Source organism: Geodermatophilus sp. SYSU D00814, assembly GCF_054050055.1.
The window spans coordinates 1-56,436 of record NZ_JBJGYP010000020.1; the positions used below are offsets into that span (position 1 = coordinate 1).

56 protein-coding genes and 1 tRNA gene (1 of these 57 only partly in view) are annotated in these 56,436 nt (G+C 75.6%); 20 read left to right on the forward strand and 37 right to left on the reverse strand.

From position 1 onward, the window contains the following. Window positions 1-208: 208 nt before the first annotated feature. Window positions 209-2,206, reverse strand: a complete 1,998-nt coding sequence (locus ACI780_RS16295; RefSeq protein WP_456873186.1) for a putative bifunctional diguanylate cyclase/phosphodiesterase — start codon at window positions 2,204-2,206, stop codon at window positions 209-211. A 264-nt stretch (window positions 2,207-2,470) separates the two neighbouring features. On the opposite strand from ACI780_RS16295, the gene ACI780_RS16300 reads away from it, so the two are divergent. Further along, window positions 2,471-2,839 (forward strand): VOC family protein, encoded by a 369-nt coding sequence (locus tag ACI780_RS16300; RefSeq protein WP_457004208.1) that lies wholly within the window; start codon window positions 2,471-2,473, stop codon window positions 2,837-2,839. 41 nt (window positions 2,840-2,880) lie between these two features. Next, window positions 2,881-3,912 (forward strand): LLM class flavin-dependent oxidoreductase, encoded by a 1,032-nt coding sequence (locus ACI780_RS16305; RefSeq protein WP_457004210.1) that lies wholly within the window; start codon window positions 2,881-2,883, stop codon window positions 3,910-3,912. Window positions 3,913-3,963: 51 nt separating this feature from the next. On the opposite strand, the gene ACI780_RS16310 is transcribed toward ACI780_RS16305, so the two are convergent. Continuing rightward, window positions 3,964-4,656 (reverse strand): DUF4333 domain-containing protein, encoded by a 693-nt coding sequence (locus ACI780_RS16310; protein WP_457004212.1) that lies wholly within the window; start codon window positions 4,654-4,656, stop codon window positions 3,964-3,966. Between the two features lie 421 nt (window positions 4,657-5,077). On the opposite strand from ACI780_RS16310, the gene ACI780_RS16315 reads away from it, so the two are divergent. After that, window positions 5,078-5,464, forward strand: coding sequence for a YybH family protein (locus ACI780_RS16315; RefSeq protein WP_456873190.1), 387 nt, complete (start codon window positions 5,078-5,080; stop codon window positions 5,462-5,464). Between the two features lie 17 nt (window positions 5,465-5,481). Here ACI780_RS16315 and ACI780_RS16320 read toward each other — a convergent pair. Then, window positions 5,482-5,554 (reverse strand) — tRNA-Arg (locus tag ACI780_RS16320). Window positions 5,555-5,745: 191 nt separating this feature from the next. Here ACI780_RS16320 and ACI780_RS16325 point away from each other — a divergent pair. Together ACI780_RS16325 and ettA are read left to right on the forward strand one after the other, a co-directional pair. Beyond that, window positions 5,746-6,321 carry a single-stranded DNA-binding protein gene (locus tag ACI780_RS16325; protein ID WP_457004214.1) on the forward strand — a complete coding sequence of 192 codons (576 nt, stop codon included), beginning with the start codon at window positions 5,746-5,748 and terminating at the stop codon, window positions 6,319-6,321. Window positions 6,322-6,450: 129 nt separating this feature from the next. Continuing rightward, a complete protein-coding gene (ettA, locus tag ACI780_RS16330) occupies window positions 6,451-8,121 on the forward strand; it encodes an energy-dependent translational throttle protein EttA (protein WP_456872970.1) in 1,671 nt (556 codons plus the stop codon). On the opposite strand, the gene ACI780_RS16335 is transcribed toward ettA, so the two are convergent. Both ACI780_RS16335 and ACI780_RS16340 read right to left on the reverse strand, forming a co-directional pair. Further along, the gene (locus tag ACI780_RS16335) at window positions 8,118-9,107 is read right to left on the reverse strand and encodes an IS481 family transposase (RefSeq protein WP_457004216.1); all 990 of its coding nucleotides are present in this window, start codon (window positions 9,105-9,107) and stop codon (window positions 8,118-8,120) included. The two genes, ettA and ACI780_RS16335, sit on opposite strands and share 4 nt — an antisense overlap. A 220-nt stretch (window positions 9,108-9,327) precedes the next feature. After that, a complete protein-coding gene (locus tag ACI780_RS16340) occupies window positions 9,328-9,756 on the reverse strand; it encodes a protein-tyrosine phosphatase family protein (protein WP_457004218.1) in 429 nt (142 codons plus the stop codon). Between the two features lie 159 nt (window positions 9,757-9,915). Between ACI780_RS16340 and ACI780_RS16345 the strand changes: the two genes are divergently transcribed. Further along, the gene (locus tag ACI780_RS16345; RefSeq protein WP_456872972.1) at window positions 9,916-10,329 is read left to right on the forward strand and encodes an acyl-CoA thioesterase; all 414 of its coding nucleotides are present in this window, start codon (window positions 9,916-9,918) and stop codon (window positions 10,327-10,329) included. A gap of 9 nt (window positions 10,330-10,338) precedes the next feature. On the opposite strand, the gene ACI780_RS16350 is transcribed toward ACI780_RS16345, so the two are convergent. From ACI780_RS16350 to ACI780_RS16370, 5 genes are read right to left on the reverse strand one after another with little or no spacing between them, the layout of a single operon-like run. Continuing rightward, window positions 10,339-10,779: a YccF domain-containing protein gene (locus tag ACI780_RS16350; protein ID WP_456872973.1), complete on the reverse strand. Its 441-nt coding sequence runs from the start codon at window positions 10,777-10,779 to the stop codon at window positions 10,339-10,341. Between the two features lie 55 nt (window positions 10,780-10,834). After that, window positions 10,835-11,362 (reverse strand): MOSC domain-containing protein, encoded by a 528-nt coding sequence (locus ACI780_RS16355; protein WP_457004221.1) that lies wholly within the window; start codon window positions 11,360-11,362, stop codon window positions 10,835-10,837. Further along, the gene (locus tag ACI780_RS16360) at window positions 11,359-12,009 is read right to left on the reverse strand and encodes an energy-coupling factor transporter transmembrane component T family protein (RefSeq protein WP_457004223.1); all 651 of its coding nucleotides are present in this window, start codon (window positions 12,007-12,009) and stop codon (window positions 11,359-11,361) included. Before ACI780_RS16360 ends, ACI780_RS16355 begins: the two co-directional genes overlap by 4 nt. After that, complete coding sequence (locus ACI780_RS16365; RefSeq protein ID WP_457004225.1) at window positions 12,006-12,746, reverse strand: energy-coupling factor ABC transporter ATP-binding protein; 741 nt, start codon at window positions 12,744-12,746, stop codon at window positions 12,006-12,008. Before ACI780_RS16365 ends, ACI780_RS16360 begins: the two co-directional genes overlap by 4 nt. Further along, the gene (locus tag ACI780_RS16370) at window positions 12,743-13,306 is read right to left on the reverse strand and encodes a biotin transporter BioY (RefSeq protein WP_456872977.1); all 564 of its coding nucleotides are present in this window, start codon (window positions 13,304-13,306) and stop codon (window positions 12,743-12,745) included. Before ACI780_RS16370 ends, ACI780_RS16365 begins: the two co-directional genes overlap by 4 nt. 467 nt (window positions 13,307-13,773) lie before the next feature. On the opposite strand from ACI780_RS16370, the gene ACI780_RS16375 reads away from it, so the two are divergent. Further along, on the forward strand, window positions 13,774-14,142 hold the full coding sequence (locus ACI780_RS16375) for a hypothetical protein (protein ID WP_456872978.1): 369 nt from the start codon (window positions 13,774-13,776) through the stop codon (window positions 14,140-14,142). Window positions 14,143-14,188: 46 nt separating this feature from the next. On the opposite strand, the gene ACI780_RS16380 is transcribed toward ACI780_RS16375, so the two are convergent. From ACI780_RS16380 to ACI780_RS16405, 6 genes are all read right to left on the reverse strand, one after another. Beyond that, entirely contained in the window at window positions 14,189-15,703 is a 1,515-nt protein-coding gene (locus ACI780_RS16380; protein ID WP_457004227.1) for an ATP-binding cassette domain-containing protein, read from the reverse strand. Between the two features lie 159 nt (window positions 15,704-15,862). After that, window positions 15,863-17,449 (reverse strand): glycoside hydrolase family 13 protein, encoded by a 1,587-nt coding sequence (locus tag ACI780_RS16385; RefSeq protein WP_457004229.1) that lies wholly within the window; start codon window positions 17,447-17,449, stop codon window positions 15,863-15,865. 95 nt (window positions 17,450-17,544) lie between these two features. Next, window positions 17,545-17,976: a globin gene (locus tag ACI780_RS16390; protein ID WP_456872981.1), complete on the reverse strand. Its 432-nt coding sequence runs from the start codon at window positions 17,974-17,976 to the stop codon at window positions 17,545-17,547. After that, complete coding sequence (locus tag ACI780_RS16395) at window positions 17,973-19,268, reverse strand: MFS transporter (protein WP_457004231.1); 1,296 nt, start codon at window positions 19,266-19,268, stop codon at window positions 17,973-17,975. Before ACI780_RS16395 ends, ACI780_RS16390 begins: the two co-directional genes overlap by 4 nt. Beyond that, complete coding sequence (locus tag ACI780_RS16400; RefSeq protein ID WP_456872984.1) at window positions 19,265-20,290, reverse strand: mechanosensitive ion channel family protein; 1,026 nt, start codon at window positions 20,288-20,290, stop codon at window positions 19,265-19,267. Before ACI780_RS16400 ends, ACI780_RS16395 begins: the two co-directional genes overlap by 4 nt. 71 nt (window positions 20,291-20,361) lie before the next feature. Then, entirely contained in the window at window positions 20,362-22,452 is a 2,091-nt protein-coding gene (locus ACI780_RS16405; protein ID WP_457004233.1) for a prolyl oligopeptidase family serine peptidase, read from the reverse strand. Window positions 22,453-22,664: 212 nt separating this feature from the next. On the opposite strand from ACI780_RS16405, the gene ACI780_RS16410 reads away from it, so the two are divergent. Further along, on the forward strand, window positions 22,665-23,192 hold the full coding sequence (locus tag ACI780_RS16410; protein ID WP_089406121.1) for an HNH endonuclease: 528 nt from the start codon (window positions 22,665-22,667) through the stop codon (window positions 23,190-23,192). 76 nt (window positions 23,193-23,268) lie between these two features. Beyond that, window positions 23,269-24,132 (forward strand): SCO6745 family protein, encoded by an 864-nt coding sequence (locus ACI780_RS16415; RefSeq protein WP_457004235.1) that lies wholly within the window; start codon window positions 23,269-23,271, stop codon window positions 24,130-24,132. A gap of 59 nt (window positions 24,133-24,191) precedes the next feature. Here the strand turns inward: ACI780_RS16415 and kynU are convergent, their stop codons facing one another. Then, the gene (gene kynU / locus ACI780_RS16420; protein WP_457004237.1) at window positions 24,192-25,457 is read right to left on the reverse strand and encodes a kynureninase; all 1,266 of its coding nucleotides are present in this window, start codon (window positions 25,455-25,457) and stop codon (window positions 24,192-24,194) included. A 37-nt stretch (window positions 25,458-25,494) separates the two neighbouring features. Between kynU and ACI780_RS16425 the strand changes: the two genes are divergently transcribed. Genes ACI780_RS16425 through ACI780_RS16435 form a run of 3 tightly spaced genes read left to right on the forward strand, consistent with a single transcriptional unit; the run spans window position 25,495 to window position 27,892 of the window. Beyond that, window positions 25,495-26,928, forward strand: a complete 1,434-nt coding sequence (locus tag ACI780_RS16425) for an amidase (protein ID WP_457004239.1) — start codon at window positions 25,495-25,497, stop codon at window positions 26,926-26,928. A gap of 30 nt (window positions 26,929-26,958) precedes the next feature. Next, window positions 26,959-27,381 carry an aa3-type cytochrome oxidase subunit CtaJ gene (gene ctaJ / locus ACI780_RS16430; RefSeq protein WP_456872957.1) on the forward strand — a complete coding sequence of 141 codons (423 nt, stop codon included), beginning with the start codon at window positions 26,959-26,961 and terminating at the stop codon, window positions 27,379-27,381. A gap of 58 nt (window positions 27,382-27,439) precedes the next feature. Beyond that, window positions 27,440-27,892 (forward strand): DUF5130 family protein, encoded by a 453-nt coding sequence (locus tag ACI780_RS16435; RefSeq protein ID WP_457004242.1) that lies wholly within the window; start codon window positions 27,440-27,442, stop codon window positions 27,890-27,892. A gap of 342 nt (window positions 27,893-28,234) precedes the next feature. On the opposite strand, the gene ACI780_RS16440 is transcribed toward ACI780_RS16435, so the two are convergent. The 3 genes from ACI780_RS16440 to ACI780_RS16450 all read right to left on the reverse strand — a co-directional run bounded on the left by ACI780_RS16440 (window position 28,235) and on the right by ACI780_RS16450 (window position 31,437). Next, window positions 28,235-29,179 (reverse strand): hypothetical protein, encoded by a 945-nt coding sequence (locus tag ACI780_RS16440; protein ID WP_456868873.1) that lies wholly within the window; start codon window positions 29,177-29,179, stop codon window positions 28,235-28,237. After that, complete coding sequence (locus ACI780_RS16445; protein WP_456868874.1) at window positions 29,176-29,796, reverse strand: RNA polymerase sigma factor; 621 nt, start codon at window positions 29,794-29,796, stop codon at window positions 29,176-29,178. The genes ACI780_RS16440 and ACI780_RS16445 overlap by 4 nt, the downstream gene beginning before the upstream one ends. An 81-nt stretch (window positions 29,797-29,877) precedes the next feature. Then, on the reverse strand, window positions 29,878-31,437 hold the full coding sequence (locus tag ACI780_RS16450; protein WP_457004245.1) for a cryptochrome/photolyase family protein: 1,560 nt from the start codon (window positions 31,435-31,437) through the stop codon (window positions 29,878-29,880). 105 nt (window positions 31,438-31,542) lie between these two features. On the opposite strand from ACI780_RS16450, the gene ACI780_RS16455 reads away from it, so the two are divergent. The 3 genes from ACI780_RS16455 (at window position 31,543) to disA (ending at window position 34,899) form a co-directional block, all read left to right on the forward strand. Then, window positions 31,543-32,244 carry a hypothetical protein gene (locus tag ACI780_RS16455; RefSeq protein ID WP_457004247.1) on the forward strand — a complete coding sequence of 234 codons (702 nt, stop codon included), beginning with the start codon at window positions 31,543-31,545 and terminating at the stop codon, window positions 32,242-32,244. 107 nt (window positions 32,245-32,351) lie between these two features. Then, the gene (gene radA / locus ACI780_RS16460; protein WP_456868877.1) at window positions 32,352-33,725 is read left to right on the forward strand and encodes a DNA repair protein RadA; all 1,374 of its coding nucleotides are present in this window, start codon (window positions 32,352-32,354) and stop codon (window positions 33,723-33,725) included. Window positions 33,726-33,810: 85 nt separating this feature from the next. Beyond that, on the forward strand, window positions 33,811-34,899 hold the full coding sequence (gene disA, locus ACI780_RS16465; protein WP_089405208.1) for a DNA integrity scanning diadenylate cyclase DisA: 1,089 nt from the start codon (window positions 33,811-33,813) through the stop codon (window positions 34,897-34,899). Here the strand turns inward: disA and ACI780_RS16470 are convergent. Further along, on the reverse strand, window positions 34,896-35,576 hold the full coding sequence (locus ACI780_RS16470; RefSeq protein WP_456868878.1) for a MucR family transcriptional regulator: 681 nt from the start codon (window positions 35,574-35,576) through the stop codon (window positions 34,896-34,898). The two genes, disA and ACI780_RS16470, sit on opposite strands and share 4 nt — an antisense overlap. Window positions 35,577-35,654: 78 nt before the next feature. On the opposite strand from ACI780_RS16470, the gene ACI780_RS16475 reads away from it, so the two are divergent. Beyond that, entirely contained in the window at window positions 35,655-36,530 is an 876-nt protein-coding gene (locus tag ACI780_RS16475) for an A/G-specific adenine glycosylase (RefSeq protein ID WP_456868879.1), read from the forward strand. Window positions 36,531-36,595: 65 nt separating this feature from the next. Beyond that, complete coding sequence (locus ACI780_RS16480; RefSeq protein ID WP_456868880.1) at window positions 36,596-37,513, forward strand: GNAT family N-acetyltransferase; 918 nt, start codon at window positions 36,596-36,598, stop codon at window positions 37,511-37,513. A gap of 192 nt (window positions 37,514-37,705) precedes the next feature. On the opposite strand, the gene ACI780_RS16485 is transcribed toward ACI780_RS16480, so the two are convergent. The 9 genes from ACI780_RS16485 to ACI780_RS16525 form a co-directional block, all read right to left on the reverse strand. After that, complete coding sequence (locus ACI780_RS16485; RefSeq protein WP_456868881.1) at window positions 37,706-40,249, reverse strand: ATP-dependent Clp protease ATP-binding subunit; 2,544 nt, start codon at window positions 40,247-40,249, stop codon at window positions 37,706-37,708. A gap of 440 nt (window positions 40,250-40,689) precedes the next feature. Then, complete coding sequence (locus tag ACI780_RS16490) at window positions 40,690-41,046, reverse strand: histone-like nucleoid-structuring protein Lsr2 (RefSeq protein ID WP_456868882.1); 357 nt, start codon at window positions 41,044-41,046, stop codon at window positions 40,690-40,692. A 154-nt stretch (window positions 41,047-41,200) separates the two neighbouring features. Continuing rightward, on the reverse strand, window positions 41,201-42,703 hold the full coding sequence (lysS, locus tag ACI780_RS16495) for a lysine--tRNA ligase (protein WP_456868883.1): 1,503 nt from the start codon (window positions 42,701-42,703) through the stop codon (window positions 41,201-41,203). Window positions 42,704-42,744: 41 nt separating this feature from the next. Then, complete coding sequence (locus tag ACI780_RS16500) at window positions 42,745-43,539, reverse strand: type III pantothenate kinase (RefSeq protein WP_456868884.1); 795 nt, start codon at window positions 43,537-43,539, stop codon at window positions 42,745-42,747. A 5-nt stretch (window positions 43,540-43,544) separates the two neighbouring features. Beyond that, window positions 43,545-44,450 carry a carboxylating nicotinate-nucleotide diphosphorylase gene (gene nadC / locus ACI780_RS16505; RefSeq protein WP_457004252.1) on the reverse strand — a complete coding sequence of 302 codons (906 nt, stop codon included), beginning with the start codon at window positions 44,448-44,450 and terminating at the stop codon, window positions 43,545-43,547. Continuing rightward, window positions 44,447-46,129, reverse strand: a complete 1,683-nt coding sequence (locus ACI780_RS16510) for an L-aspartate oxidase (protein ID WP_457004254.1) — start codon at window positions 46,127-46,129, stop codon at window positions 44,447-44,449. The genes nadC and ACI780_RS16510 overlap by 4 nt, the downstream gene beginning before the upstream one ends. Then, window positions 46,126-46,551: an aspartate 1-decarboxylase gene (gene panD / locus ACI780_RS16515; protein ID WP_456868887.1), complete on the reverse strand. Its 426-nt coding sequence runs from the start codon at window positions 46,549-46,551 to the stop codon at window positions 46,126-46,128. The genes ACI780_RS16510 and panD overlap by 4 nt, the downstream gene beginning before the upstream one ends. After that, window positions 46,548-47,402, reverse strand: coding sequence for a pantoate--beta-alanine ligase (gene panC / locus ACI780_RS16520; protein ID WP_457004257.1), 855 nt, complete (start codon window positions 47,400-47,402; stop codon window positions 46,548-46,550). The genes panD and panC overlap by 4 nt, the downstream gene beginning before the upstream one ends. After that, complete coding sequence (locus ACI780_RS16525) at window positions 47,399-48,343, reverse strand: Rossmann-like and DUF2520 domain-containing protein (protein WP_456868889.1); 945 nt, start codon at window positions 48,341-48,343, stop codon at window positions 47,399-47,401. Before ACI780_RS16525 ends, panC begins: the two co-directional genes overlap by 4 nt. Before the next feature lie 301 nt (window positions 48,344-48,644). Here ACI780_RS16525 and ACI780_RS16530 point away from each other — a divergent pair, with 301 nt between their 5' ends. Beyond that, window positions 48,645-49,391, forward strand: coding sequence for an SDR family oxidoreductase (locus ACI780_RS16530; protein ID WP_456868890.1), 747 nt, complete (start codon window positions 48,645-48,647; stop codon window positions 49,389-49,391). Here the strand turns inward: ACI780_RS16530 and ACI780_RS16535 are convergent. The 4 genes from ACI780_RS16535 to ACI780_RS16550 all read right to left on the reverse strand — a co-directional run bounded on the left by ACI780_RS16535 (window position 49,388) and on the right by ACI780_RS16550 (window position 53,261). Beyond that, window positions 49,388-50,440 (reverse strand): DUF6779 domain-containing protein, encoded by a 1,053-nt coding sequence (locus ACI780_RS16535; protein WP_457004260.1) that lies wholly within the window; start codon window positions 50,438-50,440, stop codon window positions 49,388-49,390. The genes ACI780_RS16530 and ACI780_RS16535 overlap by 4 nt on opposite strands. A 187-nt stretch (window positions 50,441-50,627) precedes the next feature. Then, the gene (locus tag ACI780_RS16540; RefSeq protein ID WP_456868892.1) at window positions 50,628-51,638 is read right to left on the reverse strand and encodes a glycine betaine ABC transporter substrate-binding protein; all 1,011 of its coding nucleotides are present in this window, start codon (window positions 51,636-51,638) and stop codon (window positions 50,628-50,630) included. Window positions 51,639-51,795: 157 nt separating this feature from the next. After that, on the reverse strand, window positions 51,796-52,533 hold the full coding sequence (locus ACI780_RS16545; RefSeq protein WP_456868893.1) for an ABC transporter permease: 738 nt from the start codon (window positions 52,531-52,533) through the stop codon (window positions 51,796-51,798). Beyond that, window positions 52,530-53,261: an ABC transporter permease gene (locus ACI780_RS16550; RefSeq protein WP_457004262.1), complete on the reverse strand. Its 732-nt coding sequence runs from the start codon at window positions 53,259-53,261 to the stop codon at window positions 52,530-52,532. Before ACI780_RS16550 ends, ACI780_RS16545 begins: the two co-directional genes overlap by 4 nt. A 78-nt stretch (window positions 53,262-53,339) precedes the next feature. On the opposite strand from ACI780_RS16550, the gene ACI780_RS16555 reads away from it, so the two are divergent. After that, a complete protein-coding gene (locus ACI780_RS16555) occupies window positions 53,340-54,467 on the forward strand; it encodes an ABC transporter ATP-binding protein (RefSeq protein WP_457004263.1) in 1,128 nt (375 codons plus the stop codon). Window positions 54,468-54,478: 11 nt separating this feature from the next. On the opposite strand, the gene ACI780_RS16560 is transcribed toward ACI780_RS16555, so the two are convergent. After that, window positions 54,479-55,144: a GAP family protein gene (locus ACI780_RS16560; protein WP_457004265.1), complete on the reverse strand. Its 666-nt coding sequence runs from the start codon at window positions 55,142-55,144 to the stop codon at window positions 54,479-54,481. 71 nt (window positions 55,145-55,215) lie between these two features. Between ACI780_RS16560 and ACI780_RS16565 the strand changes: the two genes are divergently transcribed. Further along, complete coding sequence (locus ACI780_RS16565; RefSeq protein WP_457004267.1) at window positions 55,216-55,779, forward strand: TetR/AcrR family transcriptional regulator; 564 nt, start codon at window positions 55,216-55,218, stop codon at window positions 55,777-55,779. Between the two features lie 25 nt (window positions 55,780-55,804). On the opposite strand, the gene ACI780_RS16570 is transcribed toward ACI780_RS16565, so the two are convergent. Continuing rightward, window positions 55,805-56,323 (reverse strand): DUF3180 domain-containing protein, encoded by a 519-nt coding sequence (locus ACI780_RS16570; protein WP_456868898.1) that lies wholly within the window; start codon window positions 56,321-56,323, stop codon window positions 55,805-55,807. Next, window positions 56,320-56,436, reverse strand: the 3' end of a protein-coding gene (folK, locus tag ACI780_RS16575) for a 2-amino-4-hydroxy-6-hydroxymethyldihydropteridine diphosphokinase (protein WP_457004269.1). Its footprint extends 387 nt past the window's final position; only the last 117 of its 504 coding nucleotides appear in the window; its start codon lies beyond the right edge, outside the window; its stop codon occupies window positions 56,320-56,322. Before folK ends, ACI780_RS16570 begins: the two co-directional genes overlap by 4 nt.

Here is a 56,436-nt window from a genome sequence, read left to right on the forward strand (position 1 = left end):
TCGGCTCGGGCACCCGCGGCGCCAAGCTGGCGCTGCCCGGTGCCGCGCTCGCGGCGCTGCCGGCGGGCGACCTCCTACAGCCACAACGCCCTCCCCTGCCCCCCCACCCCCCGCCCCCCGCCCCCCCCCCGCCCCACCCCCCCCCCCCCCGCCCCCGCCCCCCCACGCGCCCGGCCCGGCCCGGCCCACTGCCGCGGAAGTGCACCGGTCAGGGGCGGGGGGTCTCCCCGTCGTCGTCGGGCGTCTCGTCGGGCAGGTCCTCGACCACGACGAGGAACGGGCGCGGCGGCAGCGGGCGCTCGTCGTCGTCGATGGGCAGCAGGTCCGTCCCGTCGCCGCCGGCCACCGGCAGCTCGTCGACGACGGCCTCCAGCTCGCCGGTGACCGCCTCGAGCACCGCGGCGGCCTCCTCCGCGGCCCGCTCGACGAGCGCCTCGGTGGCGGTGGTGTCGGCGCGGCTGGGCAGCGGCGCGGGCCGGCCGAAGGCGTAGCCCTGGGCCATGGCGCAGCCGTGCCGGCGCAGCCACTCGGCCTGCTCGAGGTCCTCGATGCCCTCGGCGATGACCTGCAGCCCCATGCCCTGGCCCAGCTGCAGCAGCCCCTGCACCAGCGCCGCCGACGACGGCTCGCGGACGACGCCCGCGACGAACGAGCGGTCGATCTTGACGGTGTGGATGGGCAGCCGGTGCAGCGCGGTGATGGCCGAGTAGCCGGTGCCGAAGTCGTCGAGCGCCAGGGTCACCCCGCGGGCGGTGACCTCCTGCACGGCCTGCAGGGTGGCCTCGGCGGCGAACAGCGCCGTCGACTCGGTGATCTCCAGCTCCAGCCGCTCGGCCGGCAGGCCGGACTCGTCGAGCGCGGCGGCGACCAGGTCGCTGAACCCCTCCTCGGCCAGGTGCCGGGCCGAGACGTTGACGTGCACCCGCAGCCCGGCGGGCCAGCCGGCGGCGTCGTCGCAGGCGCGGCGGAGCACCCACGCGCCCAGCCGGGAGGTGAGCCGGTTGTTCTCGGCGGCGTCGAGGAAGGCGCCCGGCGGGAGCAGCCCGCGGGTGGGGTGCTGCCAGCGGATGAGCGCCTCGTAGCCCAGCAGCGTCTCGTCGGTGAGGGACACGATGGGCTGGTAGAAGAGCCGCAGCTCGTCGGCGTCCAGCGCCCGGCGCAGGTCGGTCTCCAGCTGCAGCAGGTCGACCTCGTCGTCGGTCAGGCCGCCGTCGTGCACCTCGATGCGCGCCCGGCTGCCGTCGCGCTTGGCGCGGGCCAGCGCGCTGTGCGCCCGCTTGAGCAGCTCGTCGGGACCGACGTCGGAGCCGAGGGTCAGCCCCACGCTGGCCGACAGCACGATCTCGCGGCCGCCGAGCTGGAAGGGGTCGTCGAGGACGGCGAGCAGCCGGTCGGCCAGGGCGCGCAGCCCGTCGAGGTCCTCGACGTCCTCGGCCAGGATCAGGAACTCGTCGGCGCCCAGCCGCACCGCGGTGTCCTCGACCCGGGTGCTCCACCGCAGCCGGTCGGCGACCTGGCTGAGCAGCTGGTCGCCGGCCTCGGTGCCGAGGGTGTCGTTGACCGCCTGGAAGCGGTCGAGGTCGAGGTGCACCAGGCCCACCTGCAGCCCGCGGCGGCGCGAGAGCGCGAGGGCGTGGGCGAGCCGGTCGGTCAGCGCGCGCCGGTTGGGCAGCCCGGTGAGCGGGTCGGTGAACGCCCGGCGGACCAGGTCCTCCTCGGCGCGGCGGCGGTCGGTGACGTCGACCAGCGACAGGACGGCGAACTGCGGCTCGCCGGTGCTGCGGTGGACGACGTCGTGGGACTGCTGCACCCACAGCTCGCTGCCGTCGGCGCGGCGCAGCCGGCGCTCGCCGTCCCGCTGCAGCCACGGGTCGAGGTCCGCGTCGACGCCGGCCTGCCCGCCGGGCGCACCGTCGGACAGCGGGGCGTCGTCGGGGTGGGCGAGCAGGTCGACGTGCCGGCCGACCATGTCGTCCATGCCGCGCCCGGCCAGTGCGCACAGAGCGTCGTTGACCACGAGCAGGTGGCCGTCGAGGTCGACGAGGGCCTGCGGGACGGGGGAGGAGAGGAACAGGGCGCGGAACATCTGGCCGCGGTCGGCCAGCAGCGTGTCGATGGCCCGCAGCCTCGTCCCCGCCGGTGCCTGCGCGCGCCCGGCGGGCTGGCCGGCCCGGGGCCGCGGCGCGTGGGAGGCGCTGAGAGTCACCTCGACAGGGTGGCCGACACCGCCGCCGGAACCGCGGAACCGGCCCCCGGAATGTCGTGGTCGAACGCTCACTCACCGTCACATCGGGGACTGCCGTGTCCTCCCGGGACGGGTGGGGCGCGCCCGTGAGCTGCGCCTCCGTCCGACCACGCAGGGTCCCGGCGCACGCACCTGCGGACACCGGGTGTCCGCTGCCTCCTCCCGGGGGGATGCCCGCGCGCCCGACCCGGGAGCAGGGTGGCCACCCCGAGGGAGGAGCGCGTCATGGAGTGGAAGCTCGAGCTGGTCGCCGTACCGGTCAGCGACGTGGACCGGGCCCTGACCTTCTACACGGAGGGCGCCGGGTTCCACCTCGACCACGACCACCGGGTCAGCGACGAGGTGAGGTTCGTGCAGCTCACCCCGCCGGGCTCGGCGTGCTCGATCGCGATCGGCACCGGCCTGCTCGACACGCCGCCCGGGTCGGTGCAGGGACTGCAGGTCGTCGTCCCCGACGTCGAGGTCGCCCACGAGGAGCTGACCGCCCGCGGCGTGGCGGTCAGCGAGGTCCAGCACCTCCCCTGGGGGTCGTTCGTGTTCTTCAGCGACCCGGACGGCAACGGCTGGGCGGTCCAGCAGCTGCCTCCGCGCTGAGCGCCGGGAACAGCGCGCCCGTCCGGCGCGCTGGTCCTGCCGTGGACAAGCGCATCGGCTTCCTCTCCTTCGGTCACTGGCAGCCCATCGCCGGGTCGCGGGTGCGCACCGCGCGCGACGCGCTGGTGCAGTCGGTGGAGCTCGCCGTCGCCGCCGAGGAGCTCGGCCTCGACGGCGCCTTCGTCCGCGTGCACCACTTCGCCCGGCAGCTGGCCTCGCCGTTCCCGCTGCTGTCGGCCATGGCCGCGCGGACCTCGCGCATCGAGGTGGGCACCGGCGTCGTCGACATGCGCTACGAGAACCCGCTGTACATGGCCGAGGAGGCCGCGGCGACCGACCTGCTCAGCGGCGGCCGGCTGCAGCTGGGCATCAGCCGCGGGTCACCGGAGACGGCGCTGCGCGGCTCGGAGGCATTCGGCTACGTGCCGCCTCCCGGGACGACCGACGCCGACCTGGCCCGGGAGAAGACGGCGCTGTTCCTCGCCGCCGTGCGCGGGGCGGCCGTCGTCGACGCCGACCCCGCGATGACCGGCGGGACGCCCGCCCGGCTCGCGGTGCAGCCGCAGTCGCCGGGCCTGGCCGACCGGATCTGGTGGGGGTCGGGCACCCGCGCCACCGCCGTCCGGACCGCGGAGCAGGGGCTGAACCTGATGAGCTCGACGCTGCTGGTCGAGGACACCGGCGTGCCCTTCGACGAGCTGCAGGCCGAGCAGATCGAGCGCTACCGGGCCGCCTGGGCCGCCGCCGGGTGGGAGCGCGAGCCGCGGGTGTCGGTCAGCCGCAGCGTGGTCCCGGTCGTGTCCGACCTCGACCGCGCCTACTTCGGGGACCGCTCCGGCGAGGACCAGGTGGGTCTGCTCGAGGGCGTGCGCGCCCGGTTCGGCAAGAGCTACGTCGGCGAGCCCGACCGGCTGGCCGAGGAGCTGGCCAAGGACGCCGCCGTGCGCGAGGCCGACACCCTGCTGCTCACCGTGCCGAACATGCTCGGCGTCGAGTACAACGCCACGCTGCTGGAGAACGTCGTCCGGTACGTGGCGCCGGCGATCGGCTGGGTGCCGGCCGGACAGCGCTGAGCGCCGGGCTCCCGGAGGAGCCCGGCGCACAGGCCGGTCGGTGCGTGGGGATCAGACGGCCTCGAAGGAGACGTCGCCCGCCGCGTCGATGGTGGCGACGATCGCGGCGCTGTCGGTCGGGTCGTCGGCGGCGCTGACCACGCAGTCGAGCTGCAGGCCGTCGGCCGCGACGAGGACGCTGCGGTCGGACTCGCAGGAGGAGACGACCTCCAGGCCGGTGCTGGCGGTGAACTCGTCGGTCAGCGAGGCCTCGACGTCGGCCACCTGCACGAAGACGGCATCGCTGGAGATGGTCACGTTGCCCTCGTCGTCGGTCTGCTCGACGGTGTAGGTGACCTCCTGACCCTCCACCTGGGCGGTGCAGGTGCTCACGGTGCCGGCGGCGAGCTCGACGTCCTCGGGGCAGCTGACGTCGCTGACGGTGACGCCGGCCTGCTCCTCGGTGAGGGCGACGATCTGGCGCTCGGCCTCGGCGGTGTCGAGGACCGAGCCGCTGAAGAGGAAGAAGGCGCCGACGCCGAGGCCGGCGACCACGAGGGCGGCCAGGATGCTGCCGATGATCGCGCCGGTGCGCTTCCTCGGCGGGGCGGGCGGCTGACCGAAGCCGGCGGGGGCGCCGAAGCCGTTCGGGGCGCCGTACCCGTTGGGGGCGCCGTAGCCGTTCGGAGCGCCGGGGGCGGGGAAGGCCGGCGGCGCGTAGGGGCCGGTGCCGTGGGGCTGGCCGGCGTTGTGGACCTGGGTCATGGCGGGCTCCTCGTTCGGTCCCGGGTCCGTCCCGGGTGCTCGGGAGCACCGTGCCGCCTGCCGCTTGCGGATCGCTTCGACGTCACTTGCAAGCGGCCGCCAGTGATCCTGAGACCCGGGTTCAGGTGGCCGGCCGGTCACCGGGCCAGGGTCTCGTCGAGCCAGTCCAGCAGGCGCTGCTCGACCAGCGCACGGGCCATCGGCTCGCAGTGGCGGTCGGCGCCCTCGGCTGCTGGAGAGCGGGTCCACCGCTCCGGGCCTGACGGTGCACCACGGGAGCCGCTGGCCTCGCACCGGGTGTGATGGCGGGGATGCGCGCCGTCCGGAGGAGCATCCCCCAGCGTGTCCGGCGCGAGAGGGACCTTGCCCTCCGTCGGGGTCGGTGCCACCTTGGCCGCCTCCGCTGCACAGGAGGTGCGCCGTGTCCCGCAGTGACGTCGATGCGCTGAACAGGACCTTGGAGCAAGCGCTCGAGAAGGGCGACTCAGCGCTGGCAGCCACCATCTACGCACCAGACGCCCGGTTGCTCCCCCCGGGATCGGAGCCGGCGACGGGTCGGCAGATCCAGGCGACCTGGCAGAGCTTCATGGACATGGGCGTGAGCGGAGCCCGGCTCGAGACCGTGAGCCTCGAGGAGCGTGACGATCTGGCGGTGGAAGAGGGCCGTTACGAGATGCACGCCGGTCCGGACACCGTCGACGCGGGCAAGTACGTCGTCGTCCACCGCCGCCAGCCTGACGGCAGTTGGAAGCTCGCCATCGACATCTGGAACTCGAGTCAGAGTCCACCGTCGTCCTCGGACGGCTAGGCCGCCGGGTCAGGATGCGCGCCCGGCAGGGATCGAACCTGCGACCAAGTGCTTAGAAGGCACCTGCTCTATCCGCTGAGCTACGGGCGCTCTCGGCCGATGATGACACCTCCCGCGCCCTCGGTGCCGCCGTGGCACGGAGGGGTGACGTGCGGGCACCGGTGCGTCCACAGGGGCCGGGCCCCTCCACAGGCCGCGCGGACGGGCCTCCCCGGCGTCGCGGCGGGGCGAGGGTCGTCGCGGACCGGCACCGTGCCGGCCGCACCGACCCGAGGAGCACCGTGAGCGCCACAGAGATCACCGTGACCGGCAACGTCGTCACCGCACCCAGCCGCGTCCGCACGCAGAACGGCAGCGTCACCAACTTCCGCGTCGCCTCCACCGAGCGCCGCTACGACAGCACCGTCCAGGGCTTCGTCGACGGGGCCACGTTCTTCGTCGACGTCGAGTGCTGGAACGAGCTGGGCGGCAACGTCTCGCACAGCGTCAGCAAGGGCGACCCGGTCGTCGTCGTGGGCACCATCCGCACCCGCGAGTGGGACTCCGACACCGGCCGCCGCAGCCGGCCGGTCGTCCGCGCCGCCGCCGTCGGGCCCAACCTGGCCCGGGGGACGGCGGAGTTCCGCCGCACCCAGCGCGCCGCGACGGCCGCCCCGGACCCGGCGCCTCAGCACGAACCGGTCCCCGGCGAGACGACCCTCGGGGACCGGGACTATCCCGGGGCGGTCGGGCCGTTGTACGTCGTGGACCCCGACACCTCCGCGGCCGGCCCCGCGCTCGACGGAGACCTCGACGGAGACCTCGACGGAGACCTCGACGAGGAGCTGGGCGCACTGCCGGAACCGGCGCTGCACTAGCCGCCCGCGGACTGGGAGGATCGGGACCGAGAACGCACGGGGGCGGGGCCGGTGGTCGCCACCGGCCCGCCCCCTCCTGCGGATCGACGCAGGCATCGACACCGCACCGACGGAAGGCCCGAACGCCCAGTGGCTCAGTACATCTACTCCATGGTCCGTGCCCGCAAGGCGCACGGCGACAAGGTGATCCTGGACGACGTCACCCTGTCCTTCCTGCCCGGCGCCAAGATCGGCGTGGTCGGGCCCAACGGCGCCGGCAAGTCGACCGTCCTGAGGATCATGGCCGGCCTCGAGACGGCGTCGAACGGCGACACCGTCCTCGCCCCGGACGCCACGGTCGGCATGCTCCAGCAGGAGCCGCCGCTCAACGAGGAGCTCGACGTGCGCGGCAACGTCGAGGAGGCGGTCAAGCCGCTGCGCGACGCTCTGACCCGCTTCGAGGAGGTCAGCGCGGCGATGGGCGAGCCCGACGCCGACTTCGACGCGCTGCTGGCCGAGCAGGGCGAGCTCATGGAGGTCATCGAGCAGCACGACGGCTGGGAGCTCGACGCCCGCATCGAGCAGGCGATGGACGCCCTGCGCTGCCCGCCGGGCGACGCGGACGTCACCGTCCTCTCCGGCGGTGAGCGCCGCCGCGTGGCGCTGTGCAAGCTGCTGCTCGAGGCGCCGGACCTGCTGCTGCTCGACGAGCCCACCAACCACCTCGACGCCGAGAGCGTGGCCTGGCTCGAGCAGCACCTGGAGAAGTACGCCGGCACCGTCGTCGCCGTCACCCACGACCGGTACTTCCTCGACAACGTCGCCCAGTGGATCCTCGAGCTCGACCGCGGCCGGGCCTACCCCTACGAGGGCAACTACTCCACCTACCTGGAGACCAAGGCCACCCGCCTCAAGGTCGAGGGCGCCAAGGACGCCAAGCGGCAGAAGCGGCTGGCCGAGGAGCTGGAGTGGGTGCGCTCCGGCGCGAAGGCGCGGCAGGCGAAGAGCAAGGCCCGCCTCGCCCGCTACGAGGAGATGGCCGCGGAGGCCGACAAGTACCGCAAGCTGGACTTCGAGGAGATCCAGATCCCGCCGGGCCCGCGGCTGGGCAACGTCGTCGTCGAGAGCCAGGACCTCACCAAGGGCTTCGGCGACCGGATCCTCATCGACGACCTGTCCTTCACGCTGCCGCGCAACGGCATCGTCGGCGTCGTCGGCCCCAACGGCGCGGGCAAGACCACGCTGTTCAAGATGCTCGTCGGCGAGGAGAAGCCCGACGACGGCGAGATTAAGGTCGGCGAGACGGTCAAGATCTCCTACGTCGAGCAGACCCGCAGCGGCATCGACCCCAAGAAGACGCTGTGGGAGGTCGTCTCCGACGGCCTGGACCACATCAAGGTCGGCAACGTCGAGATGCCCTCGCGGGCCTACGTCGCGGCGTTCGGGTTCAAGGGCCCCGACCAGCAGAAGCCGGCCGGCGTGCTGTCCGGCGGTGAGCGCAACCGGCTGAACCTGGCGCTCACCCTCAAGCAGGGCGGCAACCTGCTGCTGCTCGACGAGCCCACCAACGACCTCGACGTCGAGACGCTCACCAGCCTCGAGTCGGCGCTGCTGGAGTTCCCCGGCTGCGCCGTGGTCGTCAGCCACGACCGGTGGTTCCTCGACCGCGTGGCCACCCACATCCTCGCCTACGAGGGCGACTCGAAGTGGTTCTGGTTCGAGGGCAACTTCGCCGACTACGAGAAGAACAAGGTGCAGCGGCTCGGCCCCGAGGCGGCGCGTCCGCACCGGGCCACCTACCGCAAGCTCACCCGCGACTAGCTGTACTGACCGGGCACGTTGGTCAGGCGGCTGATGGGTGGGTGACCGCCGATGCCGGTGTGGGGCCGGTGGTGGTTGTAGGCGTGTAGCCAACCAGGAAAGGCCGCCCGGCGGTCGGCTTCGCTGGTGAACAGCTGGGCGAAGGCCCATTCGCTGGTCATGGTGCGGTTGAAGCGCTCGACCTTGCCATTGGTCTGCGGCCGGTAGGGGCGGGTCCGCTTGGCGGCGATGCCCAGCTGGGCGCAGGCGGCGGTCCAGTCGCGGCTGCGGTAGCAGCCGCCGTTGTCGGTCAGCACCCGCCGGGCGGTCACCCCGCGATCGGCGAACCAGTCGGCCGCCCGGCGCAGCACCGCGGCAGCGGTGGGGCCGGTCTCGTCTGCACAGATCTCGGCGTAGGCCAGCCGCGAGTGGTCATCGAGGACGACGTGGATGAACCCGTGACCCATCAGCGGGTTGCCGTAGCGGCTGCGGGCCCGGCCGCCGTCCAAGTGTCGGTTGGCCTTGCCCTGGACTCGGCCGAGGAACCGCCAGCCGCCGCCGGCCGGGATGTTGCCCAGCTTCTTGACGTCGGCGTGCAGCAGATCCCCGGGCGCGGGGTGCTCGTAGCGCACGACCACCTGTTCGCGGCGCTCGAGCTGAGCCAGCCGGCTGATCCCGCAGCGGCGCAGTACCGCCCCGGCGGTGGCGGGGGCCACCCCGGTCTCGGCGGCCAGCCGGACCGGCCCCCAGCGCTTGCGCAGCCGCAGCGACACGATCCGCTTCGTCGTCACCGGGTCGGTCTTGCCCGGGCTGGTGGCCGGCCGGCTGGATCGGTCGGCCATCCCCGCGGCACCCTCGCTGCGATAGCGCTCGGCCCAGCGGTCCGCGGTCGGCCAGCTGACGCCGAAGAACTCTGCGGCCCGGCTCTTGGGCCAGTCCTCCTCAACGACCAGGCGGGCCAGGCGCAGCCGCTGGCGCGGGGTCAGCGCGGCATTAGCGTGGAGCATGAGGACCTCCGGAGCTCGTGGAATGGGTGCCTTCAGCAGCTCCACTCCACGCCCGGAGGTCCTCCCTCCACAAGATCGATCAGTCAGATCCCGTGATCACACGCCCTCGACCAACGCCTCCGGTCAGTACAACTAGCCCAGGACCCGGCCCCGCAGGGGGCCGGTCCAGCACCTCGCCACCGGCCGGCCGGAGCACTGGTTCCGGCCGGCCGGTGGCGTCTCAGCCGCCGAAGGCGGCGACGAAGCGGGCCTGGCGGCGCGTCTCGACCGCGCGCGGCCGGTACACGCGGCGGACGAACGCCGCGGCCTCGCCCGCCGGCACGCCGTCGAGGACGGCCAGGCACGCCAGCGCCGTCCCGGTCCGCCCCGTCCCGCCGCCGCAGGCGACCTCCACCCGCTCACCTGCCGACCGCTCCCACGCCTCGACCAGCGCCGCGCGCAACGCGTCGGGGTCGGCGGGCAGCCGGAAGTCCGGCCAGCGCACCCAGCGGACCTCCCAGCCGGGGTCCGCCGGCGGCCGCCCCAGCAGGTGGACGCCGAAGGACGGCAGCGGCCCGGCGGGGAGTGGTGCGCGCAGGCCGCGACCACGCACCCGGCGCCCCGAGGGCAGCACGACGACGCCCGCAGCGCCGTCGTCCCACCCGTCCACGCCCAGGAGGGTAGGGCGGTGCGCGCTCCTCCGGCGCCCCGAGCACCGGATGTGCACGCACCGCGGCGGAAAGGTGCTCCGCGGCGCGGTGTGTGCACACACCGCGGGCGGACGGGCGCGGTCGACGTCGTCAGCGGCGGTGCGGCAGGGTGTCGCACCGTGCGGTACACGGTGCAGGTCCCGATGCGCTGGTCGGACATGGACGCCTACGGCCACGTGAACAACGTCGTCCACCTGCAGTACTTCGAGATGGCCCGCGTGGCGCTGTTCTTCGAGCGCGCCTCCCTGGAGGAGCGCACCGGGCTGCGCCGCGGCACCGTCGTCGCCGCGCACGAGATCCGCTACAAGCTCCCGGTCGTCTACTCGGCCCGCCCGCTCGACGTCCAGCTGTGGGTGTCGGACGTGCGGGCGGCCTCGTTCACGTGCCACTACGAGGTCTTCGACCACGAGCGGCTCGCCGTCACCGGCAGCACGCTGCTGGTGCCCTTCGACTTCACCATCAACCGCCCGCGCCGGCTCAGCGCGGACGAGAAGGAGTTCCTCGAGCGCTGGGCCGACGAGCCGGGGGAGTGACGCCCGGGGTCAGCGGACCGGGGCGGCGTAGGCGACGGAGCTGCCCGCGTGCATCCAGTCGCGCGGCGGCGCGGTCTCGACCACCCGCTTGCCCAGCGGGAACAGCCCGACGGCGGCGAGCTTGAAGGACGCGACGCCGAAGGGGATGCCGATGACCGTCAGGCAGAACGCGATCCCGGCGACGACGTGCAGCAGCGCCAGCCACCACCCGGCGACGAGGAACCACAGCAGGTTGCCCACCGCCGAGGCCACCCCGGCGCCCGGCGCGCGCACCGTCGTCCGCCCGAAGGGCCACACCACGAACCCGGCGAGCCGGAACGCGGCGATGCCGAAGGGGATGGTGACGACCAGCAGGCAGGCGATGGCGCCGGCGAGGGCGTAGGCCAGTGCCAGCACCCAGCCGTGCAGGACGAGCCAGACCAGGTTCAGCAGTGTCCGGAGGGTGTCCACACCGGTACCACGGGCCGCGCGGCGCGGAGGTTCCGCGGAGGCTGCCGACCGGCCGTCACACGACCCGCGGCACCGGCCGGTCGGCGCCGGTGGGCATCCCGCGCTCGGCCGCCTCCTCCTCCGGCACCAGCCGGACGACGGCGCCCTCGGCGACCTCCGCGCCGGCGAACACCCCCGCGTTGACCCCGCCTCGGTGCACCATCGCCTTGACCAGCCGCACGCCGGTCAGCCGCTCGAGGTGGGTGCACGGCGGGCAGCGCTTGGCGCCGAAGAGCAGCGCGTCCCCCACGGCGAACCAGCGGCCCACCAGCGACGGGAGCTCGATGCCGGTGGTGACCAGGTTGCGGCGGGTGTCCCCGGGCGTCAGGGGGGCGCCCATCTCGGCAGCGACCGCGGCGACGTCGGCGGCGTCGATGAGCGTCAGCTGCTTCTCCAGGTCCGGGTACTGCGCCCACGTGCCGCCGCCGAGGGCGTAGCGGTCGCCCTCGAGCCCCCGGCCGGCCACCAGCCGCGCGGAGGTCACCCGCCGCATCGGCGCGGCCGCCGTCGGCGTCAGCCAGATCTCGGTCAGCGTGCCGGTCACGGGACCTCCGGGGAGCGGCGGCGAGGAGACGGGTCGTCGTCGGCACCGCGGGCGTCGAGCGCCTCGCTGACGTCGTGGGCCATCTGCAGCACCTGCACCAGCAGCGGTGCCACCGTCGTCCGTAGGGCGCGGACCCCGCGCGCCGTGCCGCCGCGCGCGGCCTGGGCGGCCCGGATCCGGTCGGCGCGCTCGACGAGCACGGGGATGAACCGCAGCGCCATGGCGATGGCCAGCCCGACCCGCGCCGGCCGGACGCCGACCAGCCGCAGCGGGGCGCACAGCCGCTCGACCACCCGGACCATCTCGCTCACCCGCGTCGTCGCGGTCACCACGGCCGCGGCGAGCACCAGCGTGAGCAGGCGCAGCGCGACGTGGGTGCCGGTGCGCAGGTCCGTGGTCACCGCGTGGACCACCAGCAGCGCCAGCAGCCACCACACGACCGCGTGCGCCTGCCGGGCCAGCACGGCCGCCGGCAGCCGGGCCACCAGCAGCCCGACGGCGACCACGCCCGCCAGCGCGGCGGCGGCCGCCGTCACCGAGGGCAGGGCGAACAGCGCCACGGCGAGCACGACCAGGGCCAGCAGCTTGGCCCCGGCCGGGAGCCGGTGCACCAGACCGGCTCCGGGGACGTAGAGGGTGAGGGTCACCGGACCGCCATCAGCGCGCGGTAGGCGGCCACGGCCGGGCCCGGGGCGGCGTCCTCGACGACCCGGCCGCCGTCGACGACCAGCACGCGGTCGAAGTCGTCGAGCAGGTCCAGCTGGTGGGTGACCACGACCACCTGCTGCTCGAGCCCGGCGATCAGCTCGGCCACACGGCGGGCGTTGACCAGGTCCAGCAGGGTGGTCGGCTCGTCGAACACGACGCGGGCCGGGCGCATGACCAGCACGCCGGCGATGGCCAGCAGCTGCTTCTGCCCGCCGGAGAGCAGGTGGGCCGGGTGGTCGGCGTGCCCGGCCAGGCCGTTGCGCTGCAGCGCCTCGGCGGTGCGGGCGGCGCGCTCGTCGGGCGGGACGCCCTGGTTCTCCAGCCCGTAGGCGACGTCCTCGGCCACCGTCGGGTGCACGATCTGCGCGTCGGGGTCCTGGAACACGAACCCGACCCGGCGGCGCACGGCGCGCACCTGGGTGCGGGTGTCCAGTCCGTCGACGAGCACCCGGCCCTCGCTTGGCACGACCAGGCCGTTGAGCAGCCGGGCGAACGTGCTCTTGCCCGAGCCGTTGGCGCCGATCACGCCGACGCGCCGCTCGGTGAGCGTCAGGTCGAGGCCGTCGAGCACCACCCGGTCCCCGTACCGGTGCCCCACGCCGCGCAGCTCGATGCCGCGCGCGGGGTCGGCGACGTCGTCGGCCGGCGGCGCCGCACCGGGACGGCGGAACCTCACCGGGCGCCGGCGGCCCGCCGGGGACGCTCGATGACCGGGTAGCTGCGCCGGACGACGTCGGCGACGGCCGCGGCGACGAAGGCCTTGAACAGGTCGCCCGGGATGAAGACCGCGGCGCCGGACCAGAACGCCTCGGCCCACGGCAGCCCGACGACGGCCTTGAGCACGGGGACCCCGATCGCGTAGACGACCACGATGCCGCCGACGACGTTGACCACCGTGCCGACCAGGACGTTGTACCGGTCCCAGGTGCGTTCGGTCAGCCAGCCGATCACGAATGCGGCCACCGGCCAGCTGAACAGGTAGCCCGCCGTCGGGCCGGCGAAGGGTGCGAGGCCGCCCGCGCCGCTGGACAGCAGCGGCAGCCCGACGGCCACCAGGACCAGGAACAGCAGGACGGCGAGGGAGCCGCGGCGGGCGCCCAGGACGGCGCCGGCGAGCATCACGCCGAGCGTCTGCGCGGTGATCGGCACCGGGCCGACGGGGATGGCCGGCAGTGTGCCCAGCACCGCGATGATCGCGGCGAAGAGGGCGACGTAGGCGAGGTCCCGGGTCTTCACGGTGTCTCCTCCGAGAGGCAGCGGGCGGCGGCCCGCGCGGTCTCGGCGGAAGGTACCGGAGGACGGCGCCGGAGCGGCGGGCCGGGCAGGTCGTCGACCGGACGGGGGACCCCGGAGACGGTCGCCGACAGTGTCGGCGCGCTCACCTGCAGGAACGCCGGCCGGTTTGCCGGGCTCCGGGGACCCGTGTTGTCTGGGGTCCTGAGCCCCTCGGCGAAGGCGGAACGACAGGCATGGCAACCGGGTGGTGGGCGTCGCTGTGGACGTGGGGACGCACCACACCACGTGAACGGCCCACGGAGCCCCGCGCCCGGGCCCCGGACGACGGGTCCCGGCCGGCGGCGCCCGGTCCGCGCCCCGTGCACACACAGACGTCCGGTCCCTCCGGCCGACCCGGGTCACCCCCCGACCCGGCGCGCAGCAGCCCGCTGCTGCGTCCTCCCATCGAGACGACAGGAGCCCTCCCCGTGGCACAGCTGGACAACATCATCGCCGACCTGCTCGCGATCGAGGGCGCCAGCGGCGCCGCGATCGTGGACATCGACAGCGGCATGGCCCTCGCGAGCGGGGGCACGCCCGGGTTCGACCTGAACGTCGCGGCCGCCGGGAACTCGAACGTGGTGCGCGCCAAGCTGCGCACCATCCAGGACCTCGAGCTCAAGGACGAGATCGAGGACATCCTGATCACGCTGCAGAACCAGTACCACCTGATCAACGTGCTCAAGGGCCAGAACAACTCGGGCCTGTTCATCTACCTGGCGCTCAACCGCGTGACGGCGAACCTCGCCCTCGCCCGGCACAAGCTGCGCGCGGTCGCGAGCACCGTCGCCGTCTGAGCGAGGACCTCCCTGCCCCCACCGCTCGGGGCAGGGAGGTCACTCCTCAGGCGGCGGTGGCGGCCTCGACGATGCGGTCGCGGACGGCGTCGACGGCGAGCTCGCGGGTGTCGATCCAGCGCGCGACCCGGCCGCCGGAGACGATGCCGACGCGGTCGCAGCACTCGGCCAGCTCGTCGGGGTCGACGGAGACGACGACGACCGACGTCCCGTGCGCGGTGGCCTCGTCGAGCAGCCGGCGCACCTGGGCGCGGGCCCGGACGTCGAGGCCGCGGGTGGGCTCGTGCAGCACGACGACGTCGCGGGCCGAGGCCATCCACCGGGCCAGCGCCAGCTTGTGCTGGTCGCCGCCGGACAGCGCGCCGAAGACGGTGCGGATGCTCAGCGTCTTCACGTCGAACTGGTGCACCGTGCGGATGACCCCGCGCAGCGTCGCGATCTCCTCGCGGATGTCGGTGAGCGCGCCCCAGGCCTGCCGGGTGAGGGTGCGGGCGATCGTCTCCCCGGGGTCGACGCCGTAGGCGTCCTGGTCGGGGTGGTAGGCCGGCAGCCGCAGCGGGCACTCGTCGGCCGCGCCCAGCGACCGGGGCTCGCCGTGCAGCAGCAGCTCGTCGGTGACGGCGGGCAGCTCCCCGGACAGCGCGTCGGCGATCTCGGTGACGCCGGAGGCGCGGTGCCCGGTCAGCCCGACCACCTCGCCGCGGCGCAGCACCAGGTCGACGCCCTCGACCCGGCCGGGCACCCGCAGGTTGCGCACCTGCAGGGCGACCTCCTCGCCGTCGACGGGCGCGGGGGCGTCGTCCTGCGGCACCGGCGGGACCACCGACGCGACCCGCGGCGCCGGCGGGGACACCGGCGCGCCGACCGTCTCGGCGGCCAGCCGCTCGGGGTCGAGGTCGGCGCTCGGGCTGTCGAGGGCGATCCGGCCCTCGCGCAGGACCAGCACCCGGTCGACCACCTCGAGCATCTCGGGCAGCCGGTGGCTGATGTAGAGCACGCCGCGGCCCTGCCGGCTCAGCCGGCCGGTGACGGCGTGCAGCCGCGAGACCTCCAGGGGCAGCAGCGCGGCCGACACCTCGTCGAGCACGACCAGCCGGGTGTCCTCGGCGAGCACGCGGGCGGTCTCCACCAGCCCGTGCACGAAGTGCGGCAGGTCGCCGACGAGGGTGTCGGGGTCGACGTCGAGGGCGACCTCGGCGAGCAGCACCTGGGCCTGCCGGCGCAGCTCCGCCTGCGGGCGGGCCGCCTGGGGCGTGCCGCGGAACACCGCCTGGGCGACGGTGAGGGCGGGGTCGATCCGGACGAGCTGCTCGATGACGCCGACGCCGAGGTGGCGGGCGTCGTCGGCGGACAGCGGCGCGAACGGGGAGCCCTGCAGCGTCATCGACCCGCCGTCGGCCGGGGTGAGGCCGGCGACGATGTCGCCGAGGGTGGACTTGCCCGCCCCGTTGGTGCCGACGAGCCCGACGACCTCGCCCTCGTCGACGGCGAAGGAGACCTCGCGCAGGACCCGCCTGGCCCCGTAGGACTTGGTCAGTCCCTGGACCTGCAGCAACGTCATGAGCGGGCGGGCCTCCCCCGGACCGGGTCCCGCGACCAGGGCCGAGGGACCGTGCTGGCAGCGTCCCCGCGACGCTGGGTACCGGGACCGATCCTACCCGTGGCCGACCTCACCGACCCCCCGAGCGGAGGGCCGGTGAGGTGCAGGGAGGTCCTTCCTCTAGGCGTGCAGCCAGACCGCCGTGTCGGCCGGCACGACGCCCCCGGAGACGTCCTCGCTGGCCAGCAGGACCGCGCCCTCGGGCAGCGGCACGGCGCGCGCGGAGGCGTTGACCAGGCACACCAGCCCGCCCGGGCGGCGGAACGCCAGGCAGCCCTCCGGCGCCGGCAGCCACTCGAGGGACTCCCCGGCGAACAGCGGCGAGGACCGGCGCAGGCGCAGCGCCGCCCGGTACAGCGAGAGCACCGACGCCGGATCGGTGGCCTGCGCCTCGGCGGTCAGCGGACCCCAGCCCGCGGGCATCGGCAGCCAGGTGTCGGGCCGGGCGGAGAAGCCGTAGGACGGCTCGGTGCCCGACCACGGCACCGGGATCCGGCAGGCGTCGCGGCCGCGCTCGGTGTGACCCGAGCGCTCCCAGATCGGGTCCTGCAGCGCCTCGTCGGGCAGGTCGACGTCGGGCATGCCGAGCTCGTCGCCGTTGTAGACGTAGGCCGCGCCGGGCAGCGCCAGCTGCAGCAGCGCCGCCGCCCGCGCCCGCCGGGTGCCGGCCTCGCCGCCGCCGTAGCGGGTCACGTGCCGCGGGCGGTCGTGGTTGGACAGCACCCAGCACGCCGGCGCCGGCGTCGCCGCCACGGTGGCCAGCGAGTGGACGACGGCGTCGCGCAGGTCCTCGACGTCCCAGTCGGCGGTCAGCAGCTTGAAGTTGAACGCCAGGTGCAGCTCGTCGGCCCGCAGGTAGCGCGCGAGCCGGTCGTCGTCCTTCAGCCACACCTCGCCGACGGCCATGGTGCCGGGGTACTCGTCGAGCACGGCCCGCACCCGGCGGTGCACGTCGTGCACGCCCTCCTGGTCGAACCGGAGGTCACCGGGCCCGTGGTCGTCGAGCAGGCCGGTGTCCTCCATCGGGACCATGTCGGGCAGCCCCTCGGGCTTGGCCATGCCGTGCCCGACGTCGATGCGGAACCCGTCGACGCCGCGGTCGAGCCAGAACCGCATCGTCGTCTCGAGGTCCGCGACGACCTCCGGACAGGTGAAGTCCAGGTCGGGCTGCTCGGGCGCGAAGAGGTGCAGGTACCACTGGCCGTCGGGTACCCGCGTCCACGCCGGCCCGCCGAAGACCGAGGGCCAGTTGTTCGGCGGCTCGGAGCCGTCGGGCCCGCGGCCGTCGCGGAACAGGTAGCGCGCCCGCTCGGGCGAGCCGGGGCCGGCGGCCAGCGCCGCCTGGAACCAGGCGTGCCGGTCGGAGGTGTGGTTGGGCACCAGGTCGACGGTCACCCGGATGCCGAGGGCGTGCGCGTCGGCCAGCAGGGCGTCGAACCCGGGGAGGTCGCCGAAGACCGGCTCGACGTCGCGGGGGTCGGCGACGTCGTAGCCGTGGTCGGCCATCGGCGAGGGGTAGAACGGCGTGATCCACAGCGCGTCGACGCCGAGCTCGGCGAGGTACGGCAGGCGCGAGCGGATGCCGGCCAGGTCACCGACGCCGTCGCCGCTGCCGTCGGCGAAGCTGCGGACGTAGACCTGGTAGAAGACGGCGTCGCGCCACCAGTCGGGATCGGTGCGTCGGAACGGGTGCAGGGCAGGGTCCACCGGGGTCACCGGGCTCCTCTAGGGGGTGTTTGTCGGCCCCCTCGCAGGGGCCCGCCACGAGCGTGCGAGTGGCGGGGGGCTAGGGGGTCCTTCGTTTACGGGCGCAGCAGGCCGGGCGCGTCGTCGGGCCAGCGGTTCTGCATGCTGCGGGCGGCCATCGTCAGGTAGCCCCAGAGCGTGGCGTCCTGCTCGGCGGTCAGCTCGAGGGAGTCGACGGCGTCGCGCATGTGCCGCAGCCACGCGTCGCGCTCGGCCGGGCCGATGGCGAAGGGGGCGTGGCGCATGCGCAGCCGCGGGTGGCCGCGCTGCTGGGAGTACGTCGTCGGACCGCCCCAGTACTGCTCGAGGAAGCCGCGCAGCCTGGTCTCGGCGCCGTCCCAGTCGTCCTGGGGGTACAGCGGCGCGAGCACCGGGTCGGCGCGGACGCCCTCGTAGAAGCGGGCGACCAGCCGCCGGAAGACCGGCTCGCCGCCGACCTCCTCGTAGAAGGTCCGCGCCGAGGGCAGGGACCGGCTCGCCTCGCTCATGACACCGATGGTCCCGCAGTCCGGTGCCGGCCCGCCACGGCGGGTCGGGTGCGGGCCAGCGCGAGCAGCGGCGGGACGACGGCGACCAGGCCCAGACCGCCGGCGATCGCGACGACGGCGGCGGCCGGCACCCGCTCGGCGGCGAGCCCCGCGCCGAGCGCGCCCAGCCCCTGCACGCCGTAGAGGCCGCTGACCGCGACGCCGAACGCCCGCCCGCGCACCGCCGGCGGCACCGCCTGCACGAAGGCGACGTTGAGCGGGATCGTCCAGGAGGCGCCGAGGCCGGCGACGAACAGCAGAGCGACGACGAGCACGTACGCCGCCCGGCCGGGCCCGGCCGCCAGCGCCACTAGCCCGGCGAGCAGCACCGGCGCGAGGGACAGCACGACGAGCACGGGCATGAGCCGCTCGCTGCGGGCGGTCCCGAGCAGCCGGGCGACGACGAGGCCGCCGACGGTCACGCCCAGCGGATTGGCCGCCAGCAGCACGCCGAGCGCGACGGCGCCCTCGCCGAGGTCGTCGGTGAGCGGCGCGGCGATGCCCTCGGCGGCGTTGGCGAACAGCGTGCCGGTCCACAGCAGGGCGATGATCGCGACCAGCCGGGGGCTGCGCCCGATCAGCCGCAGCCCCTCGCCGGTCTCCCGCCACACCGACGACGGCTCGTCGCTGGGCTCGATCGGCGCCGGCCGGCGCTGCAGCCCGACCGACAGCCACAGCGCCGACACGGCGAAGGTCGCCGCGTCGAGCAGCAGCACCACCGACGGGTCGAACGCGGTGACCAGCGCGCCGGCGGCGAGGAACCCGACCACCTGCGCCACCTGCAGGCTGACGTTGGTCAGCGAGGTCGCGACCGCGTACCGCTCGCCCTCCAGCACGTCGGCCGTGAGCGCCGAGCGGGCCGACTCGAACGGCGGCGCGCACAGCGACACGGCGAACAGCAGGAGGAGCAGCACCGGCAGCGGGGTGCCGGGGACCGCCATGAGGGCGACCAGCCCGGCCCGCAGGACGTCGCTGACGACCAGCACCCGCTGCCGCGGGAACCGGTCGGCGATGGTGGCCAGCACCGGCCCGCCCAGCGCCCACGGCAGGAAGCTCAGCGCGAAGGTGAACGCCGACAGCAGCGGCGAGTCGGTGCGCTGGTAGACGAGGACGGTCAGCGCCACGCGGGCGAGCTCGTCGCCGATCGTCGACAGCGTGTAGGTGCCGAACAGCGGCCGGAACTCCCGCACGGCGAAGACCGCCCGGAACGAGGGCCGGCCCTCCGCCGTGCCGGGGGCCCCGTCCCCGCTCATCGGACGCCGGCCGTGCCCGCCGCGGCGGCCGAGGCGGCGCCGAGCAGCGGCGGGGGCGTCCGGATGCCCTCGGCCACGAACCGCTCCTTGAGCCGCATCCGCAGCTCCCGGCCGACCCGCCACTGGTCGGCGTTGGTCGAGCGCACCTGCACGCGCATGAAGACCCCCTCCGACAGGATCTGCTCCACGCCGAGGGACTCGGGCTCGGCCAGCAGCACCGCGGCCCACTCCTCCTCGGCGTACATCTCGTCGGCGACCTCCTGCATCACCGTGCGGCAGCGCTCCAGGTCGGTGTCGTGCGCGACCGGCATGTCGATGACCACCTGCGCGTAGCCCTGGCTCTTGTTGCCGACCCGCAGGATCTCGCCGTTGCGGGCGTACCAGACGACGCCGTTGACGTCGCGCAGCCGGGTGATCCGCAGGCCCACCGCCTCCACGGTCCCGCTGGCCTCGCCGAGGTCGACGACGTCGCCGACGCCGTACTGGTCCTCGAGGATGATCCCGATCCCGGCGATGAAGTCCTTGATCAGGTTCTGCGCGCCGAAGCCGAGCGCGACGCCGACGACCCCCGCGCTGGCCACGATCGGCGCCAGGTTGATCCCCAGCTCGCCGAGCACCAGCACGACGGCGATGCCCATGATCACGAAGGAGGCGAAGCTGCGCAGCACCGAGCCGATGGCCTCGGCCCGCTGGGTGCGGCGGGCCGCGACCGGCTCGAGGGCGTCGCCGGCGCCGCCGCGGTTGCGCAGCGGCCGCAGGATCGTCGGCATCGACCCGGTCGCGGTGCGCTCGGTCAGCCGGCGGATCGCCCGGTGCACGAGGAGGCGCACGACCGCGGCGAGCACCAGGACCAGCAGGATCCGGGCCGGCCGGGCGATCAGCGCGTCGGCGTTGCCGGCCAGCCAGTCGATGCCGGAGAGCTCGTACACCCGCGCGCAGAGGGTGGTCGGGTCCGAGACGCAGTCGGGGACGGCCTCGGCGAGGAAGCCGTCAGCGGCGACTACGGAGGGTGGAGCAGTCATCACCCTCCATGGTGTCAGGTCGGTATCGGTTCTCCGAGACCCGGCGCGCCTGTTCCGTCACTCCGATCCGGTCACTCCGCTGCCGTGAGCCCGGTGGCCGCGGCGAGGAAGGCGAGCTGGTCGGCGGCGAGGCCCACCGTGCGGCTGACCGCCCGGGCCCCGTGCCCCACCGACGTCTCGCGGCGCAGCACCACCGGCGCCCCGGCGCTCGTGGCCGCCTGCAGCGCGGCGGCGAGCTTGCGGGCGTGCAGCGGGTCGACGCGGGTGTCGGACTCGAAGGTCGTGAACAGCACGGCCGGGTAGGCGGTGCCCTCGCGGACCGCGTGGTAGGGCGAGTAGCCCAGCAGCCAGCCGAGCTCCACCGGGTCGTCGGCGGTGCCGTACTCGTCGTTCCAGGTCCGGCCCAGGCCGAAGCGCTCGTAGCGGACCATGTCCAGCAGCGGCGCGCTGCAGACGACGCCCGCGGCGAGGTCGGGCCGCTGGGTGAGCGTGGCGCCCACGAGCAGGCCGCCGTTGGAGCCGCCCATCACCGCGAGCTGCCGGTGCGTCGTCCAGCCCTGCGCGACGAGGTGCTCGCCGGCGGCGGCGAAGTCGTCGAAGACGTTCTGCTTGCGCTCGCGCATCCCGGCGCGGTGCCACTGCTCGCCGTGCTCGGAGCCGCCGCGCAGGTTCGCCACCGCCCACACACCGCCGGCGGCGACCCAGGCCAGCGCCTGCGCCGAGTAGGCCGGGGTGAGCGAGACGTTGAACCCGCCGTAGCCGTAGAGCACGGTCGGGCGCGGGGCGTCGGGGCTGCCCGTCCGGGAGACGACGAACAGGTGCACCGGCGTCCCGTCGCGGGAGGTCGCGTGCGTCTCGACCACGGTCACGTCCGGCACCGCGCCGGCCACCGGCGCGCGCTCGTCCGGGGTGAGGGTGTCCGGGGCGGTGGCCTCCCAGCGCAGCACCGAGGGCGGGGTCGCGAAGTCGGTGTAGCCGACCCACGCCGTCGTCCCGCCCTCCGGCGGCGCGCTCACGCCCGAGACGCTGCCCGGCGGGAGTCCGGTCACCTCGCCGAGGCGGCCCGAGCCGTCGCCGGCCCAGAGCGAGAGCCGGTCGGTGGCGTCGACGGAGTGGACGGCGAGCACCTGCAGCGACCCGTCGGCGCCGTCGACGAGGGCGACGTCGGAGAGCACGCCGTCGTCGGACTCGGGGACGACGTCGCGCCACGCCTCCGGCGCCCACGTCGCCGGGTCGGCGGGGTCGGCGACCGCCAGCCGCCACCGCGGGGTGCCGCGGTCGCTCATCAGCCACAGCCGCCCGTCGCGGGCCACCCAGGCGGCGGTCTGCGCGTCGACGCCGGCCTGCAGCTCCCGCAGCGCCGGCGTCTCGCCGTCCGGAGTCGTCGCCAGGTCGGCCAGCCAGACGTCGTCGCGCGGGGCCGTGCCGGCCGACGCGGAGACGACCAGCCAGCGGCCGTCGGCGCTGGTGCGCACGCCGTAGTAGTTGGTGGGGTCCAGCCCCTCCCCGTGCACGAGGGCGTCGCCGTCGGGGTCGGCGCCGACCCGGTGGCGCCACACCCGGCGGTGGAACTGCTCCTCGCCGGCGGGCACCCGGTCGGGTGCGAGGCGGCGGACGTAGAACAGCTCCTCCCCGCCGGGCAGCCAGGCGACGGGGGAGTAGCGGCAGCGGTCGACCGGGCCGTCGAGCCGCTCGCCGGTGGCGACGTCGAGGACGTACAGCCGCGACTCCTCGTCGCCGCCGGTGGACAGCTGGTAGGCCAGCCGGTCGCCCTCCCACGACGGCGACCAGGCGTCGAGCGTGGTGGTGCCCGACGGGTCGAGCGCCACCGGGTCGACCAGCACGCGCACGGTGCCGTCGGGCTCGCGGACGCGCAGGACGGCGTGCTCCTGGCCGGGGTCGCGCCGGGTGGAGAACGCGCGGCCGCCGCGGTGCACCGGGACGCCGACGGCGCCGGCGTGCACGAGCTGCTCGAGGCGGGCGGTGAAGGCCGGGCGCAGCGGCAGGGCGCCGAGGACGTCGGCGGCGAGCGCGTCCTGGGCCGCCGTCCAGGCCGCCGTCCGCGGGTCGTCGGGGTCCTCCAGCCAGCGGTAGGGGTCGGCCACGCGGTGGCCGTTCAGGTCCTCGACCAGGTCGAGCCGTTCGGCGTCGGGGTAGCGCACCCGCACGACCGTAACGGCCGGTGTCCGGGGGAGCGCGGGTTCCCGCGCGCGCCGGGTGCCCTGGTCAGGGCAGGATGGTGCTGCCCTGCGGGCCGCCCTGGTATGGCGGTCCGGGGCGTCGGAGGTGCTCCGTGTCGCGTTCCGCGTCCGGGTCGTCGCCGGTGGGCCACCCAGGTCCGCGACGCGACCCCGTCCCCGTCCCCCGGCTGCCCGTGCCCTCGTCCGGCACGACGTCGGCCACGCTGCTGCTCAACGCCACCTACGAACCGCTGTGCGTGGTCTCCAGCCGCCGCGCGATCGTGCTGGTCCTGGCCGACAAGGCGGTGCCGGTCGACGCCGCCGCCGAGGTCGTCCACGCCGAGCGGGTGAGCCTGCCGGTGCCCGTCGTCGTCCGGCTGACCCGGTACGTGCGGGTGCCCTACCCGGCCCAGGTGCCGCTGTCGCGCCGGGCGGTGTTCACCCGCGACGGGCAGACCTGCGTCTACTGCGGCAGCTCGGCGACCAGCATCGACCACGTGGTGCCCCGCAGCCGAGGTGGCACGCACACCTGGGACAACGTCGTCGCCGCCTGCCGCCGGTGCAACCACACCAAGGCCGACCGCTCCCTGGCCGAGCTCGGCTGGAAGCTGCCGAACCCGCCCCGCACGCCCAGCGGCGCGGCATGGCGGCTGCTCGGCGCGCGGACGGTGGACCCCCGCTGGCGGGAGTGGCTCGGCGTCCCCGAGAGCGTCTCGGCATGAGGGACCCCGCTGCTCCCCACCGCTCGCGAGCTCGCGGCGGGCCCCTGCAGCGGGGCCGTGCTGAGCGGAACGGACGATGACCTCGGCCGGGACCGCACGGCGGCTGTGGGCGCTGGCCGAGCCGCTGCACGCGGTCACCTACTTCGCCGACGAGACGCGCTCGGCGGCCGAGGAGGCCGGCCTGACCGGCTTCTGGGCGACGTACTTCGCGCTGCGCGCGGCGCCGCTGGGGCCGGTCGGACCCGAGGTCGTGACGGCGACCTTCTACAACTTCGCCCCGGCCTTCGTCGCCCGCCGGGTGCCGGACGTGTGGTCGGCGGTGACCCCGGCGGCGGCCCTCGAGGCGCGGCTGGCCGCGGTCGACGCCGTCGTGCGCCGGGTGCTGGGGGAGTGGGCGGACTCGGCCGAGGCGGCGGAGGCCGCGGCGCTGGCCCGGGACGCCGCCGAGGCGGTCGACCTGCCCGGGCGCCCGCTCGCCGCGGCCAACGCCGGCCTGCCCTGGCCCGACATGCCGCACCTGGTGCTGTGGCAGGCGGTGACGACGCTGCGCGAGCACCGCGGCGACGGGCACAACGCCGCGCTGCTGCAGCGCGAGGTCTCGGGCGTGGCCGCGCACGTGCTCGTGGCGGCGGCCGGCCGGGTCGACCGTGAGTGGCTGCAGCGCGCCCGCGGGTGGGACGACGACGCCTGGGACGCCGCCGCGCGCGAGCTCGCCGACCGCGGCTGGCTCGACGGCGCGGAGCTGAGCGCCGAGGGCCTGGCGATGACCACCGCGATCGAGGCCGACACCGACCGGCTGGCCGTCGGACCCTGGCGCGCGCTCGGCGACACCGGCTGCGACCGGCTGGCCGAGCTGCTCGTCCCGGTGCGCCGCGCCGTCGTCGCCGCGGGGCTGTTCCCCGACCGCAACCCGATCGGCGTCGCACCCGACGCCGTCTGACCCGGGCACTTCCGCGGAAGTGCACGGCCTGACCGGGCACTTCCGCGGAAGTGCCCGGGTCAGGTGACGCGGGAGCGCTCCTGCGGGTAGCCGCGCCAGGCGCCGTCCTCGAGCAGGGCACGGAAGCGGTCGACGGCGTCCCAGACGTCGACGAACCGCGTGTAGAGCGGTGCCGGGCCCAGCCGCACCCGGTCGGGGGTGCGGAAGTCGGGGACGACGCCGCGGTCGACCAGCGCCTGGGTCAGCTGCCACGCCGCCGGGTGCGCCAGCGTCACGTGCGAGCCGCGCCGCGCCGGGTCGCGGGGGCTGGCCAGCACCACGCCGTGCGGGGTGAGGCAGGCGTCGGCCAGCGCCACCAGCAGGTCGGTCATCACCCGCCCCTTGGCCGCCAGCCGGTCGATCCCCGCCTCGGCCACCAGCGCGGCGCCCACCTCCACCGCCGCCGCGGCCAGCACCGGCGGCGTGCCGACGCCGAAGCGGTCGATGCCGGGTGCCGGGTCGTAGTCCGGGCCCATCGCGAACTGGTCGCGCTGGCCGAACCAGCCCCAGATCGGCTGCCGCAGCTGCTCCTGCAGCTCCCGCCGCACGTAGAGGAAGGCCGGCGCCCCGGGCCCGCCGTTGAGGTACTTGTAGGTGCAGCCGACGGCGAGGTCGACGCCGGTGGCCGCGAGGTCCAGCGTCACCGCGCCCGCCGCGTGCGAGAGGTCCCAGAGGACCAGCGCGCCGGCCTCGCGCGCGGCCGCCGTCACCGCCGCGACGTCGGCCAGCGCCCCGGACCGGTAGGCCACCACCGACAGCACGACGACGGCGACCCGCTCGTCCAGCGCATCGGTGAGCACCGCCGGGTCGAGGCCCTCGTCGACATCGGCCGGCACCTCCCGGACGGTCATCCCGCGCGCGGCGGCCACCCCGGCGACGACGTAGCGGTCGGTGGGGAAGTCGTCGGCGGAGCACACCAGCACGTCGCGGCCGGGGCGGGCGTCGGCGGCGGCCACGAGCAGCTTGTAGAGGTCGACCGACGTGGAGTCGGCCAGCAGCACCTCGCCGGGCCGGGCCCCCAGGACGCCGGTGCCGATGACGTCGCCGACTCGCTGGCCGACGTCGATCCACGACGCCCACGAGCCCACCAGCCCGCGGCCCCACTCCTCCTCGGCGACCCGGGCCAGCGCCGCCGGGGTGTCCCGCGGCATGCGGCCGAGCGAGTTGCCGTCGAGGTAGAGCAGCCGGTCGGGGCCGTCGTCGTCGGTGCCCGCGAAGCGGCCGCGGAACCCGGCGAGGGGGTCGGCGTCGTCGAGCGCCTCCGCGGCGGCGCGGGTGAGGTCCACGGGTCCTGTGTACCGGCCCCGGCTAGCGTCGCCCCCCGTGACGCAGCTGCACGACCTCACCGCACTGGAGCAGGCGGCCGCCGTCCGGGCGGGGGAGGTGAGCCCCACCGAGCTGGTGCGGCACGCCCTGTCCCGGATCGAGGCGCTCGACGGCGGGCTCGGCGCCTTCGTCACCGTCACGCCCGAGCGGGCGCTGGCCGCCGCGGCGAGGGCCGACCGGGTGGCGCGGCGCGGGGGTGCGCTGCCGCCGCTGCTGGGCGTCCCGACCGCGATCAAGGACCTCAACAACACCGCCGGCGTGCGCACCACGTTCGGCTCGACGGTCTTCGCCGACTTCGTCCCCACCGTCGACGACGCCGTCGTCACCAGGCTCGCCGCTGCCGGGACGATCAGTCTCGGCAAGACGAGCACGCCGGAGTTCGGGTTCCCGGCCTACACCGACAACGACCTCGTCGGTCCCGCGCGGTGCCCCTGGGACCCCACCCGGCTGGCCGGCGGGTCCAGCGGAGGGGCGGCGGTGGCCGTCGCCGCCGGGATGCTGCCCGTCGCGCAGGGCAGCGACGGCGGCGGCTCGATCCGCATCCCGGCGAGCGTCAACGGCCTGGTCGGCATCAAGCCGGCCCGCGGCCGGGTGAGCAACGCGCCGTTCGGGAGCGACGTCACGGGGCTGGGCACCAACGGCCCGATCGCCCGGACCGTGCGCGACGCCGCGGCCCTGCTCGACGCGATGGCCGGGCCGGTCACCGGCGACGCGGCCTGGGCGCCGCCGCTGCCGCCGGGGGAGACGTTCCTCGGCGCCGCCGACCGGCCGGTGGGGCGGCTGCGGATCGGCCGGGCGGTGGAGTCCCCGATGCCCGGCGCGGTGGTGCAGCCGGAGGTCGCCGCCACGCTCGACGACGCCGCGCGGCTGCTCGAGTCGCTCGGGCACGAGGTCACCGACGTGCCGGGCGGCCTGCTCACCCCCGACGTCCTGGGCGCGTTCGAGCGGGTGTGGTCGCTGTCGGGGACGCTGCTGCCGGTGCCGCCGGAGCGGGTGGGGGAGCTGCGGCCGCTCACCCGGGAGCTGCGCGCCCGCGGGCTGGCCCAGACGGCGCAGTCGGCGATGGAGGCGCTCACCGCGCTGCGGCTGTTCTCCCGCCGCTACGTCCAGGCCACCGACGCCTTCGACGTCCTGCTCGCCCCGGTGACCACCATGACGCCGCGGCCGCTGGGCTGGTTCGACGCCGACGGCGACGGCGCGGCCGACTTCGAGCGGCAGAAGAGCTACGCCGCCTTCACCGCGCTCTACAACGTCACCGGCCAGCCCGCCGTCAGCGTGCCGCTGCACTGGACCGACGACGGCCTCCCGGTGGGCACCATGCTCGTCGGGCGCCCCGCCGACGAGGTGACGCTGATCGCGCTCGCCGCGCAGCTGGAGCAGGCCCGGCCGTGGGCGCACCGGCACCCGCCGTGCTGGGACGCAGACGCATAGGTGATCACCGCGGGCGGTAGATTCCGGGTCGTGACCGTCGTCGAGACCCTGCTCGTCTTCCTCGTCGCGCCGCTGGCCGTGTACGTCCTGCTGTGGGCGCTGACCTACCTGCCCGGCGGCCGCAAGCGCCAGGGCGTCCGGTACAAGCCGGGCCAGCCGTGGGACCACGAGCCGGTCTGGTACGAGCCGCAGCCGGCGAACGCCCCCACCCACGCCGCGGGCCAGGGCGACACCCAGGCGGTCGGGTCCTCGCTCTACGGCGAGCCCGCCGCGATCGGCTCCGGTGACGGGCACGGCCCCGGCCACGGCGCGGGGGTCGCGACCTCGCACGGGGCGACGGCGGCCGGGTCGCCGGACCACGGGTCGACGATCGGTTCCCACGTCATCGCCTCGGACTCCTCGCCCGCACCGGCCGCCGTCGGCCCGCTCGGCGGCGCGCGCGGGACCTGGTGAGCAGGACCGGTGACCCGATGAGCCGCACCCACCCCACGACCCACTCCGGAGGCCGGCGATGACCCGCGTCCTGCAGGCCGAGGCCCACGACACGGGCACCGTCGACACCGCGCCCAACCGGGCCGACGAGGGCTACGACACGATCTTCAGCTACCGGGAGCTCGCCCGGCTCGACGAGGCGCTCACGATGGCCTCGCGCGAGACGGGGCTGCGCTTCACGCTCTGGATCGGCGACCTCGGCCCGAAGACCCGCATCCGCGCGGAGGAGCTGCACGCCCGTGGCGGCGACCCGGCGGACTCGGTCCTGCTCGCCGTCTCGCCCGGTCAGCGGGTGATCGAGGTGGTCACCGGGCCGGCGTCCGCCCGCCGGCTGCCCGACCGCGCCTGTGCCCTGGCCGTGCTGTCGATGACGAACTCGTTCGCCTCCGGTGACCTCGTCGGCGGCATCGTCAACGGCCTGCGGCAGCTGTCGGACCAGGCGGGTCACCCGCGCAGCGCCCGCACCCACTGACACCCGGGGCGAGCGCCCCGACCGACGCCGGGAGCCCGGCCGGACGCCCGTCCGGCCGGGCTCCTGCCGTTCCGGCTCCCGGGCAGACGTGGTGCCCCGTCGCGATGACGGCCCTGGGCAACACGACCGAGGGGGGGGGGGGGGGGGGGGGGGGGGGGGGGGCGGGGGGGGGGGGGGGGGGGGGGGGGGGGGGGGGGGGGGGGGGGGCGGGGGGGGGCGGGGGGGTGGGGGGGGGGGGGGGGGGGGGGGGCGGGGGGGGGGGGCGCCCTCGCCGGCCCCGCGCCCCCCCCCCCCCCCCCCCCCCCCCCCCCCCCCCCCCCCCCCCCCCCCCCCCGCCCGGGGTCACTTCTTGCCGTGGGCGTTCCCGTTGCCGTTCCCGTTGCCGTTCCCGTTGCCGTTGCCGCCGCCGGTCGCGGCCGGCGCGGGGGCCGGGGCGGGCGCGGGCGCCGCGGCGGCCGGCTGCTCGGTCACCGGCTGGGCGGGCGCCTCGGCCGGCTGCCCGCCCTGACGGTCGGCCTTGCGCTCGTCGTTGCGGTCGTGGGCGGCCTGGCTGACCCGCTCGCCGGTGACCCAGCCGTTGCGCGCGCCCTCGCTGACCCAGTGGCCGTGGGACTCCCCGGCGGCCGGGCCCGCGGTCCACTCGTCGTAGCTGCGCTCCGGGGTCGCGACGGGCTCCTCCTCGACCGGCGCCTCCTCGACCGGCGCCTCCTCGGTCGGGACCTCGGGCACCTCGTCGGTCGGCACCTCGTCCGTGGGCACCTCCTCGGTCGGGACCTCGGGGACCTCGTCGGTCGGCACCTCGTCGGTCGGCACCTCGTCGGTCGGCGTCTCCTCGGTGGGCGCCTCCTCGGTCCCGCCGGTGGTGTCCCCCGGCTCGAGGAGGGTGCCGTCGCCGGACTCGATGACGGCGGGCTCCTCGACGGCGGCGATGGTCGTCACCGTGCCGGTGAGGGCGACGGCGACGACACCGGTTGCGGCGGCGGCCTTGGCGGCGACGCCGGCCGCGGCGATCTTGGCGGTGAGGGTGCTGAGCAGCATGCGGGGTCTCTTCCGTGAGGCCCGGGCGAGGTGCCCGGTCGTCCGCGTGGACGGTTGCGACTGGTCGGTGATCAGACCGGTCGCCAGGAGCTCGGCCAGGGCCGCGTTCGGCCGCCCGGGTGCGGTGGCGCAGGCCCGGACCGCGTCGGTGAACGCGGTCAGGTCCGGCGCGCCCGCGGGCACGGGACGGCCGATGAGGCAGGCCGCGAAGGCCTCCTCGTCGGTCCGGGCGTCGGCTGGCGTGGTCATCTCGCTCCCGTCATCGCCGGACGGGCGCGCAGGGGTGCGCGCGCTCCCGCGGTCTCACCCGGGCGGGGGGTGCCGGCCGGCTCGAGCTCGGCCCGCAGCCGGCGCAGGCCGCGCCGCTGCAGCGCCTTGACCGAGCCCACCGAGCGGTCCATCACCGCGGCCACCTGCTCCACGGTGAGGTCGGCGAGCACCCGCAGCAGCAGCACCGAGCGCTGGTCGGCGGGCAGCCCCGCGCACAGCCGGTGCACGGCCTCGGTGCCCAGCCGGGCCAGGACGTCGTCCTCCACGTCGCCGCCGGCGGTCTCGGGCAGCAGGTCCCCGGCGTCGTCGGCGAGCTGCGGTCGCCGGCTGCGCCGGCGCCAGTCGTCGACGAGCCGGCGGTGGGCGATGGTGAACACCCAGGAGCGCAGCGCGTCCTCGTCCCCGCGGAAGCCGCCCAGCCCGCGGAAGACGGCGAGGAAGGTCTCGCTGGCGAGGTCGTCGGGGTCCTGCGCGCCGTGCAGCCGCAGGTAGCCGGTGACCGCCGGGGACAGGTCCCGGTACAGCACCTCGAACCCCCACGCCGCGCCCGCCTGGGCCGCCGTGAGGACGTCGTCGAACGCCGGTCCGACCGCCATCCGCACCTCCCTGCCGTCTCCCGTGCTGGGGAGGCATCGGCAGGGACGCCTCGGAACTGGACCGCCGTCCCCCGATCGGGGTCAGGGGGCGCTGGTGCCCCGGGCGGCCTCCTGCTCGACGACCTGCGGCAGGTCGCGCAGCCGGTCGAGTCCCTGCAGCGGACGGCGCATCCGCTGGTTGCCGGCCAGCCGCTCGCGGTTGCGGTCGAGGAAGGCCCAGTAGCCGGCGGTGTAGGGGCAGGCGTCCTCGCCCAGCCGGCGGCGCGGGTCGTAGGGGCAGCGGCCGCAGTAGTCGCTCATCCGGTCGATGTAGGCGCCTCCGGCGGCGTAGGGCTTGGTGGCCAGCGCCCCGCCGTCGCCGTGCTGGCTCATGCCGACGACGTTGGCCACCATCACCCAGTCGTAGCCGTCGACGAAGGTGCGGTGGAACCAGTCGGTCATCTCCCGCGGGTCGATGCCCCGCTGCAGCGCGTAGTTGCCCAGCACCATCAGCCGCGGGATGTGGTGCACCCAGCCGTCGCGGCGCAGGTCGCCCAGCACACCGGACAGGCACGCCGCGTCGACGGCGGAGTCGTCGAGGTCGGCCATCCAGTCCGGCACCGGCTCGAGCGCCCGCAGCGCGTTGGCGTGGCGGTAGTGGCGGCCGAAGTGCCAGTAGGTGTGCCAGACGTAGTCCCGCCAGCCCACGACCTGCCGGACGAACCCCTCGAGGGAGTTCAGCGGGATCGGGTCGCCGTCGGCGGCGCGGGCGCGGGCGGTGGCCTCGGCGGCGCGCACGACCTCCAGCGGGTCGAGCAGGCCGAGGTTCATCGCCGGCGACAGCAGCGAGTGCGCCAGCCACCGCTCGTCGGCGAGCATGGCGTCCTCGTGCGGGCCGAAGGCACCCAGCCGGGCGGTCAGGAAGTCGTGCAGCCGGGTGAGCGCCTCCTCGCGGGTGGCCGGGAACAGCCGCGGGCCGTCGTCACCGACGAAGGAGACCTCGCCGTCGGCCTCCCAGCGGTCGAGGTCGGCGCGCACCTGCTCGTCGATCTCGTCCTCCGCCGGCCACCACGGCTCCGGTGCCGGTGAGCGGCCGTCCCGCGGCGGGGGCTCGCGGTTCTGCGAGTCGAGGTTCCACGTCCCGCCGAGCGGCTCGGCGCCGTCCATGAGGACGTCGAGGCGGCGGCGGGCGTCGCGGTAGAAGTCCTCCATCAGCAGCCGGCGCCGCCCCCGGCCCTCCGCCCACCGGGCGAACTCCTCCTGCGAGCTGACGAACCCGCGGGCGGCCAGCACCTGCACACCGGGACGGGCCAGCACGTAGTCGCGGCTGCTCCACGTGGTCGGCGCGCAGACGCTCAGCGGCTCCTCGTGGCGGTCCAGCGCCTCGGCGTAGGTGGTGACCCGGTGCAGGTGCGCCTGCTCGCCCAGCTCGGCGGCCCGGTGGCGCAGCGCGGAGAGCACCAGGTGCGCCTTCTGCCGGTGGAAGCGGCGGCGGGCGAAGACGGCCTTGGACTCGACGAGCAGCACCGGCTGGTCGGGCCGGTCGAGGAAGTGCGGACCGAGCTGGTCGGCGAACAGCCAGCGCCGCGTGGCGGGCGACCGCTCGGGGAAGTCGGCGAGCGCGGGGTCGTGCTCCTCGGCGCCGTGTCCCGGGCGCTGCATCGGCTCCACCTCCCGGCGGACATGGTGGGTGGACCGTTAGGCTCGGCGCGACTCGGGCCATCGACGACACGGTGGCCGGCACGTGCTCGCTGGAGGTCGACCGCTGTGAACCGCGCCCTGCGCGCCGCCCTGACGGGTGCTCTCGTGATCAGCCCGGTCGCGCTCGGTGCGTGCAGCGCCGGGCAGGTCTCGCAGACCGGGACCCAGGACCGCGACAAGGTCGGCCCGCAGGCCCAGGTGGAGGACGTCCTCCTGCGCCAGGTGCTGCTCGCCTACCCCGACGAGGGCGTGTACGAGGAGGGTGACGACGCGACGCTGATCATGACGATCGTCAACACCTCCGACGAGGACGAGACGCTCACCCGGATCGAGGGCGAGGGCTTCTCCGGCGTGCGGCTCAGCGGCACCGGCCCGACGCCGTCGCCGTCGTCCCCCGCGGGCGACCAGCCGACCACCGCGCCGACGCCGGGCACGACCGGCGCCACCCCGGGCTCCCCCGCCACGCCCACCGGGTCCTCGGCGGCGGCGAGCTCGGACCTGTCCCTGGAGATCCCCGCCGACACCGCGCTCTACATCGGCCAGGACGGCGACGCCACCATCACCCTCGAGGACCTCAGCGAGCCGCTGACGGCCGGGCAGACCCTGAGCCTGACGCTCACCTTCGAGCAGGCCGGCGAGATCGAGGTCCAGGCGCTGGTGGGCACCCCCGACGAGAAGGTCGAGCGGGGCGAGGCCTTCGACTTCCACGAGGGCGAGGCCGGGGAGGCCGAGAACCCGGAGTCCGAGGAGGACACCCAGGCCGAATAAGGACCCCCTCCTCCCCACCCCTCGCACGCTCGCGGCGGGACCCGGGAGGGGGCCGGGAACGCGCCGTCCTCCCTGGGACTGTCGGTCCCCCCACCTACCGTGACGGGGTGCCCCCCTCCGGAGTGAAGCCCGCCCGTCCCGCCCACCGCTGCACCGAGTGCGGCTTCACGTCGGCGAAGTGGATGGGCCGCTGCCCGGAGTGCCAGGCGTGGGGCACCCTGCAGGAGGTCGGCGCCACCGCGCCGGCCCTGCGCGCGGTCGCCGCCGGCCCGGTCACCGCACCGGCCCGCCCGATCGCCCAGGTCGAGCTCACCGGCGCCCGTGCGGTGCCCACCGGCATCGCCGAGTTCGACCGGGTCCTCGGCGGCGGTCTGGTCCCCGGCGCCGTCGTCCTGGTCGCCGGTGAGCCGGGCGTGGGCAAGTCCACGCTGCTGCTCGAGGTGGCCCACCGGGTGGCCGCGTCCAACGGCCCCACGCTGGTCGTGTCCGGCGAGGAGTCCGCGGCCCAGGTGCGGCTGCGCGCCGAGCGCATCGACGCGCTGCACGAGCGGCTGTACCTGGCGGCGGAGACCGAGCTGTCGGCCGTCCTCGCCCACGTCGAGCAGGTGTCCCCCTCGCTGCTGGTCCTCGACAGCGTGCAGACCGTCCGCTCCCCCGCCGTCGACGGCACCGACGGCGGCGCCTCCCAGGTCCGCGCGGTCGCGACGGCGCTGACCGCCGTCGCCAAGTCCCGCGGGATGACGACGATCCTGGTCGGGCACGTCACCAAGGACGGCGCGATCGCCGGTCCGCGGGCCCTGGAGCACCTGGTCGACGTCGTCGTCTCCTTCGACGGCGAGCGGCACTCCACGCTGCGCCTGGTCCGGGCCACCAAGAACCGGTTCGGCCCGGCCGACGAGATCGGCTGCTTCGAGATCGGCGACGGCGGCGTGGTCGGCGTCCCCGACCCCTCGCACCTGTTCGTCTCCCGCCGCACCGCCTCGGTGCCCGGCAGCTGCGTCACGGTGACGATGGAGGGCAGCCGGCCGCTGCTGGCCGAGGTGCAGGCGCTGGTCGCCACCAGCGCCGGCGGCGGCTCGCCCCGCCGCGCGGTCAGCGGGCTGGACTCGCAGCGGGTCGCCATGGTGAACGCCGTCGTCGAGCGGCGCGGCGGGGTGCGGCTGGCCGACGCCGACGTCTTTGCCGCCTCGGTGGGCGGGGTGAAGATCGCCGAGCCCGCGGCCGACCTCGCGCTGGCGCTGGCGATCGCCTCGGCGTCGCGGGACACCCCGCTGCCCGAGGGCATGGTCGCGCTCGGGGAGGTCGGCCTGTCCGGCGAGATCCGGCGGGTCGGCGGCACCGCGCGGCGGCTGGCCGAGGCCGCCCGGCAGGGCTACCGGCTGGCGCTGGTCCCGCCGGACGCGGGACCGGCGCCCAAGGGCGTGCGGCTGATGGAGGTCCCCGACCTGGGCGCTGCGCTGGCGGGGCTGTTCCCGGGCTGAGTCCGGTCCTGGACCCCGCTCCCGACCGGCCCTGCCGGCTGACCCGTAGAATCGCGGCCGAACCGCGTCGACGTCAGGAGTGCCCGTGCCCCCCGCTGTGGACTCCGAGGTCGCTCTGCGCGAGCTCCTGGGCCGCATCGCCCCGGGGACGGCGCTGCGCGACGGCCTGGAGCGGATCCTGGCCGGCCGCACCGGCGCGCTGATCGTGCTGGGCTACGACCGGGTCGTGGAGTCCATCTGCACCGGCGGGTTCGCCCTCGACGTCGCCCTGTCGGCGACCCGGCTGCGCGAGCTGGCCAAGATGGACGGCGCGGTCATCCTCTCCTCCGACGGCCTGCGCATCGTGCGGGCGGGCGTGCACCTCATGCCCGACCCCACGGTCCCCACCGAGGAGTCGGGCACCCGCCACCGGACCGCCGAACGGGTGGCCGTGCAGACCGGCTTCCCGGTGATCTCGGTCAGCCAGTCGATGCACATCATCAGCGTCTATGTCGCCGGCCGGCGGTACACCCTCGAGCACCCGACGACGATCCTCGCCCGCGCCAACCAGGCGCTCGCGGCGCTGGAGCGCTACAAGCTGCGCCTCGACGAGGTGGCCAGCACGCTGTCGGCGCTGGAGATCGAGGACCTGGTCACCGTGCGCGACGCCATGAGCGTCAGCCAGCGGCTGGAGATGGTCCGCCGGATCGCCGACGAGATCGAGGGCTTCGTCGTCGAGCTCGGCACCGACGGCCGGCTGCTGGCGCTGCAGCTCGACGAGATGCTGGCCGGGGTGGAGGAGGACCGCGCGCTGCTGGTCCGCGACTACATGCCCGGCGGCGCCGCGCGCCGGCCGCGCACCATCGAGGACGTGCTCGCCGAGCTGCGCACGCTGTCGGCCACCGAACTGCTCGACCTCTCCGCGGTCGCTCGCTGCTACGGCCTGCCCACCACGCCCGACGCGCTGGACTCCCCTGTCAGCCCGCGCGGCTACCGGCTGCTGGCGCGGGTGCCCCGCCTGCCGGCCGCCATCATCGACCGGCTGGTCGAGCACTTCGGCGGGCTGCAGAAGCTGCTGGCGGCCACCATCGAGGACCTGCTGGCCGTCGAGGGGGTCGGCGAGGCACGCGCCCGCGGCATCCGCGAGGGCCTGTCGCGGCTGGCCGAGACCTCGATCCTCGACCGCTACAGCTAGACGACCTGCAGGGGGGCGTCCGGGCTGGTCTTCGTGTCCAGCCGCGCCCGCACCACGTAGCCGCCCGGCGCCACCGGCACGCGCGCCGCGGTGCAGGTCGGCTCGCTGGTCAGGCCGCTCCACGTCAGCGGGAAGACCACCTGCTCACCCGGCGCGAGCGTGCGGGTGTCGCTGCTGGTCTCGGGCTGGCAGTCGTTGCTGCCCCACAGCCGCGCGCCCGCGCCGTCGAGCAGCACCATCTCCTGCAGCTGCTTGTCCAGCACCCGGGTGCAGGGCACCGCCGCGGTGTTGGTGACGACGAGCTCGAACACCGGCGCCGATCCCGAGGGCACGGTGCCGGGGGTGCGGACCTCGAGGGCGACGACGTCGTCGCCGCACGGGGCGCCGGCCTCCTGGGCGGGCGGTGCGGGCGCCTGCGGGGCCGGTGGGGTGGTGCTCGGCGGCGGGGTCGGCGTCTGCACGCCGGCCAGCGACGGCACCACCCGGTCCAGGGCGGGGGTGCCCACCGGCGACGACGACGCCGACGAGCCGGCCGCCGCGGCGGTGTCCCCGGAGCCGGTCAGCAGCGAGACGCCGAGCCAGCTGCCCCCGCCGAGCAGGACGAGGAGGACGAGCAGCACCACGAGTCGCCGTCGCCAGTAGACGGCGGCCGGCAGGGGTCCGACCGGGTGCAGCACGAGTCGGACCGTAGTCGGCGCCGCCGCGGACCACCGCACGGGGCACGCCGTGGCCGGCGCCGGGCACACTGGACCCCCGTGAGCAGCCCGGCCGGACTCGGGGACGCCCTCGTCGACTGGTACGACACCGCCGCCCGCGACCTGCCGTGGCGGCGGCCCGGCGTGGGCCCGTGGGCGGTGCTGGTCAGCGAGGTGATGCTGCAACAGACGCCGGTGGCGCGGGTGGAGCCGGTGTGGACGGCGTGGATGGCCCGCTGGCCCGCGCCGGCCGACCTGGCCGCCGCCTCACCGGCCGAGGTCATCCGCGCCTGGGGCAAGCTCGGCTACCCGCGCCGGGCGCTGCGGCTGCGCGAGACCGCCGTCGCCCTCACCGAGCGGCACGGCGGGGCCGTCCCGGCCGACGTGGCCGCCCTGGAGGCACTGCCGGGTGTCGGCACCTACACCGCCCGGGCGGTGGCCTGCTTCGGCCACGGACAGCCCCAGCCGGTGGTGGACACCAACGTGCGGCGGGTGGTGGCGCGCCTGGTGCACGGCCGCGCCGAGGCGGGCACCGCCCGGGCCGCCGACCTCACCGACGTCGCGGCGCTGGCGCCGGCCGACCGGGAGCGGGCGTGCCGCTTCTCGGTGGCGGCGATGGAGCTCGGCGCGCTGGTCTGCGTCGCCCGCACGCCGCGCTGCGCCGTCTGCCCGGTGCGCGACCGCTGCGCCTGGCGGCTGGCCGGGTGCCCCGCCGCCGAGGGGCCGCCGCGGCGGGTGCAGCGCTTCGCCGGGACCGACCGGCAGGTGCGGGGGCGGCTGCTCGACGTGCTGCGGGCCGCGCCCGGCCCGGTACCGGCCGAGGCCCTCGACGCCGCGTGGGACGACGCCGCCCAGCGCGGGCGCTGCCTGGACTCGCTGCTGGCCGACGGGCTGGTCGAGCAGACCGGCGACGGCCTGTTCCGGCTCCCCCACTGACCGGGCCCCCTCGGGCCGCGGAATGCGGTCGTGCGACGACCCCGCGGCACGGTTCACTGGAACCCGTGCAGCTGCCCGCGGGCCTCACCGCCCGAGCTCTGACCGGCGACGACGCCCGCGCGGTGTACGAGGTGATGGCCGCGCAGGAACAGCACGACCTCGGCGTCGTCGAGATCGAGGAGGCCGACATCGTCGGGGACTGGCAGCGCCCCAGCTTCGACGTCGCGGCCGGCACGCTCGGCGTCTTCGACGGCGACCGGCTCGTCGCCTACGCGGAGGTCTCCGGCGAGGGGCGCGGGGACGCCGCCGTGCACCCGCGGTACCGCGGACGGGGCATCGGGACGGCGCTGGCCGCCTGGACCCGCCGGCGGGCCCGCGAGCGCGGCGCCTCCGTCTTCGGCATGTCCGTGCCCCAGGGCTCCCCCGCGGACGTCCTGCTGGCGAGCCTCGGCTACCACGTCCGGTGGACCTCGTGGCTGCTGGAACTCCCCGAGGACAGGCGGATCGAGGCGCAGCCGCTGCGCGAGGGGTACGCCATCCGGACGGCGGACGGCGAGGCCGACCACCGGGCCGCCTGGACCGTGGTCGAGGACGCCTTCCTCGAGTGGTCGCAGCGGGACCGCCGGTCGTTCGAGGACTTCACCGCGACGACCGTGCGCCGGCCCGGGTTCGAGCCGTGGCACCTGCGGATCGTCGTGGACCCTCAGGGCGACGTCGTCGGCGCCTGCTTCCTGGTCACCAGTGACAGCGACGGCTACGTCGACAAGCTGGCGGTGCGCCGAGACCGGCGTGGCCTCGGGCTGGCCCGAGCCCTCCTCGCGGACGCCTTCGCGAACGCCCGCCGGCACGGTGCCACGCGCTGCGAGCTGTCCACCGACTCCCGCACCGGCGCGCTCGGCCTCTACGAGCGGGTCGGGATGGTCGTGACCGGCACCTGGGTGCACCGCGCCGTGGACCTCGGACCGGTCGCCGTCCCCCGCTGACCGGGTCGCTCGCGGGTCCTGGTGGGCGTCCTCTCGCACCGCCGGGCGTCCTCCCGCACGTCCCACCGTGCGGGAGGAGGCGCCACGATCAGGTCACCTGATCGTGGCGCGGCCGTCGCGCGGGCCCCGGACGCGGCGAGGGCCGCCTCCCGCGGTGCGGGAGACGGCCCTCGTCGGTCGTGCGGGGTGGGACTACTTCTTCTCCAGGGACGTGGTGCCGCCCTGGCCGTCCTCGTCGTCGCCGACGGTCAGCGCGACCGGGGGCGTGTCGGGCAGGTCGATCGGCTTGGCCTCGCCGCGGAAGGTGAACTTCGCGGTCGGGCCCTCGCCCTCGACGTCCACCACGATGATCTGACCGGCGGTCAGCTCGCCGTAGAGGATCTTCTCCGACAGCGCGTCCTCGATCTCGCGCTGGATGGTCCGGCGCAGCGGCCGGGCACCCAGCACCGGGTCGAACCCGCGGGCCGCCAGCAGCTTCTTGGCGTCCTGCGTGATCTCCAGGGACATGTCCTTGTTCGCCAGCTGGCCCTCCACGCGGGCGACCATGAGGTCCACGATCTGGATGATCTCGTCCTCGGTCAGCTGGTGGAACACGACGATGTCGTCGATGCGGTTGAGGAACTCCGGCCGGAAGTGCTGCTTGAGCTCCTCGTTGACCTTGTTCTTCATCCGCTCGTAGTTGGACTGGCTGTCGTTGCCGACCTGGAAGCCCAGCCCCACGGCCTTGGAGATGTCGCGCGTACCGAGGTTGGTCGTGAGGATCAGGATCGTGTTCTTGAAGTCCACGATCCGGCCCTGACCGTCGGTGAGCCGACCGTCCTCGAGCACCTGCAGGAGCGTGTTGAACACGTCCGCGTGCGCCTTCTCGATCTCGTCGAAGAGGACCACCGAGAACGGCTTGCGCCGCACCTTCTCGGTCAGCTGGCCGCCCTCGTCGTAACCGACGTAGCCGGGAGGGGCACCGACCAGACGCGACACGGTGAACCGGTCGTGGAACTCGCCCATGTCGATCTGGATGAGCGCGTCGTCCTCGCCGAAGAGGAACTGCGCGAGCGCCTTGGCGAGCTCGGTCTTACCGACACCCGAGGGGCCGGCGAAGATGAACGAGCCACCGGGACGACGCGGGTCCTTGAGACCTGCGCGGGTGCGCCGGATCGCCTGGCTGACGCTCTTGATGGCCTCTTCCTGGCCGATGATCCGCTTGTGGAGTTCGTCCTCCATGCGGAGCAGACGCGTGGTCTCCTCCTCGGTGAGCTTGAAGACGGGGATGCCGGTCCAGTTGGCCAGCACCTCGGCGATCTGCTCGTCGTCGACCTCGGCGACGACGTCCATGTCGCCGGCCTTCCACGCCTTCTCGCGCTCGGCCTTCTCGCCCAGCAGCTGCTTCTCGCGGTCGCGCAGCGACGCCGCCTTCTCGAAGTCCTGCGCGTCGATCGCGGACTCCTTCTCCCGGCGGATGCCGGCGATGCGCTCGTCGAACTCGCGCAGGTCCGGCGGCGCGGTCATCCGCTTGATCCGCATCCGGGCGCCGGCCTCGTCGATCAGGTCGATCGCCTTGTCGGGCAGGAAGCGGTCGGAGATGTACCGGTCGGCCAGCGTGGCGGCGGCGACGAGCGCGCCGTCGGTGATGCTGATCCGGTGGTGCGCCTCGTAGCGGTCGCGCAGGCCCTTGAGGATCTCGATCGTGTGGGTGAGCGTCGGCTCGCCCACCTGGATCGGCTGGAACCGCCGCTCGAGCGCGGCGTCCTTCTCCAGGTGCTTGCGGTACTCGTCGAGCGTGGTGGCACCGATGGTCTGCAGCTCGCCGCGGGCCAGCATCGGCTTGAGGATGCTGGCGGCGTCGATCGCGCCCTCGGCGGCACCGGCCCCGACGAGGGTGTGGATCTCGTCGATGAACAGGATGATGTCGCCGCGAGTGCGGATCTCCTTGAGGACCTTCTTCAGGCGCTCCTCGAAGTCACCGCGGTAGCGCGACCCGGCGACGAGGGCGCCGAGGTCGAGGGTGTAGAGCTGCTTGTCCTTCAGGGTCTCGGGGACCTCGCCCTTGACGATGGCCTGGGCCAGGCCCTCCACGACGGCGGTCTTGCCGACGCCGGGCTCGCCGATGAGGACGGGGTTGTTCTTGGTCCGCCGCGAGAGGACCTGCATGACCCGCTCGATCTCCTTGGCCCGCCCGATGACCGGGTCGAGCTTGGAGTCGCGCGCGGCCTGGGTCAGGTTGCGGCCGAACTGGTCGAGCACCAGCGAGGTCGACGGCGTGCCCTCGGACGGGCCACCGGCAGCGGCCGGCTCCTTGCCCTGGTAGCCGGAGAGCAGCTGGATGACCTGCTGGCGGACGCGGTTGAGGTCGGCACCCAGCTTGACCAGGACCTGCGCGGCGACGCCCTCGCCCTCGCGGATCAGGCCGAGCAGGATGTGCTCGGTGCCGATGTAGTTGTGGCCGAGCTGCAGGGCCTCGCGCAGGGACAGCTCGAGGACCTTCTTGGCCCGCGGCGTGAAGGGGATGTGGCCGGAGGGGGCCTGCTGGCCCTGGCCGATGATCTCCTCGACCTGCTGGCGGACGCCCTCGAGCGAGATGCCGAGGGACTCGAGGGCCTTGGCAGCGACGCCCTCACCCTCGTGGATCAGGCCCAGGAGGATGTGCTCGGTGCCGATGTAGTTGTGGTTGAGCATCCTGGCCTCTTCCTGCGCCAGGACGACCACCCGTCGGGCTCGGTCGGTGAACCGTTCGAACATGCGCTGCTTCTCCTCTGACCGGCTGGTCCGGCACTGCCCTCCCCGTGCCTGGGGAGGAGCACCCGACGTCCGTCGGCGCGCTGGGGCACCGGTCTTTCCACTGTAGTCACGGACCACGCCGTCCTGTCGGCCTCGACCGGCGGGCGGTGGGTGGCTGCCCGGTCCAACCGATGGTGCCCTGGCGGTGTTCCGATCGGGTTACGCCGACAGCGGACGGCGCGTCAGGACCGCAGACGCCGTCGGCCCGGCCCCCCGCGGGGACCGGGCCGACGGTGACGTGCTGGAACGGCCCCCTCGCAGGGGCCCACCCCGAGCGGGGTGACGTGCTGGAACGGCCCCCTCGCAGGGGCCCACCCCGAGCGGGGTGACGTGCTGGAACGGCCCCCTCGCAGGGGCCCACCCCGAGCGGAGCGAGGGGTGGGGGGCGAGGGGGTCCTTCCTCAGTGCGCGGCCTCGTAGGCCTCGACGACGCTGGCCGGGATGCGGCCGCGGTCGCTGACGTTGTGGCCGTTCTTGCGGGCCCAGTCGCGGATGGCGCCGGCCTGCTCCCGGTCCATGCGGCCACCGCCACCGGTGGCGCGGGAACGGCCGCCGCCGGAGGCGCGGCCACCGCCGCTGCGGCTCACCTTGCGGGCGGCCTGCACGTAACGGGAGAACGTGTCACGCAGTTCCGTGGCGTTCTTCTCCGACAGGTCGATCTCGTAGTTCGTGCCGTCGAGGGAGAAGCTCACCGTCTCGTCGGCGGGGACGTCCTCGTCGAGGTCGTCGCTCAGGATCACCTGGACCTTGCGCGCCATTCTCTGTCTCACTCCTCCTCGGCCCCGTGGCCGGACGATTTGGTCGCCTCGGTCGACGACGCGGCCATTCCACCACACAGGAGCGCGAGAAGACGAATAGCACACCGCAGTTCGCCCAATACGGGGAGGAATCGTCCGATCGGGACGCGTGGTATCAGGAAATGGGGCGCACCAAGGGGAACAGGATCGTCTCCCGGATGCCGAGACCGGTGAGCGTCATCATCAGCCGGTCGATTCCCATGCCGACGCCGCCGCTGGGCGGCATCCCGTACTCGAGGGCCTCGAGGAAGTCCTCGTCGAGCACCATCGCCTCGGGGTCGCCCGCGGCGGCGAGCAGCGCCTGCTGGGTGAACCGCTCGCGCTGCACGACCGGGTCGACCAGCTCGGAGTACCCGGTCCCGCGCTCGACGCCGCCGATGTAGAGGTCCCACTTCTCGGCCAGCCCCGGCGTCGTCCGGTGCGCCCGGGTCAGCGGCGAGGTGTCGACCGGGTAGTCGACGACGAACGTCGGCGCCTGCAGCGAGTCCTGGACCAGCGCCTCGAACAGCTCCTCGACCACCTTGCCCGGCAGCCACGCGGGGTCCACGCCGACGTCGTGCCGCCCGGCGAGCGCCCGCAGGTGCTCCACCGGCGTCTCCGGCGAGACCTCCTCGCCGACGGCGTCGGAGACCAGCGAGTACAGCGGCACGTGCGGCCACTCCCCGGACAGGTCGATCTCGGTGCCGTCGTGGTGGCGGGCGACGTGGTCGCCGAACAGGGCCGCGCAGCACTCCTGCACCAGCTCCCGGGTGGTGCGCGCGACGTCGGTGTAGTCCGCCCACGCCTCGTAGAACTCCAGCATCGCGAACTCCGGGGAGTGCGAGCTGTCGGCGCCCTCGTTGCGGAAGTTGCGGTTGATCTCGAAGACCTTCTCCAGGCCGCCCACGATGCACCGCTTGAGGAACAGCTCCGGTGCGATGCGCAGGTACAGGTCGAGGTCGAAGGCGTTCATGTGGGTGCGGAACGGCCGGGCCGCGGCGCCGCCGTGCACCGTCTGCAGCATCGGGGTCTCGACCTCGAGGAAGCCCCGCCCGGTCAGGCCGGCCCGGAGCGCCGCCACCACCGCGGCCCGCTGGCGCACGGTGCGGCGGGCCTCGTCGCGGACGATGAGGTCGACGTAGCGGCGGCGCACCCGCAGCTCCTCGCTCATCGGCTTGTGCGCCACCGGCAGCGGGCGCAGCGCCTTGGCCGCCATCTGCCAGGAGTCGGCGAACACCGACAGCTCGCCGCGCCTGGACGTGCCGACCTCGCCCTCGACGAAGACGTGGTCACCGAGGTCGACGTCGGCCTTCCAGGCGTCGAGTGCCTCGGCACCGACCCGGTCGCGGGAGAGCATGACCTGCAGCTCGGCGTCGCCCTCGCGCAGCGTCGCGAAGCACAGCTTGCCGGTGTTGCGGCTGAAGATGACCCGGCCGGTGACGCCCACCCGGTCACCGGTCAGCGTGTCCGGCTCCAGGTCGGGGTGCGCGGCGCGGACGTCGGCCAGCGAGGTCGTGCGGGCCACCGTGACCGGGAAGGGGTCCGTGCCGGCCTCGCGCAGCCGGTCGAGCTTGGCGCGCCGCACGCGCAGCTGCTCGGGGAGCTCGTCGTCCAGCGGGCCGGGGGGTTCGTCGGTCACGGCGCCCGAGCCTACGGCCGTGCGCCGCGACACCCCGGCGGTCACCGGCGGCCGGCCGCCTGGGAGCGCTCGAAGGCCAGCCGCAGCCCGTGGACGGTGAGGTCGGGCTCGCGGGCACCGATCGACCGGCAGCTGTCGGCCACCAGGGGCGCCAGGCCACCGGTGGCGACGACGACCGGCTCGCGGCCGAACTGTGCCACCAGCTCACCGCCGATGCGGTCGACGAGCCCGTCGACGAGGCCGGCGAAGCCGAGGACGACGCCGGACTGCAGCGCCGCGACGGTGTTCTTGCCGATCGCCTGCGGCGGGACGGTGAGCTCGACGGAGCGCAGCTGCGCCGCGCGCGAGGCCAGCGCCTCCAGGCTGACCTCCAGGCCCGGCGCGAGCGCACCGCCGAGGAACTGCCCGCCCGGGCCGACGGCGTCGACGTTGGTGGAGGTGCCGAAGTCGACGACGACGACCGGCCGGGTGCGTCCGTCCGGGGCGGTGCCGAACAGCTCGTGGGCGGCCAGCGCGGTGACGACGCGGTCGGCGCCCACCTCGCGCGGGTTGTCCACGTGCAGCGGGACGCCGGTGCGCACGCCGGGGCCGATGAGCACGACCGGCACCTCGAGGGAGTCCAGCAGCCCGCGCAGCGCCGGCAGCAGCGCCGGGACCGTGGAGCAGGCGGCGACGCCGGTGACCTCGGTGTCGCGCAGCAGGCCGCGCCACAGCATCCGCAGCTCGTCGGAGGTGGCCCGCGCGTGCGTTGTCACCCGCCAGCAGCCCACCCGCCGGGCGCCGTCGAAGGTGGCCAGCACGGTCTGGCTGTTGCCGACGTCGACGGTGAGCAGCACCGGGCTCAGCTCCGCAGGTCGAGGGCGAGGTCGAGGATCGGCGAGGAGTGCGTGAGCGCGCCGACCGACAGGAAGTCCACGCCGGTCGCGGCCACCTCGCGGGCGACGGCGAGGGTCAGCCCGCCGGTGGCCTCCAGCTCCGCGCGGCCGCCGACCAGCGCCACGACCTCGCGCAGCTGCGCGGGGGGCATGTTGTCCAGCAGCAGGAAGTCCGCGCCGGCCTCGACCGCCTCCAGCGCCTGCGCCGGGGTGTCGGCCTCCACCTGCACCGGCACCCGCGGCGCCCGCTCGCGCACCGCGGCGACGGCGGCCGCGACCGAGCCGGCGGCAGCGACGTGGTTGTCCTTCACCATCGCGACGTCGTAGAGGCCCATCCGCTTGTTCGACCCGCCGCCGCAGCGCACGGCGTACTTCTCCAGCGGGCGCAGGCCCGGCGTGGTCTTGCGGGTGTCGAGGACCACCGCCCCGGTGCCGGCCACGGCGTCGACCCAGGCGCGGGTGGCGGTGGCGATGCCGCTGGCCCGGCTGGCGATGTTGAGCGCGCTGCGCTCGGCGGCCAGCAGCGCCCGCACCGGGCCGCGCACGGTGAGCAGCACGTCGCCGCGGGCGACCCGGGCGCCGTCGGCGGCCCCGGCGGTGAGCGTCGCGCCGGGCGCCAGCCGGGTGAACACCCGGGCGGCGACCGGCAGGCCGGCGACGACGCCGTCGGCGCGGGCGACGAGGTCGACGGTCCCGTACTGGGCGGGCGGCACGGTGGCGGCGCTGGTGACGTCGAGGGTGACGGCCAGGTCGGGCTCGCTGGGCAGCACCGCGCCGCCGGCGAGGTCCTCGGCCAGCGTGCGCTCCACGAGGTCGTCGACCCACGCCTCCGACAGCCCGGTGCCCTCCAGCGAGCGCGGGTCGGCGCTCACCACGGGGTTCCCACCGGCGCGCCGACCGGGCGGCGGGTCAGCGTCAGCCGCCCGTCGCCGTCGAGGCGGACGTCGAGGTGCACCCGCCACCGCTCCTCGCTGTCGGGGTGGTCCTCGCGCCAGTGGCAGCCGCGGGTCTCCTCCCGGGCGGTGGCCGCGGCGGTCAGCGCGCTGGCGACCGTGAGCAGCCCGGTGGCCTCCCAGCTCTCGACGCCGGGCGCCGCGCCCGGCCCGTCGGCCAGCGAGGCGGCGAGCCCGGCCAGCGCGGACGTGGCCTCGGCCAGCCCGGCGCCCGAGCGCAGCGCCGCGACCCGGCCCGACATGGTGTCGGTGACCGCCCGGCGCCCGGCCGGGTCGAGCAGCCCGCCCGTCGCCGGGGCCGCCGCCACCGCCGGGGCCGAGGGCGGCAGCGCGCGGGCCAGGTCCTCCCCGATGCGGGCGGCGAACACCAGCCCCTCCAGCAGCGAGTTCGACGCCAGCCGGTTGGCCCCGTGCACCCCGGTGCAGGCCACCTCGCCGCAGGCGTAGAGGCCCGGGACGGTGGTGCGCCCGGACAGGTCGGTGGCCAGCCCGCCGGAGGCGTAGTGCGCGGCGGGGGTGACCGGCACCAGCTCGCTGACCGGGTCGACGCCGCCGGCCCGGCAGCGCGCGACGATCGTCGGGAACCGCTGCGCCACCCCGGGGATCCCGCGGGCGTCGAGCCACACGTGGTCGACGCCGTCGCGCAGCTGCACCCGGGTGATCGCCTTGGCGACGACGTCGCGCGGGGCGAGCTCGGCCAGCGAGTGCACGCCGAGCATGAACCGCTCCCCCGCGTCGTCGCGCAGCACCGCGCCCTCGCCGCGCAGCGCCTCGCTGACCAGTGGCTGCTGCCCGCGGACGCCGGGGCCCAGGTACAGCGACGTCGGGTGGAACTGCACGAACTCGAGGTCGGTGGCGACCGCGCCGGCGCGCAGGCCCAGCGCCACGCCGTCGCCGGTGGAGACCGGCGGGTTCGTGGTGGCGGCGTAGACCTGCCCCATCCCGCCGGTGGCGAGCACGACCGCGCGGGAGCGCACCGCGCCGACGCCGTCCTCGGTCCCCTCGCCGAGGACGTGCAGGGTGACCCCCGCGGCGCGGCCGGTGGCGTCGGTGAGCAGGTCGAGCACCATCGCGTGCTCGACGAGGGTGATGGCGGGGTCGGCGTGCACCGCCTCGCACAGCGCGCGCATGACCTCGGCCCCGGTGGCGTCGCCGCCGGCGTGCACGATCCGGTCGGCGGTGTGCCCGCCCTCGCGGGTCAGCAGCAGCCGGCCCTCGGCGTCGCGGTCGAAGCCGGCGCCCCACCCGATGAGCTGGTGCAGCCGGGCCGGGCCCTCGGTCACCAGGGCGCGCACGGCGGCCGGCTCGCACAGCCCGACGCCGGCCACCTCCGTGTCGCGGGCGTGCGCCTCCGGGGTGTCGGCGGGGTCGAGCACGGCGGCGATGCCGCCCTGGGCCCAGCGGGTCGAGCCGTCGTCGACCCGGACCTTGGTGACGACGGCGACCGACAGGCCGGCCGCGCGCGCGTGCAGCGCGACGCACAGCCCGGCGACACCGGAGCCGACGACGCAGACGTCGGCCGACAGCTCCCACCCGGGCGCCGGGGCGGCGAGCCGGGTGGGCAGCCCGGTGACGGTCGGCGCCGCGAGCGTGGTCACCGGACCGGCACGCCGAGGTCGCTGCGGCGCTGGTCCTGCGCGCCGGGGACGGGGGCGGACGGGTCGCCGCCGAGCTCGACGACGCGGTTGGCGCCGTCGACGTGCACGACCTTCGGGATGTACGCCTTGGCCTCGGTCTCGTCCATGACGCCGTAGCTGATCAGGATGACCAGGTCGCCCGGGTGCACCAGGTGCGCGGCGGCGCCGTTGATGCCGATCACGCCGCTGCCCCGCTCGCCGGGGATGGCGTAGGTCTCCAGCCGGGCCCCGTTGGTGACGTCGACGATCGCGACCTGCTCGCCGGGGAGCAGGTCGGCGGCGTCGAGCAGGTCCTCGTCGATCGTCACCGACCCGACGTAGTGGAGGTCGGCCTGGGTCACCGTCGCCCGGTGGATCTTGGACTTGAGCATCGTGCGCATCATCGGGGGCCTCCCAGCAGGACGGCGGTGTTGTCGAGGAGTCGGGTGCTGCCGGCGCGGACGGCGACCAGCAGGCGGGCGGGGCCGGCCGCGGGCGCGGGGCCGAGGTCGGGGCCGGTGAGCTCGAGGTAGTCGGGCACCAGCTGCGGCGCGGTGGCGAGGACCTCCCCCGCCGCGGCGAGGACGGCGTCGGCGCCCCGGGGACCGGCGTCGGCCCCGGCGCGCAGTGCCCGGCTCACCGTGGCCGCGCGGGCCCGCTCCCTGGGCGAGAGGTAGCGGTTGCGGCTCGACAGCGCCATGCCGTCGTCCTCGCGGACGGTGGGCACGCCGACGACCTCCACCGGCAGCGCGAGCTCGCGGACCATGGCCCGGACGAGGGTGAGCTGCTGGTAGTCCTTCTCGCCGAAGAACGCGAGGTCCGGCCGGGCCAGGCCGAACAGCTTCGCGACGACGGTGAGCACGCCGGCGAAGTGCCCGGGCCGCACCGCGCCCTCGAGCACCGCGCCGCGCGGGCCGGGGTCGACGGTCACGCCGAGCGCGCCCGGCGGGTACACCTCGTCGACCGGCGGGTGGAAGACGACGTCGGCGCGCTCCTCGGTGAGCGCGTCGAGGTCGGCGTCCCAGGTGCGGGGGTAGCGGTCGAGGTCCTCGCCGGGGCCGAACTGGGTCGGGTTGACGAACACCGAGACGACCACGCTCCCGGCCCGCTCGCGGGCGGCGCGCACCAGCGTGCGGTGCCCCTCGTGCAGCGCGCCCATGGTGGGCACCAGGGCGACCGGGCCGGGCAGCCCGGCGACGACGTCGCGCAGCCGCGCCGCGGTCTCGGCGACGACCGGGCGGGTGCTCGTGGTCACCGCGAGCCCGCCGGGTCGGCGGCCTCGTAGAGCAGGTCGAGCAGCGGGGCGCCCTCGTGCCGCTTGAGCCGGCCCGCGGCCAGCGCGCGCTCGGTGGTGCGCTGCGCCATGGCGACGTAGGCGGCCACCGACGCGGGGGCCCGGTCGGTGAGCGTCTCGAGGTGGTCGGCGACGGTGCCGACGTCGCCGCGGCTGACCGGGCCGGTGAGCCCGCGGTCGCCGCGGCGCAGCCCGTTGTCCAGCGCGGCGGTGAGCAGCGGGGCCAGCACCCGGGCGGGGCTGTCGACGCCGGCGGCGCGCAGCAGGTCGGCGGCCTCGGCGACGAGGGTGACCAGGTGGTTGGCGCCGGTGACCAGCGCGGCGTGGTAGAGCCGCCGGTCGTCCTCGGCGACGAAGAACGGCTCGCCGCCCATCTCGAGCACCAGGGTCTCGGCGACCGGCCGGTGGGCGGGCCGGCTGGTGACGCCGAAGGGGGTGCCGGGCAGCCGGTCGGCGTCCTCGGGGACGCCGGTGAAGGTCATGGCCGGGTGCAGCGCGAGCGGCAGGACGCCGGCTCGCTCGGCGGGCTCGAGGGCGGACAGGCCGTGGGCGCCGGAGGTGTGGAAGGCGATCTGGCCGGCGCGCCAGGAACCGGTGCCGGCGAGGCCGGCGACCAGCCCGGTGAGGATGTCGTCGGGCACGGCCAGGACGACCAGGTCGGCCGCGGCGACGACCTCGTCGGCGGGCAGCAGCGGGACGCCGGGCAGCAGCCGGCGGGCGCGCTCGGCGGACGCGGCGGACAGGCCGGAGGCGGCGACCACGTCGTGGCCTGCGGCGGCGAGGGCGGCGCCCAGGACGGCGCCGACGCGGCCGGCACCGATGATCCCGACGCGGAGCCGGGCGGGGGCGCTGTCGGCGGGCGGGAGCCCGGCGGCGCGGGGGGTCCTGCGGGCAGCAGGCATCGCGGTCACCTCTCGTTCCAGTCCCTCGCGGGTACCGGACTCGGTGGCCGGGCCGTCGTCGTCGACGCCCCGGGGGGTGCGGGGTGGTGCTCGGGTGTGCCGGCGGGGCGCCCGCTGCGACCGGGTGTGTCACGCGGACGGCTCGCTGATGGCGAGTGTGGGTCGGCCCGCCGCGAGTGGCAACGCGCCGCCCTGTGGAGTGGGTCACGCTGCCCGGGTCAGGGGCGGGCCGCGGGCGCTCCCTACCGTGGGCGGCGGCACCGGCGCCGACGCGGCCGCCGGCGGACACGAGGGGGCGGGCGTGGGCACGTTCGAGGGACGCACGGCACTGGTCACCGGCGGCAGCCGCGGCATCGGGCTGGCGATCGCGCGCAGCCTGGTCGACCGGGGTGCCCGGGTGGTGCTCACCGCCCGCAAGCCGGAGGCACTGGAGGAGGCGGTCACCGCGCTCGGCGGCCCGGAGGTCGCGGTGGGCGTGGCCGGGAACGCCGGGGACGCCGCGCACCGGACCGAGGCTGTGCGCACCGCCGTCGAACGCTTCGGCAGCCTCGACCACCTGGTCGGCAACGTCGGCATCAACCCGGTCTACGGCCCGATGGTCGACCTCGACCTCGATGCCTTCCGCAAGATCCTCGACACCAACGTCGTCGGCACGCTGGGCCTGGTGCAGGAGGCCTGGCGGGCGTGGATGGCCGAGCACGGCGGCTCGGTGCTGGTGGTGGCCTCGGTGGCGGGGCTCAAGTCCTCGCCGATGATCGGCGGCTACGGCGTGAGCAAGGCGGCGCTGGTCAACCTGGTCACCCAGCTGGCCGTCGAGCTGGGGCCGCGGGTGACGGTCAACGGGGTGGCCCCGGCGGTGGTCAAGACCCGCTTCGCCGGCGCGCTGTACGAGGGCCGCGAGGAGGAGGCCGCCCGCGCCTACCCGGTCGGCCGGCTCGGGGAGCCCGAGGACGTGGGCGAGGCCGCGGCCTACCTGCTGGGCGCCGGCTGGGTCACCGGGCAGACCCTGGTGCTCGACGGCGGCGCGCTCTCCCGGGGTCCGGCCTAGCGTCCGAGGACCCGCGCCGGCACGTCCTGGTCCGGCGCGCCGTCGTCGGGTGCCTCGTCGCGGTAGCGCCGCCGGCGGCCGCCGGGCCGCACGCCGCTCTCGGCGAGGATCTCCGCCAGCCGGGCGGCGCCCGGGTCGTCGGCCGGCCCGGCGGGCACGGCCGCGGTGCCGGCGTGACCGGCCGCCACGGTGTGCACGGCGGGGCGCTGGACGGTCGGCCGCTCGTAGGTCGCCGGCGCGTGCGGCGCGGCCGGCGGGTCGGTGCGGCGGCGGGCCGGGTGGCCCCGGTCGGCCGCCGGGGGCACGGGGACGGCGGGCAGCGGGCGGGCCACCGGCGCGGGCTGCGGCTCGACCGGGACGGCGGACCAGTCGCCGGTCAGCTCGCGGGCGACGTCGGCCGACCACGCCGCGGTGGCCGGCTCCAGCGGCTCGCGGCCGGGCCCGGTGCGCACCGACTGGGCGTGCATCACCACCCGCTCGACCCGCATCTCCCCCGAGAGCGGGCCGGCGAGCCGCTCGCCCAGCTCGGCGCGCAGCCGCCCGACGTCGGCCCGCAGCGCGCCCAGCCCGGCCAGCCCGGCGTGCAGCTCCCCGTGCAGCGCGCCGGCCGCGGCCACCTCGCGGCGCAGCGCGTCGAGTGCGGACAGCCCCTCGCGCAGGCCGGTGAGCTCCGCGCGCAGGGCGTCGAGCTCCCGGCGGACGGCGGCCTCGGCGTCGCGGCGCACCTGCTCGGTGCGCTCCCGCTCGGTCTCGCGCAGGGTGTCGAGCTCGCGCCGGTGGGCCGCCCGCAGCTCGGCCGCCGTCTCGCCGGGGACGGCCGGGCCGGCGGGTCCGGGCGCGCGGTCGTCGTCGCGGGCGGGGCGCGCGGTGGCGAAGGCGGCCAGCAGGCAGGCCCAGGCGACGGCGACCACGGCGACGCGCAGCACCTGCGGGTCGTCGCTCAGGAAGACCACCGCGGTGGCGCCGACGGCGGCGGCGCAGCCGAGCGCCAGCCCGGCGACCCGCCGGGACGACCGGGCCCCGCCGGTCCCCTCCCCCGTCGTCCGCACGGCACTCAGGGTAACGGTGAGCGAGCCCCTGGTCGCGGCACGCAGTCGTCCCGTGTGCCGCGGGCTCCCCCCGGTGTCGAGAGCCCGCGGCCCGAGTGAGCAGGTGTGGTCCGCGACACGCACTGGCGCGCTGTGCCGGGCACCCACACCTGCTCACTCGGCAGGCCCTCCCCGGATCCGCCGGTCGTCAGCCTTGGGCGAGGGCGCCGTCGGAGCTGAAGACCAGGCCCATCGAGACCTCGCCCTGCTGGATCGCGGCCTTGGTCAGCGGGCCGCCGGCGTCGAACTCCCGGAACTCGGCGAACTGCAGGCCGTAGGTCTGCTCCAGCCCCGGCTGGCAGAACGGCCGGGTCGGGCACTCGGCCGGACCGCCCAGGACCAGCGACCCGTCGCCGCAGGCGTCGGCGAGCTCGGACAGCGTGCTGACGCCGAGCTGGTCGGCGAACTCCTGGGTCACCGCGAAGGCGTTCTGGTCGGCGGCCTCCGACGGGGTGCCGAAGGTCAGCCCGACCTGGTCGGCCAGCGGCTGCAGGGCGTCCCGGGTGGCCTGCGGGTCGCCGCTGGCGATCGGGGTCGGGTTGGGGCCGTTGACCTGCGCGTTGAGCGCCTCGGTCACGGTGGCCAGGTACTCCGGGAAGACCTGCAGGTCGGTGCCGGAGATGAGCGCGGGGAGGTAGGTGTCGCGGTTGCCGACCTCGCGCACGCTGGCGTCGAACCCGGCGGCGTCGAGGACCCCGGCGTAGACGTTGGCGAGGATCGTCGACTCGGTGAAGTTGCCGGCGCCGACGATGATCGGCCCGCTGCCCTGCTCGAGGCCGTCGGTCACCCCGCTCTCCTCGACCCACGCGGCGGCGACGTCCTCGGCGCTCTGCCGCTCGAGGTCCACCGCGGCGTTCATGTCGATGAGCTGGTCGGTGGTCATCGCGGCCGACACCGCGTCCAGCGCCGGCAGCAGCGCCGGGTTGGCGGCGGCGGTGGCCGAGGTGATCGCCGGGACGATGTTGTCGGCGTTCTGCAGCTGCTGGTCGTCCTCGAGGACGACGAGCTGGTCGCCGGCCACCGGGGCGCAGGCGTCGCCGCCGGCGGCCGAGCCGCTGGCGGTGGAGCCGCCGGTACCGGAGGAGCCCGACTCGCCGCAGGCGGCGGTGAGCAGGAGCCCGGCGAGCAGGAGGGGGGTGAGTGCGCGTGGCTGACGCATGTGTCCGCCTTCTGTGTCCCGTGCGGCGCGGGCCGCGACGCGTGTCTGGCGGGGGTCCCCGCGCGCACATGCAACCCCCGGCGATCCGCCCAGGGCAATCACGGAGCGGATGTGTTGTCCGGTCGTTACACGGGAGCGCTCGGCCGCGGCCCCGGGGTCACAGCGGAACGCCGCTGGCCGTCGGTTCCGGAACGCCACCGGGCGTCCTCGAGGCCCTGACGTGCAGGAACGGCAGCCGGCGGGGGCCCGGGGTGACCGCCCAGGACAGCGCCGCCAGGACCGCCTCCGTCAACAGGGCGAGCCCGGCCACGAGGATGGCCCCGGCGATCATGACGCCGTAGTCCTGCTGGCCGAAGCCGAGGTTGATCAGCCGGCCCAGCCCCCCGCCACCGACCAGCGCGGCCAGCCCCGCCGTCGCCACCACCTGGACGGCGGCGGTGCGGATCCCGGTCATCACCAGCGGCAGGGCCAGCGGCACCTCGACGCGGCGGAGCACCTGCCCGCGGCTCATGCCCATGCCGCGGGCGGCCTCGCGCAGCTCGGGGTCGACACCGCGGAACCCGACGAAGGTGTTGGTCAGGATCGGCGGGATCGCGAAGACGGCCAGGGCGATCGTCGTCGCCCGGTTGCCGAAGCCGATGGGGCTCACCGCGAACAGGGTGAGCAGCGCCAGGGTGGGCACCGCGCGGCTGACGTTGGACAGCACCACGACCAGCCCGCCGCCGCGGCGGGCGGTGCCCAGCGCCGTGCCGATCGGCAGCGCGACGACCATCGCCGCGAGCACCGCCACGGCCGAGATGACCAGGTGCTCGACGGCGAGGTCGAGGATCCCGTTGGGCCGGGTCCAGTTGTACGGGTCGTTGAGGTACAGCAGCGCCCGCTCGAAGTCGTTCACGTCCGCACCGCCCGCGTCCAGGGGGTGAGCGCCCGCTCGGCCGCGGCCAGCAGGACGTCGGCCAGCAGCGCGAGCAGCACGCAGCCGACCGCCCCGGTGACGATCTCGGCGCGGTAGAAGTTCGCGGCGAACCCGCCGGTGATCAGCTGGCCCAGCCCGCCGTGGCCGACCAGGACGCCGACCGTCGTGAGCGCCACGGTGGACACCGTCGCGATCCGCAGCCCGGCCATGAACGCCGGGAGCGCGAGGGGCAGGTCCACCCGCCGGAACGTCTGCGCCGGCGACAGCCCCATCCCGCGGGCGGCCTCGCGGACGTCGGCGGGCACCCCCTGCAGGCCGGCGAGGAAGTTGCGGACCAGGATGACCAGCGAGTACGCGACCAGCCCGATGAGCACGGTGTTCGACGACAGCCCGGTGAAGGGCACCAGCAGCGCGAACATCGCCAGCGACGGGATCGTGTAGACGACGGTGGACAGCCCCAGCACCGGCGCCGACAGGTAGCGGCTGCGGCGGGCGAGCAGCGCGAGCGGCAGCGCGAGCGCCGCCCCGATGACCACCGCGAGCACGGTGAGGCGGACGTGCTCGCCGGTGTAGGCCAGGATGGTGTCCCAGTTGTCGGTCACGTAGGACGGGTCGAACCACGGGTTCGGGGCCTCGTCCACCGCGAGCAGCCCCACCACCGGGTCGCTCACCGCGTCCACCAGAGGGCGCGCACCCAGGGAGGTCACCCCGTGGACGCTACTGCCGGGACGGGTCCGCAGCGCGCTGCCGGGGACGGCACCGCACAGGAGATCCGGCTCGAGGGGGTGAGCAAGACCTACCCCGACGGCACCGTCGGCGTGGCGCAGCTGGACCTGACCTTCGCCGCCGGGGAGCTCAGCGTCCTCGTCGGCCCCTCCGGCTGCGGCAAGACCACCACCATGAAGATGATCAACCGGGTGATCGAGCCGACGACGGGTCGCATCCTGCTCGGCGGCGAGGACGTCACCCGCGTCGACGCCGACCGGCTGCGCCGCCGCATCGGCTACGTCATCCAGAACGTCGGCCTCTTCCCCCACCAGACGGTGCGGGCGAACGTGGCCACCGTGCCGCGGCTGCTCGGCTGGGACCGGCGGCGCACCCGCGAGCGGGTCGACGAGCTGCTGACCACGGTGGGCCTGGACCCCGCCGTCCACGGCGACCGCTACCCCGCCCAGCTCTCCGGCGGGCAGCGGCAGCGGGCCGGGGTGGCGCGGGCGCTGGCCGCCGACCCCGCCGTCCTGCTCATGGACGAGCCGTTCTCGGCGGTCGACCCGGTGGTGCGCGAGCGGCTGCAGACGGAGTTCCTCCGGCTGCAGGAGACGGTGCGCAAGACGATCGTGTTCGTCACCCACGACATCGAGGAGGCCGTCCGCATCGGCGACCGGATCGCGGTGATGAGCTACGGCGGGCACGTGGAGCAGTTCGCTCCGCCCGCCGAACTGCTGGGCCGCCCGGCCAACGACTTCGTCGCCGACTTCGTCGGGGCCGACCGCGGGCTCAAGCGGCTGGCGGTCACCGGCATCTCGGTCGAGGACCTGGAGCGGCCGCCGGTGGTGCACGTCGCCGACGGGCTGGCCGACGCCCGGGCCTCGATGGCCGCCGTCGGCGCCCGGTGGGCGGTCGTCCTCGACGACGACGGCCGGCTGCACGGCTGGCTGTCGGCCGAGCGGGCCACCGGCGCGGGCACGGTGGGGTCGGCCGCGCGGCGGATGGAGGCCTGGGTGCCGGTCGACGCGACGCTGAAGACGGCGTTCGCCACGATGCTGCAGCACGAGGCGGGCTGGGTCGCGGTGCTCCACGGCGACGTCTTCCTCGGGGTGCTCACCCCCACCTCGCTGCACGCGGCGCTGCGCCGGTCGGTGGAGGGCACGGCGCCGGAGACCGCCGGCGCAGCGATCGCCGGGAACGGCTGAGCCGCCGACCGTCACACGACGGCGGCGAGCCCTCCCACGGCGAAGGCGGCGCCGACCAGCAGCGCCGCCTTCGGGACTCTGGCCCGCACGGTCCCGTCGCCCGCGGCGCGGCGCCGGAGCGCCTGGAGCCGGTCGCGCACCCGCTGCCCGTGCGACAGGCCGGCGGCGAGCAGCACCAGGCAGGGCAGGCAGTAGACCAGGGCGTAGCCGGCCAGCAGCCCCACCGCCGGGAGGACCGGGACGGCGGCGGCCAGCAGCCGCTCGATCGCGACCAGGTAGGGGAAGGCGTTGGGGAGGTCGGCGGCGGTCACCAGCACCCCGGCCGGGAGGGCCGTCCAGGTCCCGAACCACGGCGGCAGCCGCACCTCGCGCCGAGGGCGGGTCCGCAGCCGGCGGACGGCCGCCACCAGCAGCAGGACTGCGGCCAGGGCCAGGGCCGCGCGGCGGATCCACACGGTCCCGCCCTGCAGGGCGTCGGCCAGCGTCCCGGCACCGAGGTACAGCGCGGTCCCGGCGGCGAGGACCGTGGCGTAGGCCCCGGCCACGTAGAGCAGGGCGACCCGGCCGGGATGCGCGACCGGGGACAGCAGGATGAGGGCGACCCCGAGGATCGTCGCGGGGTTGACCGAGTCGAGGAGGGCGAGTCCCGCGAGTCCCGCCAGCAGCTCACCGCTCATGACACGACGTCCATGCTGAGACTTTATCGTCTCATCTGAGACGCTGTCATATCACGACGAGAGGAGCGCCCGTGCCCACGGACGACGAGACGATCGCCCGAGCCGCGGCCCGCCTGCTGGCCGGGCGCCCGGGCGCCTCGATGGAGGAGATCGCCGCCGCCGCCGGGGTCAGCCGCGCCACCCTGTTCCGCCGGCACCCCTCCCGCGCGGCGCTGGTGGCCGACCTGTCCAGGCGTGCGGTGGAGGCGTACGCCGGGGCGGTCGACCGGGCGGAGCCGGAGTCCGGTCCGGCGCCGGAGGCGCTGCGGCGGGTGTCGACCGGGCTGGCCGCGCTCGGACCGCAGCACGGCGCGCTCGCGGTGCAGCCGCTGGCCGACCAGGTCGAGGCCGACCTGCTCGCGCGGGCGCGGGCCACCGACGACCGCATCCGCGCGCTGGTGCGGCGCGGGCAGGAGGCCGGCGACTTCCGCGTCGACCTCCCGGCCGACTGGGTCGTGATCACCGTGACCTGGCTGGTCGTCGGCGCCGCCGAGGGCCTGCGCACCGGCCGGGTGGCCGCCGCCGACCTCGATCGGCTGGTCACCGAGACGGTGCTGGCCGCCGTGTCGAGGCCCTGGTCGTCGAGGCCGCGGTGATCGAGGCCCGGGTCGTCCGGCCCGGTCAGGCCCGGACGCCGTCGCCCGGCGGCTCGTCGTCGCCGTCGGGCGGGACCCGGCAGACCGACTCCAGCCACAGCGCCGCCGCGGTCAGCGCCGCGGCGCACGCGATCCCGACGACGGCGGTGACGGTGTCGCTGCCGGCGGCCGAGAGGCGGGCCACCGACGGCGCCACGTGCACCAGCACGCCGGCCCACACCCCGGTGAAGACGGCGCCCACGTAGGCGCTGGCCTGGGCGAGCACCGCCAGACGGGCGACCAGCATCGGCTCGACCGGGCGCACCAGCGGGGCGCCGGGCTCCTCGCGGCGCGGTCCGCCGCGGCGGGCGGCGCGCTGGGCGGCGAGACGGGCGCGCAGGGTGCGGGCGCCGAGCGCCTCGGCGACCGCCAGCACGGCCAGCGGGACCGGCAGCCACCAGCGCAGCGGCGGCAGCGACCCGTAGGTGGCCCGCACGACCAGCCAGGAGGCGAGCGCCAGCCCGGCGGCGACCACCACGAGGTCCCGTCGGTTGACCGGCCTCACCGCAGGTGCTCCCACGGCACGACCGCGGCGACGTCCTCCGGCGGCAGCGCGGCCACCAGGTCGGCCACCGGGCCGCGGCCGGGCAGCACGGCGGCGGGGTCCAGCGACAGCCA

Coding starts and splice junctions, on each gene's coding strand:
- ACI780_RS16300 (WP_457004208.1), top strand. CDS start 2,471: ATGGAGTGGAAGCTCGAGCTGGTCGCCGTACCGGTCAGCGACGTGGAC.
- ACI780_RS16310 (WP_457004212.1), bottom strand. CDS start 4,656: ATGACCCAGGTCCACAACGCCGGCCAGCCCCACGGCACCGGCCCCTAC.
- ACI780_RS16335 (WP_457004216.1), bottom strand. CDS start 9,107: ATGCTCCACGCTAATGCCGCGCTGACCCCGCGCCAGCGGCTGCGCCTG.
- ACI780_RS16380 (WP_457004227.1), bottom strand. CDS start 15,703: ATGACGTTGCTGCAGGTCCAGGGACTGACCAAGTCCTACGGGGCCAGG.
- ACI780_RS16390 (WP_456872981.1), bottom strand. CDS start 17,976: ATGAGCGAGGCGAGCCGGTCCCTGCCCTCGGCGCGGACCTTCTACGAG.
- ACI780_RS16395 (WP_457004231.1), bottom strand. CDS start 19,268: ATGAGCGGGGACGGGGCCCCCGGCACGGCGGAGGGCCGGCCCTCGTTC.
- ACI780_RS16400 (WP_456872984.1), bottom strand. CDS start 20,290: ATGACTGCTCCACCCTCCGTAGTCGCCGCTGACGGCTTCCTCGCCGAG.
- ACI780_RS16415 (WP_457004235.1), top strand. CDS start 23,269: ATGACCTCGGCCGGGACCGCACGGCGGCTGTGGGCGCTGGCCGAGCCG.
- ACI780_RS16435 (WP_457004242.1), top strand. CDS start 27,440: ATGACCCGCGTCCTGCAGGCCGAGGCCCACGACACGGGCACCGTCGAC.
- ACI780_RS16440 (WP_456868873.1), bottom strand. CDS start 29,179: ATGACCACGCCAGCCGACGCCCGGACCGACGAGGAGGCCTTCGCGGCC.
- ACI780_RS16445 (WP_456868874.1), bottom strand. CDS start 29,796: ATGGCGGTCGGACCGGCGTTCGACGACGTCCTCACGGCGGCCCAGGCG.
- ACI780_RS16450 (WP_457004245.1), bottom strand. CDS start 31,437: ATGCAGCGCCCGGGACACGGCGCCGAGGAGCACGACCCCGCGCTCGCC.
- ACI780_RS16485 (WP_456868881.1), bottom strand. CDS start 40,249: ATGTTCGAACGGTTCACCGACCGAGCCCGACGGGTGGTCGTCCTGGCG.
- ACI780_RS16490 (WP_456868882.1), bottom strand. CDS start 41,046: ATGGCGCGCAAGGTCCAGGTGATCCTGAGCGACGACCTCGACGAGGAC.
- panD (WP_456868887.1), bottom strand. CDS start 46,551: ATGATGCGCACGATGCTCAAGTCCAAGATCCACCGGGCGACGGTGACC.
- ACI780_RS16525 (WP_456868889.1), bottom strand. CDS start 48,343: ATGCCTGCTGCCCGCAGGACCCCCCGCGCCGCCGGGCTCCCGCCCGCC.
- ACI780_RS16540 (WP_456868892.1), bottom strand. CDS start 51,638: ATGCGTCAGCCACGCGCACTCACCCCCCTCCTGCTCGCCGGGCTCCTG.
- ACI780_RS16560 (WP_457004265.1), bottom strand. CDS start 55,144: ATGAGCGGTGAGCTGCTGGCGGGACTCGCGGGACTCGCCCTCCTCGAC.